Raw genomic sequence first — 45,963 nt, forward strand, 5'->3', positions numbered from 1 at the left:
GGCCGGGGTCGAAGGCGGGCCGGGGTCGCGCGCACTCCCGGCGGGGGTGCCGGGCGCGCGGATAGGGTGGGGACAGCGACGACGACGAGACGGGAGGCGTGCAACGGTGAGCAACGGCCCCGGACCGGACCATGGTGACGAACCGTTCCGCGCCTCCGAGGTGGAGCGCCTCGTGGAGGACATCGACCTCGACCCGTTCCTCGGTACGCCTGTCGACCCGTTGGCTGAGCCGCTCGAGCAGCCTGTGCCCGTCGAGGCGCAGATCCCGCCGCTGCTGGTCCTGAGGGACCTCTTGGTCGACGAGCGGTTCCCGGAGCTGTTCGCCCGGGCGCTGCGCGCGGCCGACCCCGACTTCCGTGAACTGTTCCCCCGCGACGCCACGCCGGTACTCCGGGACTTCGCGCGGGCGATGCGGTGGGCGTTCGAGACCACCGAGTACGCGCGCGGCGACCGCGCCAAGGTCGATGAGGTCGTCGAGTTCGCCCGCCACCTGGGCGCCGATCACCGCAAACTCGAACTGACGCCCGGGCATCACCGGCGCTTCGGGGAAGCGCTGGCCCACACCCTGCGGCACCTCGCCGGCCGCGCCTGGGACGACCGGCTGGAGACCACCCTGGGCACCGCCTACCGGGTGCTCTCGACCGCCCTGCAACAGGGCGCGGCCGTCGACGAGGGCCCCGCACGCGTAGGCGCGACCGTGGTGGAGATCCTGCGACCCACCCGCGATGTGGTGGTGGTACGGCTCATCAGCGACGTGATGGTCGACTACCACCCGGGGCAGTACCTCAGTGTGCTCACGCCCTACTCGCCCGGCGTGTGGCGGCGGCTCAGCCCGTCGATCCCGTCGAACCCGGCCGGGCAGATCGAGTTCCACGTCCGCGACGTGCCCGGCGGCGTGCTCAGCAGCTCACTGGTCCGCAGCGTCGGCGTCGGTGACCGCTGGGTGCTCGCCCGCCCGCTGGGGATGCTCGAGGTCGACCGGTCCGAGCCGACCCGGGACGTGCTCATGATCGCCGGCGGCACCGGGATCGCGCCCCTGCGGTGCCTGCTGCTGGACATGATGCGCCACGCCGACAACCCGCGCGTCCACCTGTTCTACGGGGCCCGCTTCCCCGGCGATCTCTACGACCTGCCGACGTTGGTCGACCTCGCCGCCACCGCCCCGTGGTTGACGATCCAGCCCGTCGCCGAGGAGGACGAGGATCCCTGGTGGGCCGGCCCCCGGCAGGACCTGCCCCGCACCCTGCACCGTCGGCAGACCGGGACCCTGGTCCGGGCGGTCACGCAGTGGGGGTCGTGGGCCGACCGGCAGGTCATCGTCTCGGGCTCACCCGAGATGCTGCGCGCGACGGTCCGCGGTCTCGTCGCGGCGGGCACCCCGCGGGAGAACATCAGCTTCGACCGCCCCTGACAATCCCGCCGCGCGGCGCAGCCACCCACGTTGCCATCCAGAAGACAGTTCCGCACACGACGGCCGAGAGCGGGTGTGCGGAACTGTCTTCTCGATGCGGGAACGCGCCGCGGCGGCCGGATCAGCGCGCCGCCGCGACGGTGTCGGCGTCCTCGCCGGCGCCGGGCGCGCCCTCGTCGGAGTCGTCGGTCGTGTCACCGCCGTCGCCGGCTGCGGTACCGCCGCCCGCATCGTCGTCCCCGCCGTCCCCGTCCCCGTCGCCGCCGCCGCCGTCGTCGCCCTGGCCGTCGCCGTCGCCGGCCTGGGGCTCACCCGCCGGCGGGACGGGGGTCTCGGTGCTGGTCTGCGGAGTGGAGGTGGTCGCCCCCGTCGTGGTGGTGGGACTGGTCTGCGAGGTGGTGGTGCTGGTGGGCGCCTCGCACGGCTGGAACACGCGGCGGAACCGGTCGGGGACGCCCAGCTGCTCGAGTTGCTCGCGGCACACGTCCGAGGTGGGCTCGGCCAGGAACTCCCAGTCGTCGTCGCGCCACGAGAGCAGCTCGATCTCCCCGTCGTCGCGGGTGACCAGCAGGAACCGCTCGTCGCATTCCCGCACGGTCGTGCCGCTGCCCAGCTCGTCGGCCACGAAACCCGGGCTACAGCGTTCGGCGGGACTCGGCGGGCCGGTCGTCGTGGGCTGCGTCGTCGGCGGCGTGGTCCGGGTGGTCTGCGAGGTGGTGGTCTGCGTCGTCGTGGTGGGGGTGGCGACCGGGTCCTCGCCGCCGCCGGTCGCGGAGACCAGCCACACCACCAGCGCAGCCACCAATGCGACCGCGAGCAGGATGGCGGCGATCATCCACGGCGTGGACCCGCCGTCACCGCCACCGTCGTCCCAGGCGTCGCCGTCCCCCGGCGGCGGGACGTCCCCCGGCGGCGGCACGTCCGCGGCGGGGTGGCCGGAGGCGGGGACGCCCGCGGCGGTCGGATAACCGGACGCGCCGGGACCAACCCCGGGCGCCCCGGCCCCGGCGGCCGCGCCGAACGCCCCCGCACCACCGGCCGCCCCGGCAGCCCCACCCGCGGCCGCGGCTCCACCGTCCGCCGGGTACTGCGACCACGCCGTGCTGCCCTCCCCCGCGCCGACCGGCGGGAGGTGCTCGGTCGGCGGGTCTGTGGGCGGCAGTTGCTGCGTCGGCGGGTCGGCACCCGGCTCGACCGCCGGATTCGGCTCGGTGACGGCGTCGTCGCCCGGCTGCTCCGGATCAGCGGGTCGGCCGCCCCGGTCCGGGCCGTCCGGCCCGGTCACCGCGGAACCTGCCCGCCGGAGGGCTCCGTGACCCGTCCGTTGGCGAGCACCGGGATCACCTTCCGGATACCGGTGACCTCCTCGTCGTCGACATCCACCACCAGTAGCTCCGATCCGGCGCCGGCCTCGGCGCGCACGGTCCCGTCCGGTCCGACGAGCAGCGAGTGGCCGACGCCGGTGGGGGCGCCGGGCTTGACCTCCACGCCCTCCACCTCGGGATCGGCCTGCCCGACGGCGAACAGGAACGTGGTCGAGTCGAGCGCGCGGGCGCGGGCGAGCAACCGCCACTGGTCGACCTTCCCCTCGCCCGCGCCCCACGAGGCGCTGCACAGGGTGATCCGGGCGCCGGCGGTGGCGAGCGCCGTGTACTGGCCCGGGAAGCGGATGTCGTAGCAGACACTCAGACCCACGCCCACGCCGTCGACCGTCACGACGTGCGTGGCGTCGCCCGGCTCGACGGTGTCGGACTCCGCGAACCCGAACGCGTCGAACAGGTGGATCTTGTCGTACCCCAGGTGGAGGTCGCGGTCCGGCCCGCCGTCGGCGTCGCCGGCCGGCCCGGTGACCAGGAGGGTGTTGCGGACGCGGCCGCCCTGCCCGGGCGTGAACATGCCGACGACGACGAGGACACCGTGCTCCCGAGCCGATTCGGCCACCGCGGTCGCCCACGGGCCGTCGAGGGGTTCGGCGATCTCGTCCAGCCGGCCCGCACCGAACGCCCGCATCGTGGCCTCGGGGAACACCACGACCCGGGCCCCCTGCGCGGCGGCCTCGGCGACCGACTCGCGGACCAGCCGAAGGTTGTCCTGCGGGTCGCGTCCGGTCAGGATCTGGGCGGCGGCGATGCGCACGGGTCGTCCTCCTCGTCGGCGGCGGGCTGTCGTCTCAGCCGGCTGGGGCGTCTCCCCCCGACGCTACCCGCGTGCGGGGTCGGCGTCCCCGCCCCGGGCGGTGACCCGCCGCGCAATCCCGGCACCGCGCTCCCACAGCCACCACACGCACACCCCCACCGCGAGCGAGGCGACCCACGAGAGCCACGGGTGGCCCGCGTCCCGGATCGGCGGATACACGAGGAAGTGGGTGAGGTAGATGAAGAGCGAGGCCGCCGCGAGGGGGGTCACCACCCTGACCACCGGCCGGGGCAGCCGGACGGCGGGGATCCAGATCAGGGCGAGGATCCCGGCCACGATCACCACCTCCCGCCCGGGATCGCCGAACCAGCCCGGCACGCACACGAGCGCGACCGCGGAGCAGGCGAGCCGCGCCCACATCGCGGTGAGTCCCGCGCGGTGCCCGCCCGATCCGCCCGGCCCGCCCGGTCCGGACCCCCCGGGTTCGGTCCGCGCCACGGCCCAGCCGAGCGCGAACAGCCACAGCACCGCCGGCGCCGAGTACCACACGAGGGGCCCGCCGCCGAGGTCGATGACGGCGTACCGCACCAGCAATCCGAGCCCGACCAGCGTGGCCGGCAGCGCGAACGGCCACCGCCGGTCGAGCCTGCTGACCGCGGGGACGGCCATGAGCGCGGCCACGCCGAGCAGCAGGTAGACCGTCGCCTCGACGAACCACATCTGCCACGGGTTCCACCAGCGGTCGTCGGACCAGGAGCGGGGACCGAGGAAGTGGGTGGCCAGCAGCGGCGAGTACCAGTGGTAGCGGCTGGTCAGCGGGGTCACGAGCAGCAGCCACACCACGGCGGGGACCGCGATCCTCCCGACCGTCGTGAGCACGCCCCGGGCCCGCTCGCGGGCGCTGGCGGAGTGCAGCCGGAAGCGGGCCAGGGAGTACCCGGTCAGCGCCACCAGGACGTGGGCGCCGCCGTAGACAGCGAACGCCCGGGTGTGCCCGCCCACGATCGTGAGGATGAACAGGGCGCGCAGCACCACCGAGGTGTCGACGCGGGCCCACGCCCGCCAGGGGGTCCAGCGGGAGGCCGCCGGGGGACGCGGTCCGACCGCTCGGGTGTCGAGCTCCCCCAGTGGGCGCAGGTGCCAGTCGCGGGGCAAGCCGGGGACCCGCTCCTCGAGCCGGGTCGAGAGCACCACGTAGGTCAGGGAGTCCCCGCCGAGGTCGACGAACGTGGCGTCCGGCGGGCAGGAGTCCAGGCCGAGCGCATGGGCCACGAGTGTGCTGGGCGCGTCGGCGTGCGCCCCGGCGCCGGTCCGCGCGCGGTCGGCGACGAGTGCACGCAGTGCGGCCTGGTCGACCTTGCCGGCGGGGGTGCGGGGAGGGTCGACGACGACGACCTGCTCGACCGCCGAGGTGGGCAGTCCCGAGGCCGTCGCGGCGGCGGTGGCGAGGGCCCGCGAGCGCTCGCGGGTGACCACGACCAACCGGTCGGGCTCCCCGACGCACCAGGCGTCGAACCCGCCGTCCGCCAGGGTCGATTCCACCCGACCCAGGTCGATCCGGTGCCCGAAGATCTTGGTCTCGCGCCCCATCCGCCCGACGATCTCCACGAGGCCGTCGTCGGCGATGCGGGCGAGGTCCCCGGTCCGCAGCTCGTCGAGCTCGGGCCCGCGGGCGAGGTCGGCCGAGGTGCGGGCGTACCCCATCATCACGTTCGGGCCGCGGTACACCAGCTCACCGGGGGCGTGCGGCTCGGTTCCCCGCGGACGGTCGACGCGGAAGGAGCCGCCGGGGATCGCGATCCCGATGGCCCCCGCACGGGTCCGCGCGAGGTGAGGGGGGAGGTACGCCATACGCGCGGTCGCCTCGGTCTGGCCGTACATCACGACCAGTTCCGCCCCGCGCGCCTCCAGGTGCGCGGCCAGGCGACGCACCGACTCGGGCGCGAGGCGCCCGCCCGCCTGGGTGAGGTAGCGCAGGCGGGTGAGGCGGTCCAGTCGGTCGAGACCGACGCGCTCGAGGAGTTCGACCGTGTGCGGGACGGCGGCGAACGTCGTCACCTGCCCGGCCTCCGCCCGGTCCCAGAACGCCGGTGCGGAGACGGAGTCGGAGTTGAGCACCACGGACGCGCCGGCCAGCAGGTGACTGTGCAGGACGGACAGGCCGTAGCAGTAGTGCGGCGGCAGGGTGGTGATCGCCCGGTCCCCCGGCACGATGCCCAGGTAGTCCACGATCGACCGCGCGTTGGCCAGCACCGCCCGCCGGGACTGCCGGACGAGCTTGGGTGCGCCCGTGGACCCGGAGGTGCTCAGGAGCAGTGCGAGGTCGGGATGCAGGTCGTGCCGCGGCGGCGCCGTGAGCACCCCGGGCGGGACGGGTCGGCCGTCCCCCGCGACAACGTCGGGGTGCCATGCCGCGAGGAGGTTGTCGGTGGCCGCGCCCTCCGGCGGCAGGAGGAGCACGACGTGGCCGGCGGAGTGGGCGGCGAGATAGTCCACGAGGAACTCGATGGTGTTCGTCGCCACCAGGCCTATCAGGCGACGACCGGTCGTCACGGGCGGGTACTCGGCGGCGCGCTCGGCGCTCATCCGGGCGAGCGCGGAGTAGGTGTACTCCGCCTCGCCGGTCACGACGGCGACCGCGGTGCCGCGCCCGGCGGACTCGCCGAACAGACCGGGCGGAGCCTGCCCCTGATGCGTGCGTGCGACGGTCACGCGCCGAACTATATTAGGTGAGGCTTCGCTATGAAAGTCGGGCGGATCCGGTCATCAGCCGTCGCGGCGGCCCGTCTCCCGCTGGTGACGGGGCCGCCACACGACCACCGACGTCGAGCGGGGCACGTGGACGAGTTCACCGCCCGCCCGAGCGGAGGACCCGGAACGGCGACGGAGTTCGGCGACCTCCTCGACCAGTTCGGACACGCGGCTGCGCAGGGCGTCGACCTGATTGGTCAGCTCGATGATCCGCTTGATGCCGGCGAGGTTGACGCCCTCCTCCTGGCTGAGGCGCTGGACCTCGCGGAGCAGTGCCACGTCCCGCAGCGAGTAGCGTCGCCCACCGCCGCTGGTGCGCTCGGGGGTGACGATCCCGAGGCGGTCGTAGGTTCGCAGGGTCTGGGCGTGCAGCCCGGACAGTTCGGCGGCCACCGAGATCACCAGGACGCTGTCGTCGGGCCCCAGCTCCCCGACGTCACGCCGGGGGCTCATGCCGACCCGGCCCAGCCCGACCGCGGATCGAAGCCGGCGGCGCGCAACGCGTCGTCATAGGCGGCGAGCTCGGCTTCGGCCATCCCGGCGGGGGGCGTGGCCACCCGGAGAGTGACCTTGAGGTCACCGGTTCCGGACTTGCGTGCGATACCCCGGCCGCGCACCCGAAGGATCTGTCCGTCGCGGGAGCCAGCGGGGATCTTGACGGTCACCCGCCCGGTGAGCGTGGGTACCGACACCTGGGCGCCGCGGACCAACTCCGGGTAGGACACCGGCAGGTCGACGAGCAGGTCGGCCCCGTCGCGGTCGAACACCTGGTCCTTCTGGACGGTGACCGTCACGTACAGGTCGCCCGACGGTGCCCCGCGGAAGCCCGCCTCACCCTGCCCGGAGAGCCGGATGCGCTGGCCGTCGGAGACGCCGGCCGGGACCTTGACGTTGATGGTGCGGGTGCGGTCCGTGACGCCGCTACCCGCACACTCGGTGCACGGGTCGTCGATCTTGGACCCGGTGCCGCCGCAGTCGGTGCAGGGCTCGGCGAAGCCGAAGGCCCCCTGGGTGCGCTGGGTGACGCCGGCACCGTGGCAGGTGCCGCACACCTTGGGGCTGGTCCCCGGCTTCGCGCCACTGCCGTGGCAGATCAGACACGGCGAGGCGGAGGAGAGTTTGATCTGGACCGTCTCGCCGAGGGCGGCCTCACGGAAGGACAGGGTCAGGGCGGTCTCGACGTCCTGGCCGCCCCGCGGGCGCTGTGCCCGGCCGCGGCCGGCCCCGCCGCCACCCGGGCGGGCCTGGTTGAACAGGCCGCCGAACAGGTCGGAGAATCCCCCGGCACCGCCGGCGGGCCCGCCGCCACCGAAGAGGTCGTTGATGTCGAAGTCACCGCCGGAGGCGGTGTACCGGCCCCCGCCACCCGGGGCGAAGCCGCTGAACCCGCCGGAGGTGACCTGGTCGCGGAAGGCGTCGTACTCCTTGCGCCGGGCGGGATCGCCGATGACGTCGTTGGCCTCGCTGATCCGCTTGAACTTGTCCTCCGCGGCCGCGTTGCCCGGGTTGGAGTCCGGGTGGTTCTCCCGCGCGAGCTTGCGGTAGGCCTTGCGGATCTCGTCCTGGGTGGCGGACTTGGAGACGCCCAGTTCGGCGTAGTAGTCCTTCTCGACCCATTCGCGCTGACTCACCAGACGCCTCCCTTCTTCTTGTTGCAGTTCGTCTTCTTATTGCAGTGTTCGGGTCTACGAATTCTCTCAGTTCCCCGGCACGTCTGGGGTGGGTCGGCGTGCGGGTGCGACCCGAATCGTCTCGGGACGCACCCGCACGCCGGGGTGGTGAGCCGGGTGGCTCAGCGGACGATCACCATCGCCGTCCGCAGGGTCCGCTCACCGTGGCGGTAGCCCTTGCGCAGGATCGTGCCCAGCACGGGATCGGAGCCCTCGGACTCGTCCTGCACGGCCTCGTGGAGGGCCGGGTCGAACGCGTCACCCTCCTCGCCGAAGGCCTCGACGCCCTGGGCGGTGAGCAGCGCGCGGACCTTGTCGGCGAAGACCTTGAGCGGCCCCTCGGCGAGGTCGCCGTGCGCCTCGGCCCGGTCGAGGTCGTCGACGATCCCCAGCAGCTCGGTGAGGACCGAGCCCTTGGCGGTGTCGATGATCGACTGGCGGTCACGTTCGACGCGGCGGCGGTAGTTGGCGAACTCCGCCGACACCCGCTGCAGGTCCGCGGTCCGCTCGTCGAGCTGCGCCTGCAGCGCGGCGGCCGGATCGTCCGCGGGAACGTCCCCGGTCGGGGTGCCCCCCGCGTCAGCGGCATCGGCTGCAGTGCCGTCGGCCGCCGGCGCGGTGCCGTCGTCGTCGACGATCTCGGCCTCGACCGCCTCGGCGGCCTGCTCGGCCTCGTCGTCGGCGCCGGCCCACGCCGCCTTCTCGGAGGCGTCGGTCTGCTCGGGGCGGGTCACTTGGACTCACCCTTCGTCTCGTCCTCGTCGACCACCTCGGCGTCGACCACGTCGTCGTCGGCCGCGCCCGCACCCGACGCGTCGCCGGCCTCGGCACCCTCGGCCGCGGAGGCCTCGTAGATGGCCTGGCCGACGGCCTGCGCCTCGGTGTTGACCTTCTCGACCGCGGACTTGATGGCGTCGACGTCCGAGCCCTCGAGGGCGGTCTTGGCGTCGGCGATCGCGGCCTGGAGCGACTCCTTCTTGTCGGCCGGGATCTTGTCCTCGTTCTCCGAGACGAACTTCTCCGTCTGGTAGATCGTGGACTCGGCCTGGTTGCGGGCGTCCGCCTCCTCGCGACGCTTGTGGTCCTCGGCGGCGTGCTCCTCGGCGTCCTTGATCATCTGGTCGATCTCCTCCTTGGACAGGCCGGAGCCGTCCTGGATGATGATCGTGTTCTCCTTGCCGGTGCCCTTGTCCTTGGCGGTCACGTGGACGATGCCGTTGGCGTCGATGTCAAAGGTGACCTCGATCTGCGGCACGCCACGCGGCGCGGGGGCGATACCGGCGAGCTCGAACGAACCGAGCAGCTTGTTCTGCGCCGCCATCTCGCGCTCGCCCTGGAAGACCTGGATCTGCACGGACGGCTGGTTGTCGTCGGCGGTCGTGAAGGTCTCCGAACGCTTGGTCGGGATCGTGGTGTTGCGCTCGATGAGCTTGGTCATCACGCCACCCTTGGTCTCGATGCCCAGCGACAGCGGGGTCACGTCGAGCAGCAGGACGTCCTTGACCTCACCGCGGAGCACGCCGGCCTGCAGCGCGGCACCCACAGCCACGACCTCGTCCGGGTTGACGCCCTTGTTGGGCTCCTTGCCGCCGGTGAGCTCCTTGACCAGGTCGGTCACGGCGGGCATACGGGTCGAACCGCCGACCAGCACGACGTGGTCGATGGAGCCGACCGAGATGCCGGCGTCCTTGATCACGGCCTGGAACGGGTTGCGGCAGCGATCGAGCAGGTCCTGCGTGATCTTCTGGAACTCGGCACGCGAGAGCGTCTCGTCCAGGAAGAGCGGGTTCTTGTCCGCGTCGACCGTGATGTACGGGAGGTTGATCGAGGTGGACTGCCCGCTGGACAGCTCGATCTTGGCCTTCTCCGCCGCCTCGCGCAGGCGCTGCAGGGCCATCTTGTCCTTGGTCAGGTCGATGCCGTTCTGCGCCTTGAACTTGTCGACGAGCCAGTTGACGATCCGCTGGTCCCAGTCGTCGCCACCGAGGTGGTTGTCGCCCGAGGTCGCACGGACCTCCACGACGCCGTCGCCGATGTCGAGCAGGGAGACGTCGAAGGTGCCGCCACCGAGGTCGAAGACCAGGATGGTCTGCTCCTTGTCGCCCTTGTCGAGGCCGTAGGCCAGGGCTGCCGCGGTGGGCTCGTTGACGATGCGCAGGACGTTGAGGCCCGCGATCTGACCGGCGTCCTTGGTGGCCTGACGCTGGGCGTCATTGAAGTAGGCCGGAACGGTGATGACGGCGTCGGTGACGTCCTCACCGAGGTAGGACTCGGCGTCGCGCTTGAGCTTCTGCAGCGTGCGGGCGCTGATCTCCTGCGGGGTGTAGGTCTTGCCGTCGATCGAGTCCGACTTCCAGTCCGTGCCGATGTGGCGCTTGACCGAGCGGATGGTGCGGTCGACGTTGGTGACCGCCTGGTTCTTCGCCGGCTGACCGACGAGGACCTCGCCGTTCTTGGCGAACGCGACGACCGACGGGGTCGTGCGCGCGCCCTCGGCGTTGGCGATGACCGTGGCGTCGCCGCCCTCGAGGACCGCGACGGCCGAGTTGGTGGTGCCGAGGTCGATGCCTACTGCACGTCCCATGATGTTCTCCTTCTACTGACGTGTACGGGTTCTCTCTAAGCGGACCCGGCTCAAGGCTCGGATCGATGGCTCCACCCTGCCTGCCGGTGGCCTGCCGCGTCAACCCGAGTTGAGCCTGGCCCGCTGAGGTTTGTCGCCCCGTATAACCCCCACTCTGTCGAATCCATTCCGGCGGTGGCGCAACTCACACCATTGATTGAGCCCGCCGGGCTCAACAACGGGAAGAGCGCCCCGGCCGCCGCCTCTCGGCGGTGCGGCTCGGAGCATGGGAAGGGGAAGGTGCGGGAAGGAGAAGGTGCGGGAAGAAGAAGGAGGTACGACGACGACGAGGTCCGCCGTCGCCCGGATCAGATCAGATGACACCCTGCGCGAGCATGGCGTCGGCGACCTTGCGGAACGCGGCGATGTTCGCCCCGGCCACCAGGTCACCCGGGGCGCCGTACTCCTCGGCGGTCGCCGCCGCGGTGGCGTGGATGGAGGTCATGATGCGGTCGAGCTCGGAGTCCACCCGCTCGAAGTCCCACAGCAGCCGACCGGCGTTCTGCCGCATCTCGAGACCGCTGGTGGCCACGCCGCCGGCGTTGGCGGCCTTGGCGGGCCCGAAGAGGATGCCGGCCTGGTGGATGACCTCCACCGCCTGCTCCGTGCACGGCATGTTGGCGCCCTCGGCGATCACGCGGCACCCGTTCTTGGCGAGCGTGCGCGCCTCCTCGGCGTCGAGCTCGTTCTGGGTGGCACAGGGCAGCGCGATGTCGCACTCCACGTCCCACACGGAGCCGGTCTCCCGGTAGGTGCAGTTGCCCCGCTCCCGCGCGTAGGCCGACAGCCGTTCGCGGCGGACCTCCTTGACGTCCAGGAGCAGGTCCAGGTCGAGACCGTCCTCGTCGTGGACGTAACCCTGGCTGTCCGAGCAGGCCACGACGGTCGCGCCGAGCTGGGCCGCCTTCTTGGCCGCGTAGATCGCGACGTTGCCGGAGCCGGAGACGACCACCCGGGAGCCCTCGAGGCTGTACTCGGTGTCGCGGAGCATCTCGCGGACGAAGTAGACGAGCCCGTAGCCGGTCGCCTCGGTGCGCGCCCACGAGCCGCCGTACCCGACGCCCTTGCCCGTGATGACGCCCGCCTCGTTGCGGCCGGTCACCTTCCGGTACTGGCCGTACAGGTACCCGATCTCGCGCCCGCCCACGCCGATGTCACCGGCCGGGACGTCGAGGTCGGCACCGATGTGGTGCGCGAGCTCGGACATGAAGGACTGGCAGAAGCGCATCACCTCCGCGTCGCTGCGGCCGTGCGGGTCGAAGTCCGAGCCTCCCTTGCCGCCGCCCAGGCCGAGACCGGTGAGGGCGTTCTTGAAGACCTGCTCGAACCCGAGGAACTTCAACGTGTCCTCGTCCACGGACTTGTGGAAACGCAATCCGCCCTTGTACGGGCCGAGATCGGAGCTGAACTGCACACGGAAGCCCCGGTTGACCTGGACCGCACCGGCGTCGTCGACCCACGGCACCCGGAAGGACACCACGCGCTCGGGCTCGATTATCCGCTTGAGGATCCCACCCTCGACATACTCCGGGTGCTGCTTGACCACGGGTGCGAGTGACTCCAGCACCTCGTGCACGGCCTGCCGGAAGAGGTGCTGTCCGGGATTGCGTCGCACCACGGTGTCAAGGGCGTCGTGCAGTGCGGCGTCAGCGTCGGACATGGGACCTCCGGGTAATGAGTCTTTGGTGATGACGCGTACGTCGTTGCCGAAGAGGCAGCCTAGCGGCAGGGCCCCCGATTCTCCGACTCAGCTGCGTCACATGAATCGACGACCGAATCCCACTAATCACACGTGTCACACTGGACTCACTAATCACATCTCCGTAATCTGAGCCGCGACACACCGAGCCACTGCCGGTCGACGCGCCGTCGCCCAGCCGTGCATTCCGGAAGGCCATCATGCGTATCACCTCGAAGTTCGCCGCCGTCGCCGCCGCCGCGGCGCTGGTGGTCACCGCGACCCCTGCCGGCGCGGCCCCCTCCCCCACACCCGGGAGCGTCCGCCTCCCGCCCCGCCGTCGCCCAGCCCCTGCCGGCGTTGGCCGACGCGCTCGGCCCGGAGCTGACCTCACTCGTCGAGGCACTGCGACGTGATCTCGGACTCACTCCCGAGCAGTTCCTCGCCCAGGCCGGCATCGGAGAACGTCTGGCCGAGGCCCGTCCCCGGTGGGAGCAGCAGTTCCGTCAGTCGTTCGGCGGCGTCTGGCTGGACGAGGAGGGCACCGGCCTGGTCGGCGTGGTGGCCGGCGCCGCCGGAGACGAACTGCGCGACGAGGCCACCCGGTCCGGGTTCACGGTCAAGGACGTGGCGCTGACCACGAGCGAACTCGAGGCTCGCGAGCGCCAGGTCATCAAGATCATCGAGGGCACTCCCGAGGACATGCAGGACCTCGTCACCGACGTCCGCGTCGATCCGACCCGCAACGCGGTCGTCGTCACGACCCGCGGGGGCGAGGCCTCGCAGCTCGGCAACCTCGACGCCCGCCTGCGGGACCTCGCCGAGATCGACATGATCGAGGCCCCCGACCCGGCGTTCGACACGGCCCCGTTCGGCAGCGAGGGGGGCACCGGGTCCGACGGCGGCCCGACCGTCGACGGCATCGAACCGGCCACCACCCGCGCGGACGACCCGGACGGGACCGGCGCGGCGCCCGGGAGCGGCGGCGACTCCGGCTCGCTCGGCAGCCTGGCCCTGCTCAATGACGCCGGCCTCGTCCCCGAGGGCCCCATGCGCACGGTCATCGACCTCCTCGCCGGCCTGACCCCCGGCACCGGGTCGATCATCGACGGGATGATGGCCCAGACCATGGTCGACCCCGGCACCCCCGTGCCCGAGGACCAGCCGCGGGCCATCGAATCGGTCCCCGCTCCGGCGGGGCCCGTCACGGGCGGTACCGCGTACCAGGTGGGCGTCCCGGGAGGAATCCTCGAGTGCTCGACCGGGTTCAACGGTGAACTGGACGGCAAGCCCGTCGTCATCACCGCCGCGCACTGCGCCGGCGCCGACGGCACCCGCGCCGCCCTCGCCGACGGCGAGGAGTTCGGCACCATGACCCGCAGCGAGCGGGAGGGCATCGACACCGCCCTCATCGCGGTCGACGACGACGTGGCGGACCGGTTCCGTTCCAATCTGGTGGGAGACGGGCCGGACAGCACCCAGGAGATCATCGGCACCGCGGACCCGGTCGTCGGACAGAAGGCCTGCAAGACCGGATTCCGGACCGGCTTCTCCTGCGGGACGATCTCGCAGGTCGGCGCCACGATCGACGTGGCGGGCACGCGCACCATCTCGAACGCCTTCACCGTGGACCTGTGCGCCCTGCCCGGCGACAGCGGCGGCGTCGTCTTCTCCGGCGACAGGGCCCTGGGCATCTCGAGCGCGTCCAACGTCGCGGACTCCGTCACCTGCGCCGACGCCGACGCCGTGGCCCGGACGGCCGGGTTCACCCCGCGCCTGTCCGCCGTCCCGATCGCCGACGTCCTCGCCGCACACCCCGGGCTGACGCTCCGGACCAACTGACCCTCCCCTTCCACGCGGGCCCCGCCTGCGAGTGGAGCCTGCTCCGGTAAGGGCAGCCTCAACTCGGCAGACGGGGCCCGCGTGGCTTACCTTTGACCTCGACACAGTCGACGGGCGCCCACAGGTTCCTATGAGTGCTCGTGCGTCGAGAAGTGCGACGAAAGGCCGCGAACCATGTCAGGCGTGACCATCACACTCGGGACGATCGGCGTCCTGCTCAGTCTGTTCTGTTGGGCATCCTTCATAGGCGGCGTCACGCGCATGGTGCGCAGCCTGTTCCTGGGACAGAAGGACGGATTCGACCGGCTGCGGCCGATCCTGCCCCGTTTGAAGAACGTCATCGTCGAGGTGGGCGCCCACACCCGGATGGCCCGCAAACGGTCGGTGGGCTTCTTCCACTGGTTCGTCATGGTGGGCTTCCTGCTCGGCTCGATCGTCTGGTTCGAGGCCTACATCCAGACGTTCAACCCCCGCGGCGGCTGGCCCTGGCTGTCCGACCAGGCCTGGTACCACGCCGTCGACGAGTTCCTGGGCCTGGGCACCGTCATCGGCATCACCGTGCTGATCATCATCCGTCAGATCAACCAGCGTCGCGGCCTCAACCGCTTCGTCGGCTCGGACCGCAAGGCCGCCTACTTCGTCGAGACCGTCGTGCTCCTCGAGGGCCTGGGCATGATCTTCGTCAAGGCCGGCAAGCTCTCGCTGCAGGCCGCCGACGGGTACGACTTCCACTGGTCCACGGACTGGGTCACCGGCCCGCTGTCGACGATCCTGCCGGCCAACGAGCTCATGGTCTCGGTCTTCGCGCTGATCAAGCTGCTCACCGGCATGATCTGGCTGTACGTCGTGGGCCGCAACATCACGTGGGGCGTCGCCTGGCACCGCTTCTCCGCGTTCTTCAACATCTACTTCAAGCGCGAGGCCGACGGCCGCACCGCGCTCGGCCCGCTCAAGCCGATGACCATGGACGGCGTCCCGCTGACCATGGAGAAGGTCGAGGAGCTCACCGAGGCCGACGAGGACTTCGAGCCCAAGCTCGGCGCGGGCGCCATCGAGGACTTCTCGTGGAAGGGCTGGCTGGACTTCTCCACCTGCACCGAGTGCGGCCGCTGCCAGGAGCAGTGCCCCGCCTGGAACACCGGCAAGCCGCTGAGCCCCAAGCTCATGATCATGTCCCTGCGCGACCACGGTGCCGCGAAGGCGCCGTACCTGCTCGCCGGTGGGCAGACCACGATGGGCGAGGAGACCGGACTGGTCGACGCCGAGGGCAACCCCGACGAGGCCAAGCTCGCCAAGATCCCGGAGGCGGCCCGCCTCGAGGCCCAGCGCCCCCTCGTCGGTCACACCACCGCGGACCTCTCCGACGACCCGATGGCCGCCGGCATCATCGACCCCGAGGCCCTGTGGTCCTGCACCACGTGTGGCGCCTGCGTCGAGCAGTGCCCGGTGGACATCGAGCACGTCGACCACTTCATCGACATGCGCCGCTACCAGGTCCTCATCGAGTCCGAGTTCCCGACCGAGCTCGCGGGCCTGTTCAAGAACCTCGAGAACAAGGGCAACCCCTGGGGCCAGAACAACTCCGGTCGCGACGAGTGGATGAACTCCCTCGACTTCGAGATCCCCGTGATCGGCAAGGACATCGAGGACTTCGCCGACACCGAGTACCTGTTCTGGGTGGGCTGTGCCGGCGCCTTCGAGGACCGTGCCAAGAAGACCACCCAGGCCGTGGCCTCGCTGCTGCACACCGCCGGAGTGAAGTTCGCGGTGCTGGGTCAGGGCGAGACCTGTACCGGCGACTCGGCCCGCCGCGCGGGCAACGAGTTCCTGTTCCAGATGCTCGCCCAGCAGAACATCGAGGTCATGAACGACGCGTTCGACGGCGTGCCCGCCGCGCAGCGCAAGGTCGTCGTGACGTGTGCCCACTGCCTCAATGCGCTGAAGAACGAGTACGGCGACTTCGGCGGCGACTACCAGGTGGTCCACCACACCCAGCTGCTCAACCGTCTGGTGCGCGAGAAGCGCCTCGTGCCGGTGGCCCCGATCGACGGTGGCGTCACCTACCACGACCCGTGTTACCTCGGCCGCCACAACCAGGTCTACGAGGCCCCGCGTGAGCTCATGGACGGCTCGGGCGTGACCCTCACGGAGATGCCCCGTCACGGCCAGCGGTCCATGTGCTGTGGCGCCGGTGGCGCGCGCATGTGGATGGAGGAGACGGTCGGCAAGCGGATCAACATCGACCGTGTCGACGAGGCCCTGTCGACCAAGGCCACGAAGATCGCCACGGGCTGCCCGTTCTGTCGCGTGATGCTCTCGGACGGGGCCACCGCCCAGACCGACGGCACCGAGCAGGAGGGCCAGGTCGAGGTCGTGGACGTCGCCCAGCTGCTCCTGGAGTCCGTCTCCCGTGACGGCGGCCTGCCCGAGCCTCGCGAGGCCGCGTGGCTGGAGCAGCCCACGCGTGAGAAGACGAAGGCGGAGAAGGAGGCCGAGCAGGCCGAGCGCGACGCCGCCGAGGCGGAGTCCGCCACGGCCGCCGCCCCCGCTGCCCCGGCCGAGGCCGCGCCGGACAACGCCGTCGTCGACGAGGGCGAGGGCGCGGAGGTCGCCGCCGCCGGCACCGGTGGCGCGGCCAGCGCGGCCGAGGCCGGCCCGTCGGCCGCCGATTCGACGGGCGCACCCAAGTCGGGTGGCCTCAAGCTCGGTGGCGGCGGCAAGGCCCCCGGCGGCCCCAAGGCCCCCGGCGCTCCGAAGGCCCCCGGCGCCGCCGGGAGCGGCGAGTCCGCCACCGAGGCCCAGTCCGCGGTGAAGGACGCCGAGCGCACTGAGGAGACCCGCGAGGCCGCGCAGGGTTCCGCTCCGGCCACCACCGGCGCTCCCAAGCCGAGCGCCGGTGCGCCGAAGTCCGGCGGGCTCACCCTGGGTGGCGGGGCCAAGGCGCCCGGCGGGGCCAAGGCTCCGGGCGGGGCGAAGGCTCCGGGCACGGCCACGGCTGCGGCGTCCGAGCCGTCCGCGGGCGAGTCCGCCGCCGCGCAGACCGAGACCGCCGATGCCGGGTCCGGCACGGACACCGCCCCGGCCGCGCCCGCGAAGCCGGCCGTCGGCCTGGGCCTCAAGGGTGCAGCGAAGGCACCCGGCGCACCCAAGGCACCCGGCGCTCCGAAGGCGCCGGCCGCCGCCCCGGCGACCGAGGCCCCGGAGAAGGCCGAACCCGCCGACTCCGCTGCCCAGGCTGAGACGGCCGAGGCTGAGTCACCTGCGACGGAGTCAACTGCGGCAGAGTCGACGTCGACCGACGCCCCGGCGAAGCCCGCGTCGGGCGGGGCGATCCCCCGCTCGAAGAAGTCCGGAGGTTACGGCCTCTCTCTGGGCTGACGCCCACCGGACGCCACCGCGGCCCGTGATCAGGTCTCCTGATCACGGGCCGCGGTCGTTTCATTTCCGTGTTGTCCAGCGTCAGCAGGGGTGGTGAGCTTCTTGAACCTGGTAGACGGGTGTCGGGATACCCTCCATCCGGGCCTTGAGCTGCAGCGCGAGGTACCTCGAGTAGTGGCGGGACTGATGCAGGTTGCCCCCGTGGATCCACAGTTGCTCGACGTTGGTCGGCTTCCACATGTTGCGCAGCTCGCCCTCCCACGGGCCGGGGTCGCGTGTCGTGTCCGACCCGTAGCCCCACACCTTCCCCACCCGGTCGGCGACCTCCTGGGACACCAGGTCCACGAGCCACTGGTTCATCGACCCGTACCCGGTGGCGTACACGATGATGTCCGCCGGAAGCACCCGGCTGCCGTCGAGCTCGACGCCGTCGGGCAGGATGCGTGACACTTGGCCGCTCTCGAGCGCGACCTCGCCGTCGATCAACAGCTGACTCGCACCGACGTCGATGTAGTAACCCGACCCGCGCCTGAGGTACTTGAGGAACAGACCGGAACCGTCCTCCCCGAAGTCGAGGTCGAATCCCACCTCGCGCAACTGCCGGTAGAACTCCGCGTCCTTCTCCGCCATCTGCTCGTAGACCGGGATCTGCGCCCCCGGGAGCAGTCGGTAGGGCCATGAGGCGAAGAGCATGTCCGCCTTCTCTGTGGTGACACCGGCGTCGAGAGCCTCTTCCGAGTAGAGGGGGCCCAGGGCGAGGGACATCAGGGATTCACTGCGGGAGATGTGCGTGGATGAGCGCTGCACCATCGTGACGTGCGCACCGTGATCCCACAGAGCCGCGCAGATGTCGTGAGCCGAGTTGTTCGACCCGATCACCACGGCCCGTTTGCCCGCGACGTCGCCCTCGCCCGTGAACTCGGACGAGTGCCACTGCCGGCCGGCGAAGTCCTCCGAGCCCTCGAACCGCGGGATGTTCGGGTACCCCGACACCCCGAGCGCGAACACGAGTTGGGTCGGGCGCAGCACGACCTTCTCGCCGCGGCGGTCGACCTCGACACGCCACGTCCCCGAGTCCTCGTCGAAGTCCGCCTTGAGACACTCCGTTCCGGACCAGTAGTCGAGGTCCATGATGGCGGTGTAGTGCTCGAGCCAGTCACCGACTTTGTCCTTCGCGGGGAACACCGGCCAGTCTTCGGGGAAAGGGATGTACGGCAGGTGGTCGTACCAGACCGGGTCGTGGAGATGGAGCGACTTGTAGCGCTTGCGCCATGAGTCACCCGCGCGTTCGTTCTTCTCGATGACGATGGTGGGTACCCCGAGGCGCTTGAGACGAGCGGCGAGCCCGATACCGCCCTGGCCGCCGCCGATGATGACGGCGTAGGGCTGCTCGGTGTACCCGAGGGTCTCCTGGCGCTCGATCTTCTGCTCGAGCCAGGTCTTCCGGCCCCGGGTGATGACGTGGTCGACACCCTGGTCGCGACTGTGGCGCTTCTTCTCCTCGTGGCCCTTGAGTTCCTGCAGGGTCGTCAGAAGAGTCCATGCCCGCCCGTCCCTCAGTCGGAGGTGGCCCCACCCGCGGCCCGTGGCCGTCTCGAAACGCACCCACGCCTCCACCACCCCGTCGCTGTCGGTGGCGGGTTCGTCGAGGGCCCACCCGGACGGTTCGACGGCTGCGAGCTGGCGGCTCAGCATGTCGCGGATCTGGTCGCGGCCCTCGAGTGTTCTGAGGTTCCAGGTGAAGGCGACGAAGTCGCGCCAGTACCCGTCGGTGCCGAACAGGTCGGCCGCCCGGCCCGGGTCCCCCGATCGCAGGGCCTCGTCGAAGGCCGCCAACCACCGTTCGACCACTGTGTCCGGCTGACCGCGGTCGACGTCCGGACCCCCGGGGCCGCGGTCTGCCGGTGCCTGCTGAGTCTCGGTCATGTCCACTCCTCCACTTCCTGTAGCTTCTGGGATGACGTAGATCACACTTTCTTCCCAAGGGGGTGGCAATGTCGTTGCACGCGACGTTGCGGTTCTCCGACCCGGGGGCGTTCGCGGCGCAGTCGATCAGGGCGCACGAGTCCGCCCTGGCCGGTGGGCTCCCCCCCGATCTGGACTCACGGCTCCTGCGCGCATGGAGGCGCAGCGGGGAGGCCGGCGTCTCCCCCGACCAGGAACTCCCGGCGAGCGTGCTGTCCGGCGACGAACTCGTGACCGCTCGGGCGGACACCCCGCTGCGTCACATCGCGGACGACGTCGTCTCCTCACTGGCGGACACCTCCGCGGCCGGGCGACACGTGGTCGTCATCTCCGATGTCCGTGGTCGGGTGCTCTGGCGATCGGGCAGTGCGCAGGTGCTCCGTCGGGCGGACTCGATCGCGTTCGCCGAGGGGGCCGACTGGTCCGAGCGGGGTATCGGCGCCAACGGGATCTCGATGGCGCTGGACGCAGGGACGCTCGCGCACGCCACGGCGGGGGAGCACTTCGTGCGCGCCCACCACGGGTGGACGTGTACGGCGAGTCCCATCAGGGACCCCCACGGACGGGTCCTCGGTGTCCTCGACGTCTCGCATCCCCTCCGGTTCTCGTGCGCCGAGACCGTCTCGCTGGTCCGGTGCGGTGTCCGGCTCGCCGAGACGCTGTTGACCGCCCGGGGCACCGCGACCCCCGCCGTCGCCCCCGGGCCGGATGCCCCCGGCCCGCACGACCCACATCCCGAACCCGACGGGACGCGCTCCCCCGTGACCTCGATCCGTCTTCTCGGGTGGAAGCCGGCGGTGGTCCGTGCCGACGGGACCTCCGTCGCCCTGACCCCGAGGCGGGCAGAACTCCTCGCGCTCCTGGCCTCGCGGGAGGCGTGGTCAGCGCGCGCCCTGTCCGAGGCCCTCTATGACGACGGGTCCGCCACGACCACGGTGAGGGGCGAGGTCCGGAGACTTCGCCAGGCCACCGGTCTGAGCATCGGATCGCAGCCCTACTGTCTGGCGGCGCACGAGCGGCAGTGTGTGGACTACTTGTCCGTCGAGCATCCTGATGACCTCCTGCCGGACTCGGAAATCCCGGCGATCGTCGACCTGCGGTACGGGATCTGACCCCGCACCCCTCCCGGCCGGTCCGTGACACCGGACACGCGGACCGAGGTGGCACAATCGCAAGGTATGACGCCTGAGACCACGGGACGAACGCTCCACCAGCTGCGCACGCTCGACCAGTCCTCCAAGCTCAAGGACGTCCTCTACGAGATCCGCGGGCCGGTACTGGCCAGGGCCAATCAGCTCGAGGCCGAGGGTCACCGCATCCTCAAGCTGAACATCGGCAACCCCGCGCCGTTCGGGTTCGAGGCGCCGGACGTGATCATGCGGGACATGATCGCCGCGCTCCCCCACGCGCAGGGTTACTCCGAGTCCAAGGGAATCTTGTCGGCCCGGCGGGCGATCTTCACCCGCTACGAGCTCGTCCCGGACTTCCCCCGTCTCAGCGTCGACGACATCTACCTGGGCAACGGCGTCTCCGAGCTCATCACCATGACCATGCAGGCGCTGCTCGACGATGGCGACGAGGTCCTCATCCCGGCACCCGACTACCCGCTGTGGACGGCCATGACGTCGCTAGCGGGCGGCAAGCCCGTCCACTACCTCGCGGACGAGGACGACGACTGGAATCCGTCGTTGGAGGACATCGCCTCCAAGATCACGCCGCGCACCAAGGCAATCGTGGTGATCAACCCCAACAACCCGACCGGGGCGGTCTACTCGCGCGAGGTCCTGCAGGGGATCGTCGACCTCGCCCGCGAGCACAGCCTGCTCATCCTGGCGGACGAGATCTACGACCGGATCGTCTACGACGAGGCCGAGCACACCTCCATCGCCACCCTCGCGCACGACCTGCTGGTGCTGACCTTCAACGGGTTGTCCAAGACGTACCGGGTGGCCGGGTACCGGGCCGGCTGGGTGGCCATCACCGGGCCCAAGGCGCATGCGGCCGGGTTCCTCGAGGGGCTCGAACTCCTCGCGTCCACCCGACTGTGCCCGAACGTCCCGGCGCAGCACGCCATCCAGGTGGCTCTCGGCGGCTACCAGTCCATCAACGAGCTCATCGAGCCCGGCGGCCGGCTGCACGAGCAGCGAGGCATCGCGTGGGAGAAGCTCAACACGATCCCGGGCGTGAGCTGCGTCAAGCCCATGGGTGCGCTGTACGCCTTCCCCAAGCTGGACCCGAACGTCCACGAGATCCACGACGATCGGCTGTTCGCCCTCGACCTGCTCGAGCAGGAGCGGATCCTCATCACCCAGGGCACGGGCTTCAACTGGCCGGACCCCGACCACTTCCGGGTGGTCACCCTGCCCGCCTCCCGCGATCTGGGCGTGGCGATCGAGCGGATCGGCAACTTCCTGGCCTCGTACCGGCAGTAGCCCGGGGCCGCGTCGGCCGGTGTCAGGTCGGCCAGTGCCAGGTCGGCCGGGTCAGGTCGACGGGTGTCCTGAGCGCATCGGCGAGACGACCCCCGGCCCGGCGGGGCCGGCCCCCGTGCGGCGGGCGGCGCCCGCCGCCGGCACCCCGCGTCCGAGGGCGCGGTAGGTCCATCCGGCGGCGCGCCAGCGGTCGGCGGGCATGCAGTTGCGCCCGTCCAGCAGCACCCGGCCTCGCGCCACCCCGGTGACCGCGGCCGGGTCCAGCTCGACGAACTCCGGCCACTCGGTGGCCACCAGCACCACGTCCGCGCCCTCGCAGGCGGCCAGGGCCGACTCGGCGTAGGTCAGGGTCGGGAAGAGTGCGCGGGCGTTGTCCAGGGCCTGCGGGTCGTACACCACGGTGCTCGCGCCCTTGAGCGAGAGCATGCCCGCCACGTTCAGCGCCGGCGAGTCCCGCACGTCATCGGAGTTCGGCTTGAACGCCGCCCCCAGCACCGCGACGGTCTTGCCGATGACCGTGCCCCCGCACGCCTCGACGGCCAGGTCCACCATCCGCTCGCGCCGGCGCATGTTGATCGAGTCGACCTCCCTCAGGAACGTCATCGCCTCGTCCGCGCCCAGCTCACCGGCGCGGGCCATGAAGGCGCGAATGTCCTTGGGCAGACACCCACCACCGAAGCCCAGGCCGGCATTGAGGAAGCGCCGCCCGATCCGCTTGTCCATGCCGATCGCATCGGCCAACACCGTCACATCGGCGCCGGCGGCCTCACACACCTCCGACACCGCGTTGATGAAGCTGATCTTGGTCGCCAGGAACGCGTTCGCGCTGACCTTGACCAACTCTGCCGTAGCCAGGTCGGTGACGATCACCGGGCACGGATCTGCCTCCAGGATCGGCGCGTACGCCTCGGACACCAACTCCCGCGCGAGCCCCAGTGCCGACTCACCGCCGGCCAGGCCGATCACGATCCGATCCGGCGTCAGGGTGTCCGCCACGGCGAAGCCCTCGCGGAGGAACTCCGGGTTCCACAGCACCTCGACGCGCACCCCGTCCGGGGCGCGGGAGTCGGCGATCTGTTGCAGCCGCGCGGCCGTGCCCACCGGCACCGTCGACTTGCCCACCACCGCCGCATCCGCGGACAGCAGGGGCGTCAGTCGCGCCACGACGTCCTCCACGTGCGAGGTGTCGGCGGCGAACTCACCCTTGCGCTGCGGGGTCCCGACCCCGATGAAGTGCAGGTCGGCGAAGGCGGCCGCCTCGGCGTAGTCGGTGGTGAACCGCAACCGCCCCGACTCCACGTGCCGCAGCAGGATCTCCGGCAGCCCCGGCTCGTAGAACGGCACCTCGCCCAGGCGCAGCCGCTCGATCTTGGCCTCGTCGACATCCACCCCCAGCACCTCGTGGCCCAGCTCGGCCATGCAGGCGGCGTGGGTGGCACCGAGGTACCCGGTCCCGAACACGGTCATACGCATGGCGCTGTTCTACCCCGTCGACGCGGCGCGGCGGGAACGGGCTGGTGAACGGCGGGCGAGCAGTGCGCGCCGGATGGCCGCCGTCCGCCGGGTCACCGGAAGTTCAGGTACGCCTTGGAGGCGGTGGGGCCGCGCTGGCCCTGGTACTTCGAGCCCACGGAGGCACTGCCGTACGGGGTCTCGGCGGGACTGGAGAGCCGGAACAGGCACAGCTGGCCGATCTTCATCCCGGGCCACAGCGTGATGGGCAGGTTCGCCACGTTCGACAGCTCGAGGGTGATGTGGCCGTCGAACCCGGGGTCGATGAAGCCGGCAGTAGAGTGCGTGAGCAGCCCGAGTCGACCGAGCGACGACTTGCCCTCGAGCCGGCCGGCCAGGTCGTCGGGCAGCCGGAGTCGCTCGAGGGTGGCTCCCAGGACGAACTCGCCGGGGTGCAGGACGAACGGGTCCCCCTCGGCGGGCTCGACCAGTTCGGTCAGCTCGTCCTGCTGCTGCGCGGGGTCGATGTGGGTGTAGCGCGAGTTGTTGAAGACCCGGAACATCCGGTCGAGCCGGACGTCGATGCTCGACGGCTGGATCAGCGCGGGGTCGAGGGGGTCGATCCCCAGCCGCCCGTCGGCGAGCTCGGTACGGAGGTCACGGTCGGAGAGCAGCACGGTCCTGAGGGTACCGCGCGCCTCCCGCGAGCAACCGGAGCTGGGTCCCCAGCTCGGTGACGTCCGTGCAGGCCTCGGCGAACGGCAGCCGTTCGCGCCGGGCGCGACCCTCGCGGTCCGTCAGCTCGATGTCGACGCCGGCGCGGTCGATGCCGATCAGGAGGGGGCGCTCGGCGGGCAGGCACCGGCAGACACGCAGGGCCAGCCGCGGCACCACCTGGCAGCGCGGATCGTTGAGGTGGTCGAGCCAGTGCCCTTCGAGGTCGGTGAAGGGGTCGGGCCCGGAGGTGGCGAGGTCGTCCGGGGCGATGTCGGTGACGCCGGAGTCGTCGGTGAGCAGGATCCGCTCCGTCCGGAGCCGGACGAGTGCCGACTCGGATCCGACCCCGAGCAGGGCGGAGTCGGGCAGGTCTCGCGCGATGTGGGTGGCGGCGTGGCGTTGGGCGCGCGTGTCGATCTGTTCGACCAGTCCGTCGACGACGACGAGGCGGCGACACCGGCCCCGGGCTGCCCCGCCGAGGATCTCGTCGAGTACCTCGAGACGGGCGTGCACTCCCCCGGACGGGATCGCGGCGGCGTCGGCGGTCGGGATGACGAGGCTGAGGTCGGCCGTTCCGGAAGACCGGTGCGCGAGCGCGACCGCGGGAGTCGCGTTCCCGCGGGACCCCGCGGTGTTCCCGCGGGACCCCGCGGTGTTCCCGCGGGACCCCGCGGTGTTCCCGCGGGACCCGGCGGTGCTCCCGCGGGACTCGACGGTGGGAGCGGGGAGGCTCAGCGTGGCCCTCGGGCAGCGCCGCAGTGCCGAGCTCGCCCGTTCGGCCGGCTCGGGAACGGGTCCCACCAGTGATCGCATGCCTTCGCCCTCTCGTCATCGCGGTCCCGGCCTTTTCCGTTCCGGCGCCTCAGGGGTAGTGGCGCCGGAACGGAAAACACCGGAGCGGGGACGTGACTACCCGCAGCGATTAACTTAGGTAAGGCTTACCTGTAAAGGCAAGGGCTTTCAGCGAATTCTTGTGAAGTGATTCACCGACTCAGCGACGAGAGTTGGGCGAGAACGTCGTCGGAATCGGCACAGACCTGCGCGAACGGGAGTCTGACGAGGTCGCGGAACCCGCCCTCGGTCGATCCGATGAGGAGGTCGACCCCGTACCGGTCGATCGCGACGATCCGCGGATCCGTGCCCGCGATCTGCCGCCCGGCACGCAACGCGAGACGGGAGGCGAGCCCGGTGTCGGCGGCGAGACGGTGCAGCCAGACCTGCTCGTCGACGCCGATCGGGTCGACCGCTGCGGCGGCGAGGGACGCCCGGGGCACCACGTGGACGCCGTCCGCGGTGAGGTAGGTGATCTCCAATGGCTGCAACTCGCTCAGGCGGAGCGACCCGCCCTCCGAGTTCGGGCCCGTCCCGCCCCCGTCGGCGGTGACCAACCTGCGCCGACGCGCCGGGGACGAGGCCGTCACGATTCCGGAGAGGGTGACAACTCCCCGGGCGACAGCGCAGTCGTCGTCGTCGTCGCCCCCGGCAGCGCGCCCCCCACCGCCGGCCCCTCCGCGTCCCGCACCACACGACGCGGGGCGGCCGTCGAGAGCGAACGACGGGCGCGGCGCGGAACCCCGGCACCGACCGGTACACACGGTGTCGACGATCTCGACGGTGGCGGTGGCTCCGGCGGCCGCGACCCGGTCGACGTCACCGGCCTCACGCGACATGCCTCCCACGTCGACCACCAGGACGATCACTCCGTCGTCCCGGACGCGCGCCGAGCGCAGCGGCCGCCTGAGGATCCCGGCCTCGATGGTTCCGGCCGCACCGCGGGCGAGCACCGTCCGCACCCGCTCGGCGATCGGCCGCTCCATGGCCTCGTGCACGTCCACCACGCACCTCCTGCAGGGCTGAGCCCGCGGACCGGCCACCCGGTCGCACAAATCGGACTGTCCTCCAGTTCAGCGCATGGCACGCCCGTTTCGTTCCCGAACCAGCCCTCGAAACCACGTGAGACCTGCCACATCCCGACGCTCCCGCGGCCCGGCGACCCCCCGAGAGCATTCGGCGGATATGCGCCGCCCCCCGCTGACGTGGTGAAATGGGCCCATGGACGAGATCAGGGACGAGCCCTCGAGATACTTCTGGCGCTGGACCCAGTGGTCGTGGGTGTGTGTCGGCGTCGCCGTACTCATCGTGCTGATGGGGATCACCGGCGGCGGGTCGGTCACACCGTGGATCATCGGCGCGATCGCGGTGGCGGTGATCGGTGGCGTGGCGTTCGGGTTCGTCCCCCGCGCGTCGCTCAACCAGCCCAAGCGGCCGATGACCACGAGCGCCAAGCGCAAGTCCGCCCGGAAGTGACCCCACCGCGCCTGCGGCCACCGGGGCTCGTGCTAACCTGAAGCCGCCTCCAGCAGGCACTGCCGATGAAGATCGGTGCCGATGTAGTTCAATGGTAGAACTTCTGCTTCCCAAGCAGACAGCGCGGGTTCGATTCCCGTCATCGGCTCTCTTGCCCGAATCGGGCCGTCCTGCGGGGCACCTCCACCAGCGAGGTGCCCCGCAGTTCTCTGTAGCGGGCCCTCCGCGCCTGCCCCCGACGCCACCTTCTCCGATTGTGCATCGTGCACTAACCAGGACGTGAAGTTCGTCACATCTACCGATGTGCGGCCCGCCCGATCTCCGTAGTGTCCGAGATCACACAGGTCGCCGACGAGGAGTAGATGTGCAACCCGGATACCTCCCCCGAACACTCGCGGAACGCTTCGGCGACGCTCCCAGCATCCGTGACGACGCGACCCAGATGTCCTTCCGCGAACTCGACCGGGCGGTGACCTCGGTGGCGGCACAGTTCCGCGAACAGGGCGTCACCAGCGGAGACGTGATCGCGGTGATGCTCCCCAACCGGAGCGAACTGGTGATCTCCATCTTCGCGGCGTGGTACCTCGGCGCAGCAGCCACCCCGATCAACCCGAACTTCACCCACGACGAGGCCGATCACCAGATCAACGACGCCGACGCCGTGCTCGTCGTGAACTCCACCGCCGACTCCCCCTCCGGCGGGCGACCGGCGATTAGCGTCGATGACCTAAGGACGTCGGGGGACGGTGCGCAGCTCGACCCCGTCGACCTGGCGGACGACGACCTCGCCCTGGTGATCTACACCAGCGGATCCACCGGGCGCCCCAAGGGCGTCATGCTCACCCATGCCAACGCCACGGCGATGTCCCGAACCATGGCCGACACCATGCGGATGACCGCCGACGACCACTGCCTGTTGGTCCTGCCGCTGTTCCACGTGAACGCGTTGATGGTCAGCCTCCTGGCTCCCCTCCAGGTCGGTGCGCAACTGACGATCATGGGCGGCTTCGACGCCCAGAAATTCTACGACACCGTCGAGAACCTCCGGCCCACCTACTTCTCCGCCGTACCCACCATCTACGCACTGCTGCTCACCAGGGCGGAGGGCCGACGACCGGACATGTCCTCGCTCCGGTTCGCCGTCTGCGGCGCTGCTCCGGCCACGCGAGAGCTCCTCGCCGCGGCCGAGGAGTTCTTCGACGTGCCCATCCTGGAGGGCTACGGCCTGACCGAGGCCACCTGCGCCTCGGCGGTCAATCCGATCGACGGCCCGCGCAAGCCCGGGACCGTGGGGCCGGCACTGCCCGGCCAACGTATCCGGATCGTCGACGACGAACTCCGCGACGTACCCACCGGACAGACCGGGGAGGTACTGATCACCGGGGCCGTCGTGATGGCCGGCTACCTCAACATGCCGGAGGCCACCGCGCAGACGATCGTCGACGGGTGGGTGCGCACCGGTGACGTGGGCCGGCTCGACGAGGACGGGTACCTCAGCATCGTCGACCGGCTCAAGGACATGATCATCCGCGGCGGGGAGAACCTGTACCCCAAGGAGATCGAGAACGCCATCGGCAGCCTGCCGGGTGTACTCGAGGTCGCCGTGGTCGGCCGCCGGGATGACGTGCTCGGTGAGGTCCCCGTGGCCTTCGTCGTCCCCTACCCGGACGTGGAGCTGACACCCGACGCCGTGATCGCACACTGCCGTGAGCGTCTCACCCGGGTGAAGGTGCCCGTCGAGGTGACGATCACCGCGGAACTGCCCAAGAACCCGGTCGGCAAGATCGACAAACCGCGCCTGCGCACCTCGCTCGTCGCCTGACCCCTCAACCCTCGTTCCCTCAACCCTCGTTCCCTCAACCCGACCCGAGAAGGAGTCCCCCATGGGGTTTCTACAAGCCGATGTCCCGGACGTCGATCCGGCCAAGTTCGAGTCCATCCCCACGATGGAACGGATGAAACTGCTCGCTCACCACTGGGTGGAGTTCGGATTCGGTGCGCCGAAAATCATGCACTCCCTGTACCTCGTCAAGGGGCTGGTCTTCTTCCTCGGCGGCTGGCTCATCATCGGGCTCTCCACGCCCGGCCTCCCGCTGACCGACCTCGGCGCGTGGTGGGGCGAGGTGATCGTCTACCAGAAGGCGATGATCTGGGTGATCCTCTGGTCCGCCACCGGGTTCAACGAATCGTGGGGCCCGTTGGCGTTCAAGTTCAAGCCCAACACGGCCGGGTACCGCTACTGGATGCGAACCGGGACGCTGCGGCTCCCGCCCTGGCCGGACAAGATCCCCTTCACCAAGGGGGACGAGCGTAAGGCCATCGACGTCGGGCTGTACTTCGCGATGCTCGCCACCCTCGCACTGGGCCTGGTCCTGCCCGGTCAGCAGACCGCCGCCGCCTACAGCGAGGCCGGACTCGTGCCGCTGTGGCCGTTCGTCACGTTCGTCGCGATCCAGCTGGTGATGGGTCTGCGGGACAGGGTCACGTTCCTGGCGTCGCGTCCCGAGCAGTACTCCGTCATCATGCTCGGTTTCGGTGTTCTCACCACCTTCGGCGCCGGCCACGTGGACATGATCATCGTCGCCAAGATCGCGATGTTCGCGGTCTGGTGGGGCGCGTTCATCTCCAAGCTCGGCGTCCACTTCACGCCCACCGTGCAGACGATGCTCACCAACGGCCCGCTGATCAAGTCCAAGGCGCTGCGCCGGTCGCTCTACCGCAACGCGCCCGAGGACCTCATGCCCACCAAGGTGGCGTTCTTCGCCGCGCACGTCATGGGCACGATCGTCGAGTTCGTCGTCCCGCTCGTCCTGCTCTTCACCACCAACTGGACGGTCGCGGTCCTGGCCGCCGCGTTCATGATGTGCTTCCACGTGTTCATCTACTCGATGTTCGCGCTGGCCATGCCGCAGGAGTGGAACCTCTTCTACGTGTTCGCGACGCCGGTGGTCTTCCTCGGCTTCTTCGCCGGCGACGGGTACGCCCTGTGGGACGCCAGCAGCGTGTGGGTCGTCGTTGTCGCCGCGGTGCTCACCCTGACCGGCCCGATAGTCGGCAACTTCCGACCCGACAAGATCTCGTTCCTCATCGGAATGCGTCAGTACGCCGGCAACTGGGCCTCCTCCACGATGGCGTTCCGCAACAACGGGTGCGAGGCCAAGCTGGACAACCCGGCCTTCGTGACGTCCATGACGTCCCCGCACAACCAGCTGTCGGCGCTGTTCGGCCCCGAGGGCGCCGAGATCTTCCTGCAGAAGACCACCGCGTTCCGGATGATGAACACCCAGGGCCGCGGCCACATGTCGATCATGCCGTCGGTCCTGGACAGCATGGAGAACTACCGGTTCCGCGAGGGCGAGGTGCTGTGCACCTTCTTCTCCGGGTGGCAGTTCGGAGACGGGCACCTGTTCGACGAGCGGACGATCTCGGCGGTGCAGAAGCGGTGCAACTTCGAGCCGGGTGAGTTCATCAGCGTCTGGACCGAGTCCCAGCCACTGCACAAGAAGACCATCGAGTACCGCGTGATCGACGCGGCCCTCGGGGTCGTCGAGCGTGGCCACTACGACGTCCGTGACGTGGTCACGGAGCAGCCGTGGCTTCCGAACGGGCCCATCCCGTTCACCGTGACCTGGCGCCACCCGGAGTACCTGCCGGCCGATCAGCGGGCGTCCGCGAGCGTTCCCGCCTCCCCCGGCGCCGAGGGCCCGCTCACGGACACGTCCCCCGCGGGCGGTCGCGACGAGTCCACGGTCGGGATGAGCTGAGTTCATGCCCACAGCGATCATCGTCGGTAGCGGGCCCAACGGCCTGGCAGCCGCGTTGACACTGGCCGCCGATGGAGTCGATGTCACCGTTCTGGAGGCATCCGACTCCATCGGCGGCGGCACCAGGTCCGGCGAGATGACCTCGCCGGGCCTGCTGCACGACCAGTGTTCGGGATTCCACCCCCTCGCCGTCGACACCGCCTTCAGCCGCCGGTTCGACCTCGAGGCCCACGGCCTACGGTGGGCGCTCCCCGAGGTCCAGTACTCGCACCCGCTGGACGGTGGCAGGGGTGCGGCGGTCTGGAAGTCGGTGGACCACACGGCCTCCCGACTCGGCGACGACGGGGAGTCCTACCGACGGATGTTCGGAGCCCTCACCGCACGCTTCCCACAGATCGCCGAGGAGTTCCTCCAGCCCCTCCTGCACGTCCCGGACCATCCCCTCGTCCTCGCCCGCTTCGGGGCCTACGCCGCCATGCCTGCCAGCGTGTTGGCCCGCCGGTGGCACACCGACGAGGCGCGGGCCCTGTTCGGAGGCGTCGCCGCACACGCCTTCCGCCCGCTCGGCTCGGTAATGTCCTCGGCGATCGGCGTCGCCCTGGGTACGGCCGCACACCGGTTCGGCTGGCCGGTGGCCGTGGGGGGTTCGGCGACGATCGCCACCACGATGGCGTCGATGTTGACCTCGTACGGCGGCCGGATCGACACCGGGGTCACCGTCCGCGACCACCGCGAGCTGGGCAACCCGGACATCGTCATGCTCGACACCTCTCCTGCCGCCGCTGCCGGGATCCTCTCCGGCGTCATACCCCGCAGGGTCGACCGCGCCTACCGCCGCTTCCGACACGGGCCCGCGGCGTTCCAGGTCGCCTTCGCGGTCGAGGGCGGCATCCCGTGGTCCCACGAGCCGTCCCGGTCGGCCGGCACGGTCCACGTGGGGGGCACCTTCGCGGAGATCGCCGCAGCCGAGCGGCAGGTCGTCCGAGGGGAGATGCCGCAGCGGCCCTTCGTCCTGGTCGGCCAGCAGTCCGTCGCCGACCCCGCCCGCGCGAGGAACGGGCTGCATCCCGTCGACGCCTACGCCCACGTACCCGCGGGGTGGACGGGCGATGCCACCCAGACGATCATCGACCAGATCGAGCGATTCGCCCCCGGGTTCCGCGATCGCGTCCACCAGATCCACACGCGCTCGACCCGTGAACTCGAGGATCACAACCCCAACTACGTCGGCGGGGATATCGTGACGGGTGCCAACGACCCCCGGCAGTTGGTCTTCCGGCCGCGCGTCGCCCTCGACCCCTACTCGACCGGCGTACCCGGCGTCTACATCTGCTCGGCGGCCGCCCCGCCCGGGGCGGGCGCCCACGGGATGGCCGGGTGGAACGCCGCGCGTTCCGCCCTGTCGTACCTGTCCACACGGTGATCACGCAGGAAGGACACGGCGGGACCTGCCCCGGAAACGGACGCGACCCCGCCCGCACACATGCTCAGCACAACACCGCAGGATCCCGAGCGCCTCCGCGAACTGACCCGCCGCATAGGTCTGAGGCTCAGTTCGCGGACCGCGGCCATCTCCGACAGCATGACCGCGGCCATCGAGGACGCCATCGGCGAACTCACCGACGAGGACACACACTCGGCTCTGCACGCCAGCGTGACGAACAACGTCGAGGTCATCATCGACATGCTGTCGCACACCAAGGACGCACACGACCTGCCTCCCCTGCCCGACGCGGTGCACTACGCCGTCGCGCTCGCCCGCAGGGACGTCTCGAGCGCCGCACTGCGGCGGGCCTATCACGTCGGTTCCGACTGTCTCGTGGCCCATGTGTTCGACCAGGTGCAGGAGGTCGAGTGCGAGGACCACGAGAAGCTGCCGCTCTACCACCACCTCGCCGGATGGCTGTACCAGTACGTCGACGAGATCACCCGGACCGTCATCGCCGCACACGAGGAGGAGGTGCGCTCCTCCCACGACCGGGCGGCGCGGTCGATCAACTCGATCGTCAACCGGGTCCTCGACGGGGAGGACATCGACCCCGCCGAGTTCGAGCGGGTGACGGGATACCGACTGAACCAGGTGCACGTCGGGTGCCGGGTGTGGATCGACAACTTCGGCGCGTTCACCGATCAGTCACGTTTGCTCGAGAGCGTCGTGGACAGTCTGGCCGGGGAACTCGGCGTCCACCGCCCGCCGCTGATGATCGCCACCGGCCGCGCCACGGCCGAGGCCTGGTTCGGCATGGAGGGCCGTCGCCTCGCCGTCGACACGGGAGCCCTCGCGCCGATCGCCGCGGCGAGCCCCGCAGCCCGGATATCCTTCGGCGCGCCCGGTGCCGGGGTCGGGGGGTTCCGCACCACCCGCACACAGGCAGCGCTCGTCGGCACGATCGCGCAGGTGTCCGCCGGCGACGAGGCGCACGTGGTCTCGTACGCGGACGACGGAATCCCCGTCATCGCCCGACTGGCCGAGGACCCCGCGTCCACCCGGCGATGGATCCGCGAGGTCCTCGGCGGCCTGGCGAGGGACACGGACGACGCGGCGAGGCAACGGGAGACCGTCCGGGTGTTCCTGGACTCGGCGGAGAACTACTCGGAGACGGCGTCCCGACTACTCCTGCACCGCAACACCGTCAAGTACCGACTGACCAAGGCCGAGCACGAACTGGGCCGGGAACCGGGGGCCAGGCGCCTGGACACCCACCTGGCTCTCGCCCTCTGCCACGTGCTGGGCAGCGTGGTCCTGACCGCTGACGACGGCACGCCGGCCGGGTGACCTCCCGCCCGCGTGGGCGGCGTCGCGGTGCCCACCGGAGCCCCTGCTGACGGAGCCCCTGTTGACGGAGCGCCGGATCAGTCGGCCTTACCGTTGTCCCCACCGCGGCGGCGCAGGAGCTGGAACCCGGGGATGCCGGCGACCGCTTCGAGGCACTGCTGCGCCACCTCGAGGATCTGATGGACCTCGGGGGCAACGGTGTCCAGTGAGGCCAGGACCGGCATGACGTCGTTCTCAAGGGTGTCCCCCAGCGCCGGCAGGTGGTCGATGAACTGGATGACCGCCTTGACCTCGTCGGGGTCGACCGATTCGAGGACGTCGTCGGCGATCGGCTCGAGCAGTCGGATCGTCTTGTCCGCCCACGCCAGGACCTCGGTCATCCGGGTCGCCACGACACGAGCGGTCTCCACGTCCAGGTCGGCGTCCACGAGCAGTGCCTCGACGACCGGCTTGACCTGCGCGAAGGTGGAGTCCGCGAAGTCGACGAGGGGGACGACCCGTTCGATGAGCCCGCCTGCGTCGAGGACCAGATCGTCGGCGGTGTCCACCGTCGTCCGGACTCGAGCCACCACGCCCTCGGCGGACTCGACGGTGCTCCCCACCCGTACGACCACGCCCTCGGCGGAATCGATCGTGCCGTCCACGCGACGCACCACGCCCTCGGCGGAGTCGATCGTGCCGTCCACGCGACGCACCACCCCCTCGGCGGAGTCGATCGTGCCGTCCACGCGACGCACCACCCCCTCGGCCGAGGCGACGGTCGCGCCCACCCGCCCGAAGCCCACCCGCCCGACGATCCCCTCGGCGGCGGACACCGTGACGGCGACCTCGTCGACGACCCGGTTGGCCCTGGCCACCGTGGTGCGGACACCGTCGACCGTGTCGACGGCGGTGGCCACGATCCCGTCGATCTGCCGCACGGTGCGGCTGACCTCGTCGAGCAGGTCCTGGATCCGCACGACCACGTCCTCCACGTCCGCGAGTAGCACGAGGACGCGGGCGGGCAGCATGAGCAACTCCCTGGCCATTCTCAGCTCCCACTCCACGACACGGAACGCCGTTCCCACCACGGAGGAGGCGGAGGGAACGCGGAGCTGGATGTCTGCCATGCGCTGATTGTGCCTGAACCACCCACACCGGGCAGCCGGTCCGCCCACCATGGAGACAGCGACGGTTCCGACCGGTCGGGCCGCGATCTCGAAGGAGCGAACGATGGACGCACGATGGGTCGCCGATTTCGCCGAGCTGAGGCTGGCGGACGCACCGGAGTACGGCGGGAAGTCCGCCAATCTCGGGGAGATGACGGGCGCGGGGTTCCCCGTGCCGCCGGGATTCTCGGTCGGCCAGTCGGCCTACCTCGCCGCGATGGAGACGGCCGGTGTCCGGTCGCGCCTCTACGACGGCCGGGTCCCTGCCGACGGGATGAGCGAGGCGGAGCTGATGTCCCTCGCGGCGGAGTTCAGCGGCACCGTCGCCGGGGTCGAGATGCCGCCGCGACTGCGCGAGGACATCGTGGCGCACTACCGGTCGCTGGGGTCGGACGTCCCCGTGGCGGTGCGTAGTTCCGCGCCCGCGGAGGACGCCGGTGACACCTCCTTCGCGGGGATCCACGAGTCGTACACGGACGTCGTCGGCGAGGAGGCCGTGCTCAAGGCGGTTCAGGACTGCTGGTGCTCGTTGTGGACGCCGCGCGCCATGACCTACCGGGCTGTGTCGGGGTACGACGACGAACCGTCGATCGCGGTGGTGGTGCAGAAGATGGTCCGTTCCGACACGTCGGGCGTGGCCTTCACCGCCGACCCCCGCACCTCCCAGGTCGACCGCGTGGTGATCGAGGCGGCGTTCGGACTCGGCGAGGTGGTGGTGGGCGGCAAGGTCGAACCCGACACGTACGTCGTGTCCAAGGCAGATCTGAACCTCCTCACCGTGCACGTGGGCCGGAAGGTCGCCCGGATCGTCGCGGGCCGCACGGTCGACGGGCTCGTCCCCGTTCCGGAGGCCGAGCAGTTGGACCGGGTGCTCGATGACGACCAGGTGCGGCGGGTCGCCCGCCTCGCAGTGATGTCCGAGCAGCACTACGGCGTACCACAGGACACCGAGTTCGCGTTCGAGGACGGTGAGCTGTACATCGTGCAGACCCGCCCGATCACCACTCTGGACGCCGAGGCGGGGCGTGCGGGCGATCCCGGGGCTGGGGAGGCAGGCGGGGCTGCCGGGGCCACGGGGGATGCGGTGGAGCCGATCGTCTCCGGCCTCGGCGCCGGGCCCGGCACCGCGATCGGGACCGCACGCGTCCTGACAGAGCTGTCGGACGGAGTGAACCTGGCGGCCGGCGAGATATTGGTCGCCACGATGACCGACCCCGACTGGCTGCCGATCCTCCAGCGCGCCGCCGCGATCGTCACCGACGAGGGGGGCGTGACCTGTCACGCCGCCATCGTGGGGCGCGAACTGGGGCGTCCCGTGATCGTGGGCACGCGGTCGGCGACCGCCGACATCGCCGACGGGCAGACCATCACCGTCGACGGCACCGCCGGCGTCGTCTACCCGGGAGAGGTCCGCGCGGCCACGGCACCGCAGGCTCCCGCCGATGCCGGTGCGGCTCCCGAGGTGCGCACACGCGAGGTCACCGCCACAGCCGTCTACGTCAACCTCGCGACGCCCGACGCAGCGGCGCGGGTCGCGGCGATGGACGTCGACGGCGTCGGCCTGCTGCGGGCGGAGTTCCTCATCACCAGCGCTCTGCAGGGGTTGCACCCGCGCCGGCTCATCGCGGAGGGCAGGACGGAAGAGTACGTGGAGCGGATGGCCTCGGGGATCAGCACCATCGCCGCCGCCTTCGATCCGAGGCCCGTGGTGTACCGCGCCACCGACCTGCGGTCCAACGAGTTCCGGGGGCTGCTCGGAGGGGAGGTGGAGGCCGAGGAGCGCAATCCGATGATCGGCTACCGGGGCTGCTTCCGCTACACCCGGGAACCTGACCTGTTCCGGTTGGAACTGGACGCGCTCGAGCGGGTGCGGCGGCGGCACCGGAACCTGCACCTGATGATCCCGTTCGTCCGGACCGGGTGGGAACTGCGTGCCTGTCTGGACATCATCGACGCCCATCCGATCGGTCGGGACACGGGGCTCAAGCGCTGGATAATGGCCGAGGTGCCCTCGGTGGTGCACTGGATCCCCGAGTACGCCGCCATGGGAATAGACGGCGTATCGATCGGTTCCAACGATCTCACCCAGTTGACGTTGGGGGTCGACCGCGACTCGGAGGTGTGTGCGGACCTGTTCGACTCGATGGACCCGGCGGTGCTCGCGTTCATCGACCAGATCATCGACCGCTGCCACGAGTCCGGCCTCACCGTGTCCCTGTGCGGACAGGCGGCGTCGACCGATCCCCGGATGGCCGAGCACCTCGTCCGGAAGGGGGTCACGTCGGTCTCCGTCACGCCGGACTACGCGGAGATGACCCGGCGCACCGTCGCGCGGGCCGAGCGGACCATCCTGCTCGACGCCGCCCGGGCCGCCGCCCGTCCCGGGCATGACTGACCGCGCGGCACGCTCTCGCAGGTCCGCGCCGAAATCAGAGTCTTCCCTCACCTTGGACTGTTTGCTGACAACGCACTAGCATCAGTTTTGTTACCGGTGAGTAGGTTCCGGTGTGCCCGCGGCACCCCGCACCGACCCTTCCGGGCACCACCATTGCCACGGCACCGCACTGTCGATCGGAGAAGACCGTCATGGGTCACTACAAGAGCAACGTCCGCGACCTCGAGTTCAACATGTTCGAGGTCTTGCGCATGAACGAGGCACTCGACGCCGGCGAGTTCGGCGACATGGACACCGAGACCGCCAAGGGAATCCTCTCCGAGGTCGCGACCCTGACCGAGGGCCCGGTCGCGGAGTCCTTCGCCTCCGCCGACCGCAACCCGCCGGTGTTCGACCCCGAGACCCACTCGGTCTCCATCCCGGAGGACTTCAAGAAGTCCTTCAAGGCCTGGTACGACGCCGGCTACTGGTCGATGGGACTGCCGGAGGAGCTCGGCGGGATGCCGGCCCCCCGCGCGATGGTGTGGGCCACCGGCGAGATGATGCTCGGGGCCAACCCGGCGGCGTTCATGTACGGCGCCGGCCCCGCCTTCGCCGCCGTCCTCTACGAGAACGGCACCGAGGAGCAGAAGCAGTGGGCCGCCACCTGCGTCGAGCGCGGCTGGGGAGCGACCATGGTCCTCACCGAGCCCGACGCCGGCTCCGATGTCGGTTCCGGCCGCACGAAGGCGATCAAGCAGGACGACGGCTCCTGGCACATCGAGGGCGTCAAGCGCTTCATCACCTCGGCCGACTCCGACGACATGTTCGAGAACATCTTCCACCTGGTCCTGGCGCGCCCCGAGGGCGCCGGCCCCGGCACCAAGGGCCTGTCGCTGTTCTTCGTGCCGAAGTTCCACTTCGACTTCGAGAAGAACGAGATGGGCGAGCGCAACGGGGTGTTCGTCACCGGCGTCGAGCACAAGATGGGCCTCAAGGTCTCCACGACCTGCGAACTGACCTTCGGCGGTCACGGCGTGCCCGCCAAGGGCTGGATGGTCGGCGGCGACGAGCTCAACCAGGGCATCCGTCAGATGTTCGATGTCATCGAGCACGCGCGCATGATGGTCGGCACCAAGGCCATCTCCACCCTGTCGACCGGCTACCTCAACGCGCTCGAGTTCGCCAAGGAGCGTGTCCAGGGCGGCGACATGACCGAGATGGCCGACAAGACCGCCCCGCGCGTCACCATCACCCACCACCCGGACGTGCGACGTGCGCTGATCCGCCAGAAGGCGTTCGCCGAGGGTCTGCGCGCGGTGTACATGTACACGGCGGCCCACCAGGACGTCGAGACCGCCGCGCGCGTCTCCGGCGCCGACGGCGAGCTGGCCCATCGGGTCAACGATCTGCTGCTGCCGATCGTCAAGGGCGTCGGTTCCGAGCGCGCCTACGAGCTGCTCACCGAGTCGCTTCAGACGTTCGGCGGGTCGGGCTTCCTGCAGGACTACCCGATCGAGCAGTACATCCGCGACGCCAAGATCGACTCCCTCTACGAGGGCACCACCGCGATCCAGGCCCAGGACTTCTTCTTCCGCAAGATCGCCCGTGACCGCGGCACCGCCGTGGGCCACGTGTCGGCGCAGATCAAGCAGTTCCTGGACAGCGACGCGTGCGGCGGCCGGCTGGCGGCCGAGCGCGAGCTGCTCGCGACCGCCCTCGCGGACGTCGAGGCCATGATCGGCACGTGCTTCGATCACCTCATGGGTTCGCAGGACGACCCCAAGCGCCTGTACACGGTCGGGTTCGCCTCGGTGCGCGTCCTCATGGCGTTCGGTGACCTCATGATGGGCTGGCGTCTCCTGGTCGGCGCGGAGGTCGCCCTCGGCGCGCTGGACGGGGCGTCCGACGACGACAAGGACTTCTACAACGGCAAGATCGCCGCCGCCCGGTGGTTCGCCAAGAACGAGCTGCCCCTGATCAGCGCCACCCGCGCGATCGTCGCAGACCTCGACAACGAGCTGATGGAGCTGGACGAGTCCGCGTTCTGATCCCCACCTGACGGGCCCTACCGGGTCCCCACCGTCGATCCGCCGCCCCTGCCCGGGCGGCGGATCGACTCGTTTCGCCGGACGCGGGCGGCCCACCCCCACGAATCGGCTACCCGGATTCCCGATCCGCTATGCCGATGGGAGTAGCGGATCCGGAATCCGGGTAGCGGATTCGGCGCTCTAGTTGCCGGGTACGCCGGGAATGCGGAACTCCGGTAGGCCCGGGATCCGGATCGGGTCACCGGGTCCGGGGAGCGGGGGCGGCGGTGGTGGCGGCGACGAGGTGGGATCGTCGTCCTCCGGAGTCTCGGCCCGGCACACGATCCGGTCTCGCGGCGCGTAGCTCGACGACACGGTGTCGGTGCTCACGGTGTCGCCGCCGCGCAGGACAACCCGGGTCACGCGGGCGGTGTACCCGTCTGCGCCCGGACTCGGGGTACACCCGGCCGTGCTGACGACCCGGGTCTGGGCCCGCCGGATGTCGGTCCGGGGGGCCGTCGAGACCCTCACCGTGTACTCGGGCGTCCCCCACAGCCGGACCGTCACCGAGTTGCCGCTACCCGAGGCATCGATCACCAGGCCGGTGTCCTGGGCGTTTCGGAATCCGACGTCGGCCGAGGCGGTGGCATCGCGGCCCGCCGGGAACGCGTCGCCGTCGACACCGCGGGAGCTGCGGACGAGGTCCTGTGCGCCGGATTCGAACGCCGCGTTGAACAGGGCGGTGGCGACGGCGTCGGCGGACACGTCTCCGGAGACGGTGCCGGCGACCTCCGCCATGGAGAAGCTCCCGCCTGCCGGGATGAAGTGCCCGGCCAGCGAGGCGATCATCGACTGGGCCTGTCCGCTCGCGCCGACGGCCACGGTGAACTGGCCGACGGGCTCGCGGATGCCGGCCTGCTCGGCCTCCGCGGTGGTCAGCTCGGGGTCGCGGCCCACGTAGCCGACGGGGAGCACACGCGGGCCGTCGACGTCGGTGAGTTGCCCGGGCAGCCGACCGAGCAGCGGGCCCCATTCGACGGTGCGTCCCTGGACCGCGGGCACGATGGTGGCGTTCGACCCGCTGAACTCGAAACTCGCGTCCCTGCCCACCTGCTCGGTCTCCTCCAGGAGCGGGTCCAGGATCCCCTTGGCGGCGTCGGCGTCGAAGCGGGGCTCGAGCACGTCGCCCTCGCGGACGAAGCTGAGGTACTCCCCGATCCGGTCGCGGGGGAACAGCACCGGCACCGCGCCCGGGTCGTCCGGGTCGACCATCTCGATCTCCCGCTCGGGGGGCTCGGGCCGCTCGCGCCCGGGGCCCGGTGGCGGGGCGGGGAGCCTGGTGGTGACGGTGGTGGTCGCCGGCTCGGTGCCGTCGTCGCGCATCCGCGAGGCCAGCAGCGTCAGGTCCCGGGAGGCGGCGGGCTCGGCCACGTCCCGGATCAGCGCCCGCACCTGTTCGGCGTCGGTCTCGGTGGGCGTGTAGTCGACGGGCAGGTCCACTCCGTCGTCGTCGAGCCAGTGCTCGAGCACCGCGTCGCGGGAGTTCTCGATCTGTAGGCGCTGCCCGTCGAGCGGGATGGCCGAGCGGACCTGATCCCGGTCGAACCAGATGGCGCCCTCGCGGGGTTCGAAGTCCGCCTGGAGGGCGAGGCGCTCGAGGAAATCGGTCAGCCGTGCGTCCGGGATGACGCTGGCGATACCGACCTCGGTCGACCACACCACGCTGATCAGCCGCTTCAGCGGGTTGAGGGGCTGTTCACCGCCCCGGTCGAGCGTGCCCTGCCAGTCCACCGACAGGCCGACCGAGTCGGGGTCCAGCGTGGTCGACACGGCCCCGGCGCGCAGATCCACCTCGTCGTCGACCCGCGGTCCGAGCTCGGCGATCAGTCGCTGTTCGGCGTCGGCGGTCCGCATCCCGCCCACCTGGATGCCGGCGACCTCCGTCCCGCGCGGGACCCGGCCGATGCTGTGCACGAGATCGAAGCCGTACAGGACCGCGAGTGCCATGAACAGGCCCACACCGGTGTAGATCCACCGCGACCGCACCCGGTACCGATGTCGGTCGGACGCAGCCGGGTGCGGGCCCGCGCCCTCGATCGCGACGGGGCGTGCCGGGGTGTCGTCATCGTGGGACTCGACCACGCGTCATCCACCTCCTCCCGAGCGGGGGACGGCGGAACCCCGCGGGCCGCCGGCCGGGGACGTCCCCGCCCGAACCACTGTGAACACCACTATGACGGACCGATACCGATGAGTGCAGCCCCCGCGCCGGACGCGGGGGCTGCACTCATCGGACTCACGGGACGAGCCCGCGGCGAGGTGGACGAGGTGCGGGGGTCAGCGCTCCACGATCGCGGTGACGCCCTGGCCGCCCGCGGCGCAGACGGAGATGAGCGCCCGGCCGGAGCCCTTCTGCTCGAGCAGCTTGGCCGCGGCGGCCAGGATGCGGCCGCCGGTGGCGGCGAACGGGTGACCGGCCGCCAGCGACGAGCCGTTGACGTTGAGCTTGGAGCGGTCGATCGACCCCAGGGCCTTGTCCAGGCCCAGACGCTCGGTGCAGTACTCCTCGGACTCCCACGCGGCCAGGGTGGCCAGCACCTGCGAGGCGAACGCCTCGTGGATCTCGTAGTAGTCGAAGTCCTGCAGGGTCAGGCCGTTGCGGGCCAGCAGCCGCGGCACCGCGTAGGTGGGGGCCATGAGCAGCCCGTCGGGCGTGCGACCGTCGTGGCCGTGGACGAAGTCCACCGAGGCGGTCTCCGAGTCCACCAGGTAGGCGCGGACCGGCAGCTTGTTCTCCTTCGCCCACTCCTCGCTGGCCAGCAGCACGGTGGACGCGCCGTCGGTCAGCGGGGTGGAGTTGCCGGCCGTCATGGTGGCCTCGGTGCCGTGGGCCTCGGCGTCGCGCTTGCCGAAGACCGGCTTGAGCTTGCCCAGCTTCTCCTCGGAGGAGTCGGGCCGCATGTTGTCGTCGCGGGCCACGCCGAGGTACGGCGTCACCAGGTCGTCCTGGAACCCGGAGTCGTAGGAGGCGGCGAGGTTGTGGTGGCTGGCGACGGCCAGCGCGTCCTGGTCTGCGCGCGTCACCCCCATCTCGCGGGCGGTGATGGCGGCGTGCTCACCCATCGACAGCCCGGTACGCGGCTCGGCGTTCTGCGGCTGCTCGGGCACGAGGCCCTGCGGGCGGATCTCACCGAGGAGCTTCAGGCGGTCGACGGTGGACTTGGCGGAGCTGACCTTGATGAGGGTCTTGCGCAGGTCGTCGTTCACCGAGAGCGGCGCATCCGAGGTGGTGTCGGTGCCTCCGGCGATGCCGGACTCGATACGCCCGAGGGCGATCGCGTCGGCCACCTGGATCGCGGCGGCCAGGCCGGTGCCGCAGGCCTGCTGGACGTCGTAGGCCGGGCTGGCCGAGTCGAGCACCGAGCCGATCACCGACTCGCGGGTGAGATTGAAGTCGCGGGAGTGCTTGAGCACGGCGCCGGCGACGACCGACCCGACGCGCTTGCCCTGGAGGTTGTAGCGGCTGGCCAGTCCGTCGATCGCGGCGGTGAGCATGTCCTGGTTGGAGGCGTCCGCGTACTTGCCGTTCGAGCGGGCGAAGGGAATTCGGTTGCCGCCGACGATGGCGACCTTGCGGGGGCTGGTGGTCACGTGTGTCACTCCCGTTGTGTTCTCGGTGTCCGGTGGCCCGAAACGCGGCCCTGCACGTATTGTTACTCAGCAGTAAGTTATTTGTCGACCCGTAGTACCACCTCTCCAGGAGATGATCGCCATGGCACAGGGCAACCTCGACCTCTACTCGCAGTTCGTGACCTCGGCCCCGGGGTCGTTCATCGCCGGCAAGGTCGGCCTCCCGCAGCCGGAGCAGCTGCGCCGGTACGAGGCCGGGCAGCCCGCCCTGCACGGTCCCGTCCTCATCGGCGGCGAGGGCCGCCTGGCCGAGCCCGTCCGGGAGATGCTGGCCGGCGACTACGAGCTGGCCGCCGCGGGCGCCGAGGGCAAGTTCGCCGGTCTCGTCTTCGACGCCACCTCGCTGCGTCGCCCGGAGGACCTCAAGGCCCTGTTCGAGTTCTTCAACCCGGTCGTCCGCAACGTCGCCGCCAGCGGCCGCATCGTCGTACTGGGCACCACCCCGGAGGAGACGGGCTCGGTCGAGGAGCGCATCGCCCAGCGCGCGCTCGAGGGCTTCACCCGCTCGCTCGGCAAGGAGATGAAGCGCGGCTCCACCGTCCAGCTCGTGTACGTCTCCCCCGACGCCGACGCGGGAGCCTCCGGACTCGAGTCCACCCTGCGGTTCATCCTGTCCGGCAAGTCGGCGTACGTCGACGCGCAGGTGTTCCGCGTGGGGGCCGGCTCGGCCACCGCCCCGGCATCGTGGGACCGCCCGCTCGAGGGCAAGCTCGCCGTCGTCACCGGCGCCGCCCGCGGTATCGGCGCCGAGATCGCGGCCGTGCTCTCCCGCGACGGCGCGCACGTGATCTGTTGTGACATCCCGGCCGCCGGCGAGTCACTGTCCGCCACCGCCAACAAGGTCGGCGGCACCTCGCTGCCGCTGGACGTCACCGCCGCCGACGCCGCCGAGGTCCTGGCCAAGCACGTGACAGAGCGTCACGACGGCCGCGTCGACGTGCTCGTCCACAACGCCGGCATCACCCGTGACAAGACGCTGGCCGGCATGGACAGCGCCCGCTGGGACTCCGTCATGGCCGTCAACCTCATCGCCCCCGAGCGCATCACCGCCGAGCTCGCCGAGAAAGGCGTGCTGGGCGAGGGCTCGCGCGTCGTGGGTGTGTCCTCGATGGCCGGCATCGCCGGTAACCGCGGCCAGACCAACTACGCAGCCTCGAAGGCCGGTGTCATCGGGTTCGTCAACGGCGCCTCGGCCGAGCTGGCCTCGAAGAACGTCACCGTCAACGCCGTGGCGCCGGGCTTCATCGAGACGCAGATGACGGCCGCCATCCCGTTCGCCACCCGCGAGGCCGGCCGTCGCATGAACTCCATGCAGCAGGGCGGTCTGCCGGTCGACGTGGCCGAGACGATCGCCTACTTCGCCAACCCCGCCTCGTCCACGGTCACCAACAACGTGATCCGCGTGTGCGGCCAGTCCCTGCTGGGTGCGTGATCTGACGTGGAGTACACCCGCCTTCCCGCCATCCCCAATCTGCTCGCCCAGTACGGCAAGGCCGCGGTGGGAGCCATGCCCGTCGTGGGCGGCTCCCGCGACGGTAAGTCCATGCCGTCGAGGGGCGTCGAGGTCGCCGGCGTGCGCGTGGACGTGGCCAACCTGGCCGCCTACGCCCGCGTCTGCGGCCTGCGACTGACGGACGAACTGCCGCTGACCTACCCGTTCACCCTCGCGTTCCCGCTGAGCATGCAGCTCATGCTGGATCCGGACTACCCGGTGCCGGCGATGGGGTCGGTGCACCTGACCAACGAGATCGAATCGCGCCGCCCGCTGCGGGTCGGCGACGAGCTCAACATCCGGGCGCACGCCGAGAACCTGCGTGAGCACCCCGCCGGGTTGCTGCTGGACGTGGTCACCGAGATCCGAACCGGTGACGACGACGAGCCCGCCTGGGTGCAACGGTCGGGCCTGCTCTCGAAGCGGCGGACCTCGCTGACCCCGGCCAAGGACGCCCCGCGCCCGCCGAAGCCCGAGCCGCCGACCGCAGCCGAGATCGGCGACCCCACCGTCGTGAAGTCGGTGTCCGAGGCGCAGATCGCGGAGTACGCGGCCGTGTCCGGGGACCGCAACCCCATCCACGTGTCCAAGGTGGGCGCGAAGGCGTTCGGCTTCCCGAACGTCATCGCCCACGGCATGTGGACGGCCGCCACGCTCCTCGGCACGGTCGAGGGCGGGATCCCCGAGCGGGCCCGCTACTCGGTCGAGTTCGGCAAGCCCGTGATCCTGCCGGCCAAGCTGGGAATCTACGCCCGTCGCGGCGGCGCCGGGGATCCCGCCTGGTCGCTGACCGTGCGCAATCCCAAGAAGCTGGGCACCGTGCACGCGACCGCGAGCATCGAGGAGTTCTAGGCCCCACCCGGCACGCGGCCCGACCGGGCTCCGTCGTCGAGAAGAGCGTCCCGCACACGTCGCCCGAGAGGCAGGTGTGCGGGACGCTCTTGTCGTTGGGTGGATGGACCCACCGGGCCGGACCCGCCGGGCCGAGATCCGGTGTCGCGCGGGCCGCGCGTCGAATAGGTTCGGCCGCAGGGGGGAGCCCTACCGGATCCCCTCACCCCGGCCCAGGAGTAGCTGTGCACCGCACCGAGTTCCCCCGCCTCCTCGCCCGGCCGGCCGCCCTCGTGGCGGTGGCCGTGGTCGTCACGCTCACCGCCTGCTCGACGACCGGCGACCCGGATGGCGTCGGCTCCGGCGGCACCGACTCCGGTGGCGCCCCGGGCGCCGGCCCGGTCGGGTCGCAGCCCCCCGGGCACCCTGCCACGCAGGGCCCCGTCGTCGAGGTGGAGACGGTCGCCGACGGGCTGACGATCCCCTGGGACGTCGTCCGCGACCCCGAGGGCGTCATCGTCACCGGCGAGCGGGGTTCGGGCACCCTGTACGCGATCCGCGGGAGCGGGGAGCGGACCGTTGTCGACGCGGACCTCGGCGAACTGTACGACCGGGGCGAGAGCGGCCTGATGGGGATGGCACTGGCAAGGGACTTCGCCACCAGCCGCGAGGTGTACACCTGCCATTCCTCGGCCGATGCGGACGACAACCGCGTCACCTCCTGGACCGCCACCGAGGACTGGTCCGCCCTCGAGTCGCCCCGGGTTCTCGTGGACGGCATCCTGCTGGCCGACCGGGGCCTGCACTCGGGCTGCCGCATCCTCGTCCACCCGGACGGCACTCTGTACATCGGCACGGGCGATGCGTTCACCGGCCCGGCGCCCCAGGACCCCGAGTCGCTCTCGGGCAAGATCCTGCACATCACCCGCGACGGCGAGCCGGCCGACGACACCATCGGCGACTCCCCCGTCCTGACGTACGGCCACCGCAACGTGCAGGGGCTGGCCCTGCGGCCGGACTCGGACCAGATCGTCGCCGCCGAGCACGGGCCGGACGTCGACGACGAGGTGAACCTCGTGCTCGCCGGGTCCAACTACGGATGGGACCCGGACGCCGGCGGCCGGTACGACCAGAACGTACCGATGACCGACACCCGCGACTTCCCCGATGCGGTGGAGGCGGCGTGGCGATCCGGGGACCCGACACTCGCCCCGGGCGGGATCGCGTTCCTCGACGACCCCGCGTGGGGCGAGTGGGACGGAGCCCTGGCGGTGGCAATGCTCAAGACCAGCCAGATCGTCCTCATGACGCTGTCCGAGGACGGCACCTCCGTCACCGCGACCGCAGCGATCCTGCGAGGAGAACGCGGCCGCCTGCGATCGATCACCCCGGAGCCCGGCGGGTCGCTGCTCGTCACCACCTCCAACGGTGGCGGCACGGACAAGGTCCTGCGCGTCCGGCCCGCAGCAGGCTGACAACCCCGCCCCGGCCCCGAC

At 70.8% G+C, this 45,963-nt stretch carries 31 protein-coding genes and 1 tRNA gene; 16 read left to right on the top strand and 16 right to left on the bottom strand.

Translation table 11 applies throughout. From position 1 onward, the window contains the following. The first annotated feature begins 106 nt into the window (after nt 1-106). A complete protein-coding gene (locus J1M64_RS20305) occupies nt 107-1,411 on the top strand; it encodes an FAD-binding oxidoreductase (protein WP_206472940.1) in 1,305 nt (434 codons plus the stop codon). Nucleotides 1,412-1,532: 121 nt separating this feature from the next. Here J1M64_RS20305 and J1M64_RS03920 read toward each other — a convergent pair whose 3' ends face one another. The 8 genes from J1M64_RS03920 to gdhA all read right to left on the bottom strand — a co-directional run bounded on the left by J1M64_RS03920 (nt 1,533) and on the right by gdhA (nt 12,251). Next, a complete protein-coding gene (locus tag J1M64_RS03920) occupies nt 1,533-2,696 on the bottom strand; it encodes a hypothetical protein (RefSeq protein WP_206472942.1) in 1,164 nt (387 codons plus the stop codon). Then, the gene (locus tag J1M64_RS03925) at nt 2,693-3,547 is read right to left on the bottom strand and encodes a carbon-nitrogen hydrolase family protein (RefSeq protein WP_206472944.1); all 855 of its coding nucleotides are present in this window, start codon (nt 3,545-3,547) and stop codon (nt 2,693-2,695) included. Before J1M64_RS03925 ends, J1M64_RS03920 begins: the two co-directional genes overlap by 4 nt. Before the next feature lie 63 nt (nt 3,548-3,610). Continuing rightward, the gene (locus J1M64_RS03930) at nt 3,611-6,259 is read right to left on the bottom strand and encodes an AMP-binding protein (RefSeq protein ID WP_206472946.1); all 2,649 of its coding nucleotides are present in this window, start codon (nt 6,257-6,259) and stop codon (nt 3,611-3,613) included. Between the two features lie 54 nt (nt 6,260-6,313). Then, nucleotides 6,314-6,751, bottom strand: coding sequence for a heat shock protein transcriptional repressor HspR (locus J1M64_RS03935; RefSeq protein WP_132062420.1), 438 nt, complete (start codon nt 6,749-6,751; stop codon nt 6,314-6,316). Beyond that, nucleotides 6,748-7,929, bottom strand: coding sequence for a molecular chaperone DnaJ (gene dnaJ / locus J1M64_RS03940; protein WP_120286435.1), 1,182 nt, complete (start codon nt 7,927-7,929; stop codon nt 6,748-6,750). Before dnaJ ends, J1M64_RS03935 begins: the two co-directional genes overlap by 4 nt. 161 nt (nt 7,930-8,090) lie before the next feature. Next, nucleotides 8,091-8,702 carry a nucleotide exchange factor GrpE gene (gene grpE, locus J1M64_RS03945; RefSeq protein ID WP_206472948.1) on the bottom strand — a complete coding sequence of 204 codons (612 nt, stop codon included), beginning with the start codon at nt 8,700-8,702 and terminating at the stop codon, nt 8,091-8,093. Continuing rightward, entirely contained in the window at nt 8,699-10,552 is a 1,854-nt protein-coding gene (gene dnaK, locus J1M64_RS03950) for a molecular chaperone DnaK (protein ID WP_206472956.1), read from the bottom strand. Before dnaK ends, grpE begins: the two co-directional genes overlap by 4 nt. 352 nt (nt 10,553-10,904) lie before the next feature. Then, nucleotides 10,905-12,251, bottom strand: coding sequence for an NADP-specific glutamate dehydrogenase (gdhA, locus tag J1M64_RS03955; protein ID WP_067719476.1), 1,347 nt, complete (start codon nt 12,249-12,251; stop codon nt 10,905-10,907). Between the two features lie 378 nt (nt 12,252-12,629). Here gdhA and J1M64_RS03960 point away from each other — a divergent pair, with 378 nt between their 5' ends. After that, nucleotides 12,630-14,111: a S1 family peptidase gene (locus tag J1M64_RS03960; protein ID WP_241261071.1), complete on the top strand. Its 1,482-nt coding sequence runs from the start codon at nt 12,630-12,632 to the stop codon at nt 14,109-14,111. A gap of 174 nt (nt 14,112-14,285) precedes the next feature. After that, the gene (locus J1M64_RS03965) at nt 14,286-17,489 is read left to right on the top strand and encodes a (Fe-S)-binding protein (RefSeq protein ID WP_206472958.1); all 3,204 of its coding nucleotides are present in this window, start codon (nt 14,286-14,288) and stop codon (nt 17,487-17,489) included. A gap of 81 nt (nt 17,490-17,570) precedes the next feature. Here J1M64_RS03965 and J1M64_RS03970 read toward each other — a convergent pair whose 3' ends face one another. Next, a complete protein-coding gene (locus tag J1M64_RS03970; RefSeq protein ID WP_206472960.1) occupies nt 17,571-19,415 on the bottom strand; it encodes an NAD(P)/FAD-dependent oxidoreductase in 1,845 nt (614 codons plus the stop codon). A 68-nt stretch (nt 19,416-19,483) separates the two neighbouring features. Between J1M64_RS03970 and J1M64_RS03975 the strand changes: the two genes are divergently transcribed. Together J1M64_RS03975 and J1M64_RS03980 are read left to right on the top strand one after the other, a co-directional pair. After that, the gene (locus J1M64_RS03975) at nt 19,484-20,566 is read left to right on the top strand and encodes a helix-turn-helix domain-containing protein (RefSeq protein WP_206472962.1); all 1,083 of its coding nucleotides are present in this window, start codon (nt 19,484-19,486) and stop codon (nt 20,564-20,566) included. Nucleotides 20,567-20,632: 66 nt separating this feature from the next. After that, on the top strand, nt 20,633-21,886 hold the full coding sequence (locus tag J1M64_RS03980) for a pyridoxal phosphate-dependent aminotransferase (RefSeq protein ID WP_163376283.1): 1,254 nt from the start codon (nt 20,633-20,635) through the stop codon (nt 21,884-21,886). Between the two features lie 51 nt (nt 21,887-21,937). On the opposite strand, the gene J1M64_RS03985 is transcribed toward J1M64_RS03980, so the two are convergent. The 4 genes from J1M64_RS03985 to J1M64_RS04000 all read right to left on the bottom strand — a co-directional run bounded on the left by J1M64_RS03985 (nt 21,938) and on the right by J1M64_RS04000 (nt 25,890). After that, nucleotides 21,938-23,359, bottom strand: a complete 1,422-nt coding sequence (locus tag J1M64_RS03985) for a UDP-glucose/GDP-mannose dehydrogenase family protein (RefSeq protein WP_206472964.1) — start codon at nt 23,357-23,359, stop codon at nt 21,938-21,940. A gap of 92 nt (nt 23,360-23,451) precedes the next feature. Continuing rightward, a complete protein-coding gene (gene dcd, locus J1M64_RS03990) occupies nt 23,452-24,015 on the bottom strand; it encodes a dCTP deaminase (RefSeq protein ID WP_067719486.1) in 564 nt (187 codons plus the stop codon). Beyond that, nucleotides 23,996-24,868, bottom strand: coding sequence for a hypothetical protein (locus tag J1M64_RS03995; protein ID WP_206472966.1), 873 nt, complete (start codon nt 24,866-24,868; stop codon nt 23,996-23,998). Before J1M64_RS03995 ends, dcd begins: the two co-directional genes overlap by 20 nt. Nucleotides 24,869-25,038: 170 nt before the next feature. Then, nucleotides 25,039-25,890, bottom strand: a complete 852-nt coding sequence (locus J1M64_RS04000) for a hypothetical protein (RefSeq protein ID WP_307872361.1) — start codon at nt 25,888-25,890, stop codon at nt 25,039-25,041. A 217-nt stretch (nt 25,891-26,107) separates the two neighbouring features. Between J1M64_RS04000 and J1M64_RS04005 the strand changes: the two genes are divergently transcribed. The 6 genes from J1M64_RS04005 to J1M64_RS04030 all read left to right on the top strand — a co-directional run bounded on the left by J1M64_RS04005 (nt 26,108) and on the right by J1M64_RS04030 (nt 32,902). Continuing rightward, on the top strand, nt 26,108-26,362 hold the full coding sequence (locus tag J1M64_RS04005) for a hypothetical protein (protein ID WP_206472968.1): 255 nt from the start codon (nt 26,108-26,110) through the stop codon (nt 26,360-26,362). 77 nt (nt 26,363-26,439) lie between these two features. Next, nucleotides 26,440-26,510: transfer RNA gene (locus J1M64_RS04010), tRNA-Gly, on the top strand. 216 nt (nt 26,511-26,726) lie between these two features. Next, nucleotides 26,727-28,184 carry an AMP-binding protein gene (locus J1M64_RS04015; RefSeq protein WP_307872362.1) on the top strand — a complete coding sequence of 486 codons (1,458 nt, stop codon included), beginning with the start codon at nt 26,727-26,729 and terminating at the stop codon, nt 28,182-28,184. Nucleotides 28,185-28,245: 61 nt separating this feature from the next. Beyond that, a complete protein-coding gene (locus J1M64_RS04020) occupies nt 28,246-30,126 on the top strand; it encodes a DUF3556 domain-containing protein (RefSeq protein WP_206472972.1) in 1,881 nt (626 codons plus the stop codon). Nucleotides 30,127-30,130: 4 nt separating this feature from the next. After that, entirely contained in the window at nt 30,131-31,549 is a 1,419-nt protein-coding gene (locus J1M64_RS04025; RefSeq protein ID WP_206472975.1) for an NAD(P)/FAD-dependent oxidoreductase, read from the top strand. A 60-nt stretch (nt 31,550-31,609) separates the two neighbouring features. Then, nucleotides 31,610-32,902 carry a CdaR family transcriptional regulator gene (locus J1M64_RS04030; protein ID WP_206472977.1) on the top strand — a complete coding sequence of 431 codons (1,293 nt, stop codon included), beginning with the start codon at nt 31,610-31,612 and terminating at the stop codon, nt 32,900-32,902. 77 nt (nt 32,903-32,979) lie between these two features. Here J1M64_RS04030 and J1M64_RS04035 read toward each other — a convergent pair whose 3' ends face one another. Next, nucleotides 32,980-34,011: a methyl-accepting chemotaxis protein gene (locus J1M64_RS04035; protein WP_206472979.1), complete on the bottom strand. Its 1,032-nt coding sequence runs from the start codon at nt 34,009-34,011 to the stop codon at nt 32,980-32,982. A 103-nt stretch (nt 34,012-34,114) separates the two neighbouring features. Between J1M64_RS04035 and ppsA the strand changes: the two genes are divergently transcribed. Continuing rightward, nucleotides 34,115-36,445: a phosphoenolpyruvate synthase gene (gene ppsA, locus J1M64_RS04040; protein ID WP_206472981.1), complete on the top strand. Its 2,331-nt coding sequence runs from the start codon at nt 34,115-34,117 to the stop codon at nt 36,443-36,445. Nucleotides 36,446-36,636: 191 nt separating this feature from the next. Then, complete coding sequence (locus J1M64_RS04045) at nt 36,637-38,475, top strand: acyl-CoA dehydrogenase (RefSeq protein ID WP_120286447.1); 1,839 nt, start codon at nt 36,637-36,639, stop codon at nt 38,473-38,475. Between the two features lie 180 nt (nt 38,476-38,655). Here the strand turns inward: J1M64_RS04045 and J1M64_RS20310 are convergent, their stop codons facing one another. Both J1M64_RS20310 and J1M64_RS04055 read right to left on the bottom strand, forming a co-directional pair. Continuing rightward, a complete protein-coding gene (locus J1M64_RS20310) occupies nt 38,656-40,596 on the bottom strand; it encodes a VanW family protein (RefSeq protein ID WP_206472989.1) in 1,941 nt (646 codons plus the stop codon). Between the two features lie 195 nt (nt 40,597-40,791). Continuing rightward, nucleotides 40,792-42,105, bottom strand: a complete 1,314-nt coding sequence (locus J1M64_RS04055; protein WP_120286449.1) for an acetyl-CoA C-acetyltransferase — start codon at nt 42,103-42,105, stop codon at nt 40,792-40,794. A gap of 121 nt (nt 42,106-42,226) precedes the next feature. Here J1M64_RS04055 and J1M64_RS04060 point away from each other — a divergent pair, with 121 nt between their 5' ends. From J1M64_RS04060 to J1M64_RS04070, 3 genes are all read left to right on the top strand, one after another. Then, entirely contained in the window at nt 42,227-43,576 is a 1,350-nt protein-coding gene (locus tag J1M64_RS04060) for a 3-oxoacyl-ACP reductase (RefSeq protein ID WP_069389503.1), read from the top strand. 6 nt (nt 43,577-43,582) lie between these two features. Further along, nucleotides 43,583-44,488, top strand: a complete 906-nt coding sequence (locus tag J1M64_RS04065; protein WP_206472990.1) for a MaoC/PaaZ C-terminal domain-containing protein — start codon at nt 43,583-43,585, stop codon at nt 44,486-44,488. Nucleotides 44,489-44,712: 224 nt separating this feature from the next. Continuing rightward, nucleotides 44,713-45,942, top strand: a complete 1,230-nt coding sequence (locus J1M64_RS04070) for a PQQ-dependent sugar dehydrogenase (RefSeq protein ID WP_307872363.1) — start codon at nt 44,713-44,715, stop codon at nt 45,940-45,942. Nucleotides 45,943-45,963 lie beyond the last annotated feature (21 nt).

Source organism: Dietzia sp. KRD202, from assembly GCF_017168155.1.
Lineage (GTDB): Bacteria > Actinomycetota > Actinomycetes > Mycobacteriales > Mycobacteriaceae > Dietzia > Dietzia kunjamensis.

Coding starts and splice junctions, on each gene's coding strand:
- J1M64_RS03970 (WP_206472960.1), bottom strand. CDS start 19,415: ATGACCGAGACTCAGCAGGCACCGGCAGACCGCGGCCCCGGGGGTCCG.
- J1M64_RS04030 (WP_206472977.1), top strand. CDS start 31,610: ATGCTCAGCACAACACCGCAGGATCCCGAGCGCCTCCGCGAACTGACC.
- J1M64_RS04035 (WP_206472979.1), bottom strand. CDS start 34,011: ATGGCAGACATCCAGCTCCGCGTTCCCTCCGCCTCCTCCGTGGTGGGA.
- J1M64_RS04020 (WP_206472972.1), top strand. CDS start 28,246: ATGGGGTTTCTACAAGCCGATGTCCCGGACGTCGATCCGGCCAAGTTC.
- J1M64_RS04025 (WP_206472975.1), top strand. CDS start 30,131: ATGCCCACAGCGATCATCGTCGGTAGCGGGCCCAACGGCCTGGCAGCC.
- J1M64_RS03965 (WP_206472958.1), top strand. CDS start 14,286: ATGTCAGGCGTGACCATCACACTCGGGACGATCGGCGTCCTGCTCAGT.
- J1M64_RS04045 (WP_120286447.1), top strand. CDS start 36,637: ATGGGTCACTACAAGAGCAACGTCCGCGACCTCGAGTTCAACATGTTC.
- J1M64_RS03975 (WP_206472962.1), top strand. CDS start 19,484: ATGTCGTTGCACGCGACGTTGCGGTTCTCCGACCCGGGGGCGTTCGCG.
- dnaK (WP_206472956.1), bottom strand. CDS start 10,552: ATGGGACGTGCAGTAGGCATCGACCTCGGCACCACCAACTCGGCCGTC.
- ppsA (WP_206472981.1), top strand. CDS start 34,115: ATGGACGCACGATGGGTCGCCGATTTCGCCGAGCTGAGGCTGGCGGAC.
- gdhA (WP_067719476.1), bottom strand. CDS start 12,251: ATGTCCGACGCTGACGCCGCACTGCACGACGCCCTTGACACCGTGGTG.
- J1M64_RS03985 (WP_206472964.1), bottom strand. CDS start 23,359: ATGCGTATGACCGTGTTCGGGACCGGGTACCTCGGTGCCACCCACGCC.
- J1M64_RS03995 (WP_206472966.1), bottom strand. CDS start 24,868: ATGCGATCACTGGTGGGACCCGTTCCCGAGCCGGCCGAACGGGCGAGC.
- J1M64_RS04060 (WP_069389503.1), top strand. CDS start 42,227: ATGGCACAGGGCAACCTCGACCTCTACTCGCAGTTCGTGACCTCGGCC.
- J1M64_RS03935 (WP_132062420.1), bottom strand. CDS start 6,751: ATGAGCCCCCGGCGTGACGTCGGGGAGCTGGGGCCCGACGACAGCGTC.
- J1M64_RS04005 (WP_206472968.1), top strand. CDS start 26,108: ATGGACGAGATCAGGGACGAGCCCTCGAGATACTTCTGGCGCTGGACC.
- J1M64_RS03980 (WP_163376283.1), top strand. CDS start 20,633: ATGACGCCTGAGACCACGGGACGAACGCTCCACCAGCTGCGCACGCTC.